Raw genomic sequence first — 56,796 nt, forward strand, 5'->3', positions numbered from 1 at the left:
TCCGCGATCACCCGCGCATCTTCGCCACCCTCACCGCCCCGTCCTTCGGCCCCGTCCACAACCGCCCCGACCGTGGCACCTGCCGCTGCGGCACCCCCCACGGCGCCGCCGATCCCACCCTCGGCACCGCCCTGGACCCGGCCACCTACGACTACGCGGGCGCCGTCCTGTTCAACAACCACGCCGGACAGCTCTGGCAGCGCTTCACCAACCGACTCCGCCGCGAGATCGCCGCCCGCGCCGGCCTCTCTCAGCGCGAGCTGAAGGAAGCCGCCCGGCTCTCCTACGGCAAGGTCGCCGAGTTCCAGAAACGCGGCGCCCTGCACTTCCACGCCGTGATCCGCATCGACGGCCCAGACGGACCCGAAACGCCACCACCCGCCTGGGCAACGGTCGGCCTCCTCACCGACGCGATCCGTGCCGCCGCCACGCACTCCTACACCTCGGTCTCCGTCCCGGCCGCCGCCGACCAACCGGCCTGGACCTTCCGCTGGGGCACCCAGCTCGACGTCCGGCCGGTCAAGGCCTTCGGGGACGGCTCCGACATCACCGAACAGGCCGTCGCCTCCTACGTCGCCAAGTACGCCACCAAAGCCGCCGAGAACACCGGCACCCTCGACCGCCGCATCGGCGAACTCGCCGAGCTCGACCGCCATCGGGTCCCCGACCACACCCGCCGACTCATCCAGGCGTGCAAGCTGCTCGACCCTCTGTACCCGGACCGTCGCCTATGGGCCTGGGCCCACATGCTCGGCTTCCGCGGCCACTTCTCCTCCAAGTCCCGCCAGTACTCGACCACCCTCGGCGCCCTGCGCCGGGAACGCGCCGACTACCGCGCCGCCCAGGAGCGCGAAGCCGTCGGCCTGGACGACGTCGAGCCGGACACCGTGCTCGTCCTCGCTGACTGGCAGTACGCCGGACACGGCCACACCCCCGGCGAATCCGCCCTCGCCGCCACCATCGCCCGCGAAAGTTCGCCTACGGCAAGACCTGGGCCGAGTGCGACGCCAAGCGCAGGGAGCTGCTCGCCAAGGTCGACCAGGGCGTGCCCGTGCCCACCAAGTCGGCAAAGCTCTCCGAGTGGCTGCCGTACTGGCTGGAGAACGTGATCAAGCCTCGACGGAAGCGGACGACGTACGCCAAGTACGAGTTTCATGTCCGGCTCTACCTGGTGCCCATGCTCGGTACGAAGAAGCTGGAGTCATTGAGCGTCGCTGATGTCCGGCGCTTCCTCTCCCGGCTGGAGCAGCAGACCACCGCGGCTACGGCGAAGGAGACCCACAAGGTCTTGCGTACAGCCCTGTCGGCAGCGTGCCGCGAGGAACTGATCGCCAGGAACGTCGTCACCCTGGTCGACGCGCCTCGGGTCGAGTCCCGCAGCCTCGACCCCTGGAGCCTGGACGAGACGCTCACCTTCCTCACCGCCGCTCGGACTGATCCGCTCTACCCCGCCTTCGTGCTCTCCATCGCGCTCGGTCTCCGTCGTGGAGAGGTCATCGGACTCCGGTGGCAGGACGTCGACCTCGACAAGCGCGAGATCAGGATCCGGAAGCAGCGGCAACGGGTCGGAGGGGAGGCCTACGAGGACGATCCCAAGGGGCGCCGCCGTAAGCAGGTGCTGCCGCTGCCGGCCATCTGCGTGGCGCCTCTGAGGTACCAGCGCATGTGGCAAGCGGCGATGCGTGAGCGGGCAGGTGATCACTGGGAGGACAACGGCCACGTCTTCACCACGCGTACGGGGCGGCCAATCGAGCCGCGGAACGTCTACCGCTCCTTCACCCGGGTCGCCAAGAACGCGGACCTACGGGTCATCCGGTTGCACGACGCTCGGCACGGCTGCGCGACCCTGCTCACGGCGGCCGGGGTTGCGCCCCGCGTGGTGATGGAGATCCTCGGGCATAGCCAGATCGCCGTCACGATGAACGTCTACGCCCACGTCGTCCAGGACACGCAGCGCGAGGCCGTCAGCCACATGGACCGGCTGCTCACGAAGCGCCTACAGCGCGAGTAGGCCCGTCGCTGATGTCAGATCTGGATGTCAAAGACCCCCAGCCATGATCGGCTGGGGGTCTTTGTCCGGGTGGGCGCGGACGGTTTCGAACCGCCGACATCCGCCTTGTAAGGGCGGCGCTCTACCGCTGAGCTACGCGCCCTGGACGAGTCGACAGCCTACCTTGCCTTGGGGGATACCCCGCAAACCCGAATGCGGAGGAGGACCGGGGGATAGCCCCCGCAACGATCCGGTGGTCCGCCGCATCCTCCCGGTGATCGCGGATGCGTACGGTCGTAGTGCATTCGGATTTCGGCTCTCAGGGGGGACAGTGCCATGGCCATGGCTCGTGCGGTGATGCACAGGGGACGTACGCGGCGTGCTCGGGCGCTCGCCTTCACCGGTCTCGTGGCGACGCTCGTCGCGACGGTGGGCGCGTGTGGGGACAACGCCGGGGACGACCCGTACCCGGACCACCGCTCCTTCGCGCTGCGCGGTCATACGCTCACGGTGGACTCCGACGACTCGGCGCTGGAGATCGTTCCGGCCGACGTGGACAAGGTCGAGGTCACGCGGTGGTTCCGGGGCACCGTCGTGGCCGGTGGGGATCCCCGGGTGACCTGGGCCATGCGGGACGACCGGCTCGTCCTGCGGCTGAAGTGCTCCGGCCTGATCGCGGACTGCTCCGCCAGACACCGGATACAGGTGCCGCGCGGGATCACCGTCCGTGTCGAGGACGGCGACGGCAGTGTGCGGGCGCAGGGTTTCAAGGAGGCACTGAGCATCCGGACGCGGGACGGTTCGGTGCGGGTGACCGACTCCTCCGGGCCGCTGACGCTGCAGAGCGGCGACGGGTCGGTCAGCGCGACGGGGGTGGGCTCGCGACGTGTGTACGCCACGACGCGGGACGGCTCGGTCCACCTGGAGCTGGGCGCCGTGCCCGACCTGGTGCGGTCGAGCAGCCAGGACGGCTCGGTCACCATCGGGCTGCCGCACGACAGATACCGCGTGACCACAGGCTCCCGGGACGGCTCGGTCCATGTCTCCGTACCGCGCGATCCGGCCAGCTCGCATGTGATCGAGGCGCGGACGTCGGACGGGTCCGTCACCGTACGGGAGGCGGGGTAACCGGGCGGCGACAGAGAGCATGCGTATTCGGGCACACCGCGAACCGACCGGCCCGTGTGTTCGTCCTCAACCGGTGGGAGAATGACTCCGGCAGGGCGGATGACAGCACGGGAGAGGGATGTGACGGCCACACCATCACGGGCCACACCACCGCAGCCGTGCACGCCTTTTGCGCCAGGCGAGCACCGCCGTGCCGCCTCCGGCGACCCCAGCGCGCCGCCGTCGGGCACCTCGCCGCAGCACACCTCACCGCAGCACACCTCGTCGTCCGCCGGCCGTACGGCCACGGTCCGCACCGGCCGGCCTGGCACCGCGCCCACCGCCGTCCGTGACGTCCTCGCCCTGCTCGCCCTCCCGCTCGTCGCCGCCCTGGTGGTTCCCGCGGCGTTCGCCGGGGGCGGGACGCGGCGATGGTTCGGGGGACGGGCCGAGGGACTGCGGGCCGAGGCGCAGGCCGCCAAGGACGCCGCGGCGGCCGCGTTCTACGAGCTCGACACCGCCCAGCGGGATCTGAGGATCTCGATCGAGACCATCACCGCCGTCGACGACTCCCCCGCCGCCCGTCGCGTCCTCGCCGACTTCGAGGCGCTCGGGCGACGCATCGACGAGGTCAGTCACCGCTACATCGAGGCCGTCGACGCGCACGATCTCGACCGGGTCGATCTCGAAGCCTCCGTGGCCTCCCGCGCCCGGGCCGATCTCGTCGCCGCCAAGGACGAACTCGGCCGGGTCAAGCAGGAGCTGGATCGTTTCGGCGAGAGCCTCGGGCCGCTGCTCGGCAAGGCCGAGACCCAGCTGGCCCGGATCGCGCCGGCCGTGGAGCGCGCCCGCCAGGCGCTGCTCGCCGCCAGCAACGCCCTGGACGGCACCCGTACTTCCGGGCTCCGGGCCGACGACCTCGCGGCGCGGCTGGCCGCCCTCGCCCCGGAGCTGACCAAGCTCAACCAGGGCGCGGGACAGCACGGCGTGGCGGGGACCCTGGAGCGCGCGGAGCGGGTCACGCGGGAGGCCGAGGCGGTACGGGTGGAGGCCGCCCGGCTGCCGGAGCGGGCCGCCGAGATCGATCACCGGCTGGTGTCCCTGCGCACCCGGGCGCAGGCGCTCACCACCCGCGCCGGGCAGGTGGACCCCGTGCTGAGCGAGCTGCGGCGGCGGTTCGCGGCCGCGTGCTGGCAGGACCTCCAGCAGGTCCCGGAGCAGGCCGCCCAAGCCGTGCGGCAGGCGGAGCAGAAGCTGAGGGACGCACAGACGGCGCGGGACGCCCAGCGCTGGGCGGACGCGGCATCGCTGCTGTCGACGGTTCGGGCGCTGCTGAACACGACGGACGAGGCCGTGTCCGCCGCCGGGGACCGGCTCACGAAGCTCAACGCCGTGCAGAAGGATTCGCAGCAGGAGATCGAGCGGACCCGGTTCGCGATCCGGGACGCTCAGCGGCTGGCCATGTCGGGCCGGTCGACGCCCGATCCGCGTCATGCCCGCCCGCTGGACGACGCCGTGGCCCGGCTGGATCGCGCGGTCGCCACGCTGGAGGGCCGCCACCCCGACTACTGGCACTTCCTGACGGAGACCGAGGCGGTGCGGCAGACGGTGGCCCGGGTGGTCACCCAGATCCGGGAGGAGCGGGGGGCCGGTCACTGAGCCCGTCCCGCCGGGGGGAGCGGGGGGCCGTCACCGCTCGGGCCCGGCCCCCGCTCCGAAGGGCACCGGTCAGGTCCGGTAGGCGTAGTACGCCGCGTTCGGGTACGACGCGATGATGCTCGCCACCGACCTGTTGTAGGTGTTGGTGGAGTGGTACGTCACGTACGGCACGCCCTGCGGGCTGCGGTAGGTGACGATCATGGAGTGGTCCTTCGACCCGTCCTTGTTGAAGTCCATCTGCAGCACGTCACCGATGTCCGCCTGGTAGACGTTGGCGAGGCTGGTGACCCGCTTCGAGGACAGGGCGAACCACGAGAACTCGTTGACGCCGACGAACGAGTCCGACTGGATCTCGGAGTTGCCGAACCACTTGTGGAAGTCCGTCCCGTCGCCGGGGACGTGCTTCCAGCCGCCCGCCTTCAGGGACTGGCTGACGAAGTTGGTGCAGTCACCGCCGTCGGCTTCCCCGTTGAAGTCGGGGTAGTCGGGGTTGTAGTGGTTCCAGTACTTCTGCGCGTACGCCGCCATGGCCTTGTAGTCGTAGCCGGTGCCGGAGAAGCTCTTCGGCTTGGCGGGCGCGGGCCACGTGGTGGCGGCGCGGGGCGCGTCCGGCGGACCGTCGTCGGTGCGGACCTGCGGCTTCGCGACGGCCGGCTTGGCGACCTGGTTCACCGCGAGGTAGCCGTCGTCGGTGTCACGGATGCCGGTAAGCTGCCAGTCGCCCTGACGGTCGGCCTTGAAGGTCAGCTCGTGGTGGGCCTGGAAGCCGGTGGTCTTCGGCTCGTTGCCCTTGGTCTTCGCGTAGGTCAGCGTCGTGGTCTCGGTGACGTCGACCGTGGCGCGCCGGCCCTTGACCTGCGTGGCGTCCAGCTTGACGCTGGTGCTGGCGGCGCTGTACTTCTCGCCCAGCTTCGCGAGGCGGGTCTGGCGGCCGCGCAGCTCCGACAGCGCGGAGTTCTCCTCGTGCGACTGCGTACCGGACAGACGCACCTTGCCGGAGAAGCCGGACGTCAGCTGGTGCCGGCTCTTCTCCTGGCTGCTCTTGGCGTCCACCAGAGCGTTGGTGCGGTCGGTGAAGACCGCGTCGGCCAGCCGCTGGAAGGTGGCCTTGGTCGCCGGGTCCACCGTCGGGTCGTCGGTCACGGCCGCGCCCGCGCTCCAGTTGGGGAGCAGGGCCACTCCTGCGACGACCGAGGCTGCTGCCGCGGTGACTATGGAGGCACGACGCCGACTACGGCTCAATCTTCTTGATTTCAATGGTGTTTCCCCTCTACGCCGGTACACCTACCGGACGACGGCATCTTCGCATGGCGTGTGCGACGGTTGTGAAGGGGGATGCACAAGTGGAACCAACCGTTTACAGGCGTCACTTGGCCACCGAAGACCAGTCCGGCGACTGCGCGGGGTCCAAGGCGCGCAGGCGCTGCAGGGTCTCCGGCTTCTGCACGTCGAGCCAGTCCGCCAGCTCCCTGAAGGAGACGCACCTGACGCCCTTCTTCGCGCACACGTTCTTCACAACCTGGTCGACGGCCTTCATATAGATGCCGCCGTTCCAGTTCTCGAAGTGGTTACCGATGAACAGCGGCGCGCGGCTGCCGTAGTAGACGCGATTGAAGCCGTTCATGTACGAGTTGACGGCCATCTGCTCCCACTGGGAGTACTTCGAGGCGTCCCCGTGGACCTCGCCGTTGGACTGGTTGTAGAGGAAGTTGAAGTCCATCGACAGCGCCTGGACGTTCTCCGAGTACGGGAGCAGCTGGAGCGGGAAGTCCCAGATGCCGTTCTTCTTCGTCGGCCATATCTGGAAGTCGCCCGGGGAACTGGCGTCGTAGCGCCAGCCGTAGCTCTTGATGGCCTTCAGCAGGTTCGGCTGGCCCTCCAGACAGGGCGCGCGCCCGCCGGTGACCTCCTTCTTGAAGTCGAAGGGCAGGGGCGGGATGTCCTTGTAGCCGGTGTTGGTCTTCCAGTTCTCGACGAAGGAGTAGAACTGGTCGATCTCGCTCTTCCACTCGTCGACGCTCCAGTCGCCGCCGCCCTTGGCGCCGCAGAAGTGGCCGTTGAAGTGGGTGCCGATCTCGTTGCCCTCGTCGTACGCCTTGCTGAGCTGCTCCAGCGTGGTGCGGATGTGCTCGTTGGTGGCGTAGTCGATCGCGGCGGCGCCCACCGGGTGCTGCGGCGGGTGGTAGAGGTCCTTCTTGTCCTTGGGCAGCAGATAGATGCCCGTGAGGAAGAACGTCATATGGGCGTTGTACTGCTTCGCCATCTCGCGGTAGTGGGAGAAGAGCTGGTCGTCCCCCTGGAGGGCGCCGTCCCAGGAGAACACCACGAACTGGGGCGGCTTCTCACCGGGCTTGAGCGGCACCGCCTTCAACTCGCCCTTCTGCGGGCCGGTGTACGAGGTCGAGCCGTCCCCGATGATCTGCGTCTTGCCGTCCCACTTGGGCTCGGCGGCCTTGGCTCCGGCGCCCTTGCTCTCGTCCTTCCCGGATCTGGTGGCGGCGGTCGCGGCGGTGCTGTCCGGCCGGGACACCGCGAGGAAGGTGATCGTGACGGACGCGACGGCGAGGAGGACCGCCAGGGTCACACGGCCGTTGATACGGCCGTTGATACGGGAGAAGCGGGACGGGCGTGCTCGGCGGCGACGAGCGTTTCTCGTGGTCATGGGCGGCTCGTTCTGCGAGGAGAGGGGTGGGCGCGTGCGATGTCTCGGTCGTCGGCGTCAGCCGAGCGGTCTCAGGGCGTTCGACCAGATGCCGTAGGGGACGGCGGCGGCGATGCCGTCGAGTCCCTTGAGCGGCAGTGGTTCAAGGCTCTTGGACAGGTCCATGCGGTAGAGGACGACCGCGGTGGACACGGATGCGGTCGTGCCGACGTACCAGGAGGCGGTGTCGTCCGAGGTGGTGCCGGCCTTCCCGGCCACCTCGACCGAGGCGGGAGCCCCGGCCGGGTGGGCCAGCCGGAAGGACTCGTCGAGCGCCTCGGTGACCTGGCGGGCGACCGTGGCGCCGACCGCCCGCTGGGACTGCGGGGTCTTCAGGGCGACGGTGCCACCGTTGCGGGTGATGCGGCGCACCGAGAAGGGCTCGGTGTGCAGTCCGTCCGCGGCGAAGGTGGCGTACCCGCTCGCCATACGGATGGCGCTGGGCGTGGAGTTGCCGAGGGACAGCGCGGGCACCTGTGAGCCGATGCTGGAGGAGAGCAGTCCGGACGCCTCCGCGGTCTGGCGCACCTGGGTCAGTCCGGTGTCCATCCCGAGCTGCATGAACGGTGTGTTCACGGACCGGGCCAGCGCCTGGCCGAGGGTGATCTGCCCATAGGACTTCTTGCCGTCGTTGTGAGCGGCGACCTTCTTGCCGTTGCGGTCCCAGTACGGTCCCTCGGGCGTGGTGACGGGGACGCCGTCGTTGCCGTCGTACACCGACTCCGGGGTCACCGGGGTCGCGGGCCCGCCACGGGTCTTGTGGACCCCGTGCTCCAGGCCAGCGGCGTAGACGAACGGCAGGAACGCCGAACCGGCCGATACCGTCGCCGCGTTGGACTCGTTGTAGCCCTGTGTGCGGTGGTCGGGGCCGCCGTAGACGGCGAGGATCCGTCCGTCGTCGGCCACCGAGGCGGCGCCGTAGTGGGCGGCCTTCGCCAGGGCGGCATGGCTCTGCCTGGCCTGCTTGCGGGCCTTGGTCACGGCGTCCGTGAGCGCGTCCTCCCGCTTGCGGTCGAAGGTCGTGTAGATCTGGTAGCCGCCCAGGTCGAACTGCTGGTCCGAGATGCCTGCGGCCTTCTTCGCGTACTGCGAGGCCAGTTCCACCAGATAGTCGCTCTGCTTACCGGTGTCGTAGAGCGGGTTCTGCTTGAGCGGCTCGGGGAACGTCTTGTACTTCGCCCGCTCGGCCGGCGTCAGCTTGCCGATCTTGACCATGCGGTCGAGGATCCAGGACCAGCGCTCCACGGCCCGGTGGTGGTTCGCCTTGTTCAGCGTGGGGTCGTAGAGGCCGGCACCCTTCAGCAGGGAGGCGAGGAAGGCGGCCTCGCTCGCGTTGAGCTGGCTGACGTCCTTGCCGTAGTAGGCCTGGGAGGCGCGCTGGATGCCGTAGGTGCCGCGGCCGAACCAGCTGGTGTTGAGATAGCCCTCGAGGATTTTGTCCTTGCTCATCCGGTTGTCGAGCTTGAGGGCGATCATCGCCTCGGTGAACTTGCGGCTGACCGTCTGGTTCTGGGTCAGATAGACGTTCTTGACGTACTGCTGGGTGATGGTGGAGCCGCCCTGGGTGTCACCCTTGCCGACCGTACGGTACAGAGCGCGACTGAGGCCTTTGACGGAAATGCCCGGGTCGGTGTAGAAACTCTCGTTCTCCGCCGCGAGCACCGCCCAACGGACCTGCACCGGTATGTCCTTGAGCGGCATCGCCTGCCGCTGCACCCAGCCGGTACGGGCCATGGGGGTGCCGTCGGACCAGAAGTAGACGTTGTCCTGCTGTGTGGCGTACGAGTTGAGGTTGTCCGGTATGTCCGTGGCGGCGTAGGCGATGACCAGGAACGCGCCGCTCAGCCCGAACGACGCCAGCACGGCCCCGAGCCACTGACGCCAGGAGGGCATCCAGCGCCGCCAGCCGGCCCGGCCCGGCCGCGGATACACCGGTTTGAGCTTGCGGGCGTAGGGCGCGGCCTTCTGGGCGTAGGGCGCAAGCTTCGCGGTGAGCGGCGCGAGGGCGGTGGTGACACGAGTGAGGACCGACGGCGGTGCGGCCTTCTTGCGGGCGGCGCGCCGGCCGGTCGACTCCGGCTTGAACACGCGCAGTTGCATGGTGGCGTCCGGCGGCGGCGTGGCCGCGTCCGCCTCACCGCGCGCCGCGGCACCGCGATCCGGCGGCGTCACGGCCTTCAGCTGCATGGTGGAGTCCGGAGGCAGAGCCGCCCCGGCCTTCAACTGCATGGTCGTGTCCGGGGGGAGGTCCACCCCGGCCTTGAGCTGCATCGTGGCGTCCGGGTCGAAGGACCCCTCGGCCCGGGACTTGCCCTCGGTGGGGCGCTGTCCGGGCTGACGCGGCGTCGCCCGGCGGTCGTGCGGACGGTCACCGCCCTCGTTAGCCACGACACCCCCCGGTGTACCCACGGGCCCGGTGACGCCGGCCCCCTATTCGCTGCCATGCCTCGGTCACGACTGCGTCTCCCTCCGCACTCGGTATTGCGCGCGCGGGTAGAAACGGCGGCCACGCTTGTGGCGGCGAGCCCCCCTCACGACCTTGCGGCTCATCGCGGCTCATATAAATTATCAGCGACCTATGTGATGTCTCGGGTCAGGAGTGGCACTGAAGTGGCCATGTCGCAAATATTGAGGAGATCTTAAGGAGATTCTCCGGGTCGCCACGCAGGCGGCCTCGCTCCTTCGCCGTCCTGTGACCTTTGGGAACCGCCGGTTAGTCTGTGCGCATGCCTCGCTACGAGTACCGCTGCCGTACCTGCGGCGACACGTTCGAACTCAGCCGTCCCATGGCGGAGTCCTCGGCCCCCGCGACCTGCCCCTCGGGCCACGACGACACGGTGAAGCTGCTGTCCACGGTGGCCGTCGGCGGCACGGCCGCCACCCCCGCACCCGCCCCCCGAGCAGGCGGCTCGGGTGGCGGATGCTGCGGCGGGGGCTGCTGCGGCTGAGCCGCAGAGCTTTGGCTGAAACCTGTAGCCGGCAGCCTTCTACGCCTGGCGCGCCGCCTTCAGGAACTCCCGCAGGATGCGCTCCCCGGCCGCCACACCCCGCTCGGGCAGGGCGCTGATCCCCGGTGCCGTCCAGTCGGCGTCGGCGAGTTCGCCGTGCCCCGGACGCCAGCCGAGGTCGGCGGCGAGCAGCAGGTCCGCGTCCAGCAGGGAGTCCCCGGCGGCCAGCGTCAGCGAGGCACCGGTGCGGCGGGCGACCTCGCGCATCGCCGCGCTCTTGGTGAGCGGCTTCGGCACGGCGTAGATCTTCCGGCCCTGCAGCGACACCGTCCAGCCGCGGTTCTCCGCCCAGACCGCCAACTCCTTGACCCATTCCTCGGGCAGCAGCTCGCGCTCCACCACGAGATAGACGAACAGGTCCTCGGCGACCCGGTGCTTGCGCACCCAGGCCGGGTCCGCGGTGGCCGCCAGATGGTCCCGCACCTCGGCCAGCGGCGCGCACTCCTCCGCGAGCCGGGCGAGCACCGCCGTGTGCCAGTCGAGGTCGGAGACGCCGTCGACCAGCAGATGCCCGCCGTTGGCGCAGATCGCGTACGGCGGGGTGGGGCCGGGCAGGTTGATGCGCTGGTACTGCTTGCGGGTGCGGGTCGTGGTCGGCACGAACACCGCCCGGTCACCGAGTTCGGTGAGCAATTGCGCGGCGGTCTCGGTCATGTACGACAGCGGCTTGCTCTCGTGCACCTCGACGCACAGCAGCCGGGGCGCCCTGGCGTCCGGCATGGTGAGCGCGAGCGCCGCCGACGAGTAGATCAGCGTACGGTCGAGGTCGCTGGCGACCAGCACGGGGCTCATGCGGTCACCGCCCGGCCGTCGGCGCCGGTGGCGCCCCGCGTGTACCGGGGGTGGATCAGGCCCACGCAGGTGTACGGGAGCCCGTCGACCTCCTCCACGGGTACGCCCCGCTGCTCGGCCAGCAGGCGCACATGGTCCAGATCGGCCTCCGCCCCGGACCGGGCCAGGATCTTCCAGGGCACCCGGCGGAGCAGCACCCGCGTGGTCTCGCCGACGCCCGGCTTCACGAGGTTCACGTCGTGGATGCCGTACTCCTCGCTGATGCGCTCCACCGCCGCCCAGCCCTCCCAGGTCGGGGTGCGGTCGGCGGCGAGCAGTTCCTTGGCCTGGGTGTCGACGGCCTCCTCGACCTCGGCGAAGCGGGCGGAGACGGCGTCCAGGAAGGCGACGGAGACGTCCGCCGCGGCGAGTTCGCGGTAGAACTTGGCGCCGTGGTAGTCGTGCGGGCCGACCAGGTCGGCGCGCAGCACGGTGCGCGAGATCAGCCCGGACACCGTCGAGTTGAGGCAGGCGGACGGGATGAGGAAGTCCTCCCGGGTGCCGTAGGTCCGCACGCACGAGCCGGGGTCGGCGAGCACCGCTATCTCCGGGTCGAAGCCGGTGACGCCTTCCGACTCCTCGAACCGGCGTATCGCTTCGGCGAGTTCCCGGGTGATGGCGCCCTTGCCGGTCCAGCCGTCGACGAACACGACGTCACGGGGGTCGTGGTGCCGGGCCAGATAGCGCAGCGCGTTGGCGTCGATGCCCCGGCCGCGGACGATCGAGACGGCGTAGTGCGGCAGGTCGAGACCGTGCCGGTGCCGCGCCCACCGGCGCATCAGCACGCCGACGGGGGTGCCGGCCCGGGCGAGCGAGACGAGGACCGGGCGCGGTGACCGCTCGGCGAGCACGGTCTCGGTGACCACTCCGACGGCCTGTGCGAGCCGGGCGGCCGAGGCGTCGAGGGCGGTGCGGAACAGCTCCTGGTACTGCTCGCTCGGCTGGTACTCCACCGGCAGCGACTCGGCGTAGTGCGCGCCGCCGCTCTGGACGGCCTCCTCGCGCTCCTCGGTGGGCGCCTCCAGGCGGACGTCCGAGAGGTCCTGCAGCAGCCAGCCGACCTCGTCGGGCGCATACGAGGAGAAGTCGGGGCCGCGGAGGGGCTCGGACAGCATGGCGGGCCTTTCGGGGTCGTACGGCGGCGCGGGGACGTAACTCGGGACGACCGCCAGCAGGACGTGCGGGGTGTGCGCGGCGAGCCGGTCGAGGAGGCCGCCGGGCGCGTGCAGCGCGGGGGTGTCGGCCGTCGAGTCCACGACGGCGACGACGGCGTCGAAGCCGGCGTCCGCGACGTTGTAGGCGTAGCGCTCGCCGGGGCCGTCGGCCGGGTCGTCGTGGGCGGGGAAGACGATCCGGGTGCGTATCGCGTAGCCGGGGTCGTCGACCGCGAGGACCGGCGAGCGGGTGGTCGTGGAGTAGCGCACCTCGGCGGCCCGGAGCTGCTCCAGTGCGTGGGCGAGCCGGAGCGGCGCGTACATCAGCTCCTCGGAGCCGAGCACGAGCACCCGCCCGGCCCCGGCGGGCAGTGCGGCGGCGAGCCGCGCGGCCATGGCGGGCAGGGCGGTCTCCAGACGCGCCCGATGCCCGGGGGTGAACCCGTGCCGTCCGCCGTCGGGCAGCCCGCGGGGCCAGTCGAGCGCGACCCGGGTGACCGTGCCGTGCGCGGGCCGGTGGGGCACGGCCGACTCGTGCCGGGACACCAGCTCCCGGCCCTTCTCCAGGACGTCCCCGGGCAGTCGTACGGTCCCGGCGGCGGCCGTGACCAGGTCCACCCGGGCGCCGATCTCCCGGGCGAAGTCGTCGAGCCGTCCAAGGTCGGCGGGCGAGCGCATGTCGACGAGGGTGACGACGACGTACCGCTTCCTCGGGTAGCGCTCGTGCAGGTCGCGGATCGTGTTCATGACGGTGTTGCCGGTGGAGAACTCGTCGTCGACCAGGACCAGCGGGCCGTCGCCCGCCAGCAGCGCCGGGTCCTCCGGGAGCAGCAGATGCGAGGTGGCATGGGAGTGGGACTCCTCGAAGCCGCCCGCGCGCGCGACGCCCTCGACGGGGCGGCGGGTGGAGTGCAGATAGGGCGCGAGGCCGAGGCCGTCCGCCACACAGTGGCCGAGGCCGGTGGCCGTCTCCGCGTACCCCAGCACGACGGCGCGTCCGGCCTCGTCGGCGCCCAGCAGATCCCGCACCCGGCGGCCGAGCGTCAGCCCGTGGCCGTGGACGACTGAGGGGGACTGCGGGACGTGCTTGCCCAGCACGTTGGAGACGAGCAGATGCGCCCGCTTGGGGTTGCGCCGGAGCGCCAGCCCCAGCAGCTCGGGCAGCTGCTCGTCACCGACGAGTTCCACCCCGAGCCGCTCGGCGACCCAGGTCCCGGACCAGACCACGTTCTTCCTCGGTTCCTTGTCAGTACGACGGTTGGACGGCGGCTTCGGCATTCAGCGCGGCACGCCGGCGGCCAGCAGCTCCACGAAGCCGATGTCCTCGTTCGCGACGCCGAACACCTCGGCGCGCTGGAGGGTGCGCTCGGCCCAGGCGCGGTGCGGCTTCACCTCGTTCATCTTGTTCGTGTACGCGGAGCGCAGTACGCCCCCGCCGAGGCGCTCGGGCCGCAGGATGTCCTGCGCGTCGCTGTACTCCTCGTGGCTGACCACGGACAGTGCGTGCACGGGCATCACATGCGAGGGGTGGATGCAGGTCTTGCCGAGCAGGCCGTTGGCGCGGTCGAGGGCGATCTCGCGCAGCAGCCCGTCCATGTCGTGCTCGATCAGCTCCTCGCGCAGTTCCTCGACCTGGCCCTCCAGGAACGGGCTGCGGCGCAGCTGCGGTTTGAACATCCGCTCCTGGGCCCGGAAGTACTCCCAGACCGGCCCGGTCACCGTGAACCCGGTGCCGTCGGCGCGCCCGAGCACATTGACCACGTCGGCGATCACGGAGGCCACGATCTGGACGTCGTACGCCGTCATGTCGGGCGCTCTGCGCAGACCGTAGGCGGAGCAGAAGTCGGTGACGCCGAGACGCAGCGCGAGAACCCGGTCGCGCCACTTGTCGACGGTGCGGAAGATGCCGTTCAGCGCCTCGCGGCGGGTCTCCAGGTAGAGCAGGTCGGGGGACTCCAGGACGGGCATGGCGAACAGCCGGTGCCCGCTCGCCGTCTCCGCCGCGGTCAGGGCCTCCATGAACAGCACGCCCCGCTCCTCGTTGAACTTCGGGAGGACGAAGCCGGAGAGCAGCCGCACGGCCGGGCCCAGCCGGGCCACCAGGTCCGGGATCTGCGCGGGGACGCGGACGCGGATGAACAGCAGCGGCAGTTCCGCGCCGGGGAGCGCGGCGAGGCGGGTGAACTGGCGGACCAGGTTCTCCTCGGCGTCCACGACGTCCGCGTCGTCGATGGAGTCCTCCAGGCACAGCACCATCGAGACCACCCCGCGGCCGGCCTGCTTGAGCACGTCGTCGGCCAGGTGCGGCCGGGTCGCCGGGCTGTACAGGGTGGCGCCGAGGGCCGCCGCGAGCACGGGGGCGGGCGAGTCGGCGGTGAAGACGGCCGGCTCCCGATGGAAGAGACGCTGCCGCTCCCCAGGGGCGATATGCCCGAAATGACGCATGAGACTCCCCCGTGGTGCTGGACGACCCGGACAATGGTGGCTGGACGACCCGAAAACAGGTGGCCGGTAATAGTACGTAGAACTCCGTGTCATGGGTTCCCGTCGGGCATGAAGTTCAGGTAACTCGGCTGTGTCGGTGACCGGTCGGTGGTATGCGGGGGAGTGTGCGGCACCGCGCCGGAAGGCACCACCCCCGCGTTGTCGTGACCAGGACCGAGAGGGCAGGATGACGCCATGACGCACGCGATGCTGAAGGGGTCGAACGTACCGCTCAAGACCGCCGCGGTACGGGCGGTACTGCGGTGGGCGCCGGGACAGGCCGCCCCGGACGTCGACGCCTCGGCGCTGCTCCTCGGTCCTGACGGACGGGTGCGGTCCGACGAGGACTTCGTCTTCTACAACCAGCCCCGGCACCCCTCGGGGGCGGTCCGGCTGCTGGGCAAGAAGCGGGAGACGGAGGGGCTGACCGACACGATCCAGACGGATCTGACAGGGGTCGAGCCCGGCGTGGGCCAGATCCTGCTGGTCGCCTCCGCGGACGACGTCCCCTTCGACCAGGTGCGCTCCCTGTGCGTCCTGCTGTACGACGCGTCCGCCGCCGACGCCGAACCGCTCGCGTACTTCGACATCAAGCCCGAGACGGGTGCGGAGACCGCGCTGATCTGCGGGGAGCTGTACCGGCGGGGCGACGGCTGGAAGTTCCGGGCGCTCGGCGAGGGCTACTCCAACGGGCTCAAGGGCCTCGCGAACGACTTCGGCATCTCGGTCGACGACACGGAGGCCCCGCCCGCCGGCACCGGTCAGCTGCCGGCGGCGACCACGTCCTCGGTCGTCGCGGCCACGGCGTCCGTCCCCGCGCCGCCCGAGGTGTCGGCGCCGCTGCCCCCGGAGCAGCCGGTGGTGCACCGGCCCTCGTACGGGTATCCCCTGGAGCCCGCGGCACCGCCGGCCTACGGCTACCCCCAGCCGACCGCCCAGCCGGCGTACGGCTACCCGCAGCCGGAGACCGCCGCAGCGCCCGCACCGGCCTACGGCTATCCCCCCACGGCCGCGCCCGTGCCCGACCCGGACTTCGAGCTGCCGCCGCAGGGGCCGCAGTTCATCGGGCGGTAGAGGCGGCAGCGGCGGGGCGGTGGCGCGGCGGGCGGCCGTCGGTCACGCCTTGGCCTTGTAGCCCCGCCCCCACTGCAGGCCCCATCCGTACAGCCGGTCCAGTTCCGCCTGGAAGCCGTACACGAACTTCACCTCGCGGCGGACGATCAGCTCGCCCTTGACGTTCTCTATCAGGACGACGGCGCAGGAGCGGGCCTGCGGGTGGCGCTCGTCGAGGCCGATCTCGATGCGCGGGCCGCTGCTGGGGTAGAGCGTGACGACGGCGTGCGTACGGTCGAACGCCGGCGTCTGGTCGTAGATGTAGACGAAGACCAGCAGCCGTTTGAAGTCATCCCGGTGGTCCAGATTGACGAAGATCGTCTCACCGGTGCCGGAGCCGAACCGGTCGTCGCCGCTGAGCTTGATGTAGGGCGGATCGTTCAGCTCCCCGAAGAAGTTGCCCAGCGGCTGCACCACGCCCTTGGAGCCGTCGCTCATCTCGTACATGCAGCCCAGGTCGAGGTCCACGTTGACCATGCTCTGGGTGTGGGCCTGCACCACCTCCGGGGTGAACAGCCGCAGGGGGTGGCGCAGCAGACCGCCCCGCTCGGGGCCGCCGATGTCGGAGGTCCGCATCCGCCACGACAGGTTGATGCGCAGATTGCCGGTCGCCGCCCCCTGCTTGGTGAGCGAGACCCGGTGGTGCCGTTTGGTCAGCTCGATCGCGTTGGTCGCCGCGCTGCCCGAGTCGAAGTCCGTCGCGCGCCCACGCCACGCGCCGTCCCAGAAACCCATGTACGCCCCCCAGTGCCTATGGTTCAACAGCCGCGGGGCGGCCGCCGAGGACGAGTCCTCACGGCCGCCCCGAACAGAGCGTTCCTCATCGGGGCCCGGTCCACACCACGCGGCAGCCGCAATCGGCGAGCGAGCCGACCGGGCGTGCGGCGGCGGACCGGGCCCCCAGGGGCCCTACACCCCGGACGAGACCTCAGTCAGCTCGTCCGAGGTCGTGCCTTTTCCCTCGGCCGCGGCGAGCGCCTGGTTGCGGCGCACCGAGGACCAGAAGGACCAGCCGATCAGGACGACGCCGACGAGACCGGTGATCACCTCGTTGATCTCGTACTGGATGGTGACCATGAGGATCACGGCCAGCGCGCCGATCGCGTAGTGCGCGCCGTGCTCCAGGTAGACGTAGTCGTCGAGGGTGCCCTGGCGGACGAGGTAGACGGTCAGCGACCGCACGTACATCGCGCCGATACCGAGGCCGAGCGCCATCAGGATGATGTCGTTGGTGATGGCGAAGGCGCCGATCACACCGTCGAAGGAGAAGGACGCGTCCAGGACCTCCAGGTAGAGGAACATGAAGAACGCGGCCTTGCCCGCGAGCAGCACCGCCGAGCGGTCCTTGCCGGTGCGCCGGGCCTCTTCCTCCTCCTCGTGCTCGCGCTCCTCGTCCTCCTCCAGCCGGTCCTCGAAGAAGCCGGACAGACCACCGACGATCAGGTAGGTGATCAGACCGGCGATACCGGAGATCAGGACCGTCTGCGCCTTGTCGACGTGCGCGCCGCCGTGCTGGTGGGCGTGGGTGGCGAAGGTGAAGGAGGTGATCAGCAGGACGACCAGGGCGATGCAGACCGACAGCATGTCGACCTTGCCGAGCTTGGCGAGCGGGCGCTCGATCCAGCGCAGCCACTGGATGTCCCGGTCCTCGAAGATGAAGTCCAGGAAGATCATCAGAAGGAACATCCCGCCGAACGCGGCGATGGCGGGATGCGCGTCGGTCACGAGCTGCTGGTACTGGTCCTTGTCGGTCAGCGCCAGATTCACCGCGTCTATCGGGCTCTTCTTCGCGGTGATGGCGACGATCACGACCGGGAAGACCAGTCGCATGCCGAAGACCGCGATCAGCACGCCCACCGTGAGGAAGATCTTCTGCCAGAAGGCATTCATCTTCTTCAGGATTCCGGCGTTGACCACAGCATTGTCGAAGGACAGCGAGATCTCGAGGATGGACAGGATCGCCACGATGCCAAGGGCGGTCCACCCCCCGTAGAGGACCGCTGCGGCGAGGCCGACCGCGGTGACCACGAACGACCAGCCGAAGGTTTTCAGAAGCACTGGCTACCCAATCCGTATGTGTAGGGGGCTCCCCCGTCGCCGTACCCGGCTTTACGAAACGTTGACTCCGAAGTCTAGAGCGATCCCGCGAAGACCGGATGCGTACCCCTGTCCCACGGCCCGGAACTTCCATTCGCCGCCGTAGCGATAGAGCTCGCCGAAGATCATCGCGGTCTCCGAGGAGGCATCCTCGCTCAGGTCGTAGCGGGCGAGTTCCTGCCCGTCGGCCTGGTTCACGACCCTGATGAAGGCATTGCTGACCTGGCCGAAGGTCTGACCGCGCTCATCAGCCAGATGAATGGAGACCGGGAAGACGATCTTGTCGCACTGGGCCGGCACCTTGGCGAGATCGACCAGGATGGTCTCGTCGTCGCCGTCGCCGTCGCCCGTGAGGTTGTCGCCGGTGTGCTCCACCGAGCCGTCGGGGCTCTTGAGCTGGTTGTAGAAGACGAACCATTCATCGCCGAGGACCCGGCCGCCGCTGCACAGGAGCGCACTGGCGTCGAGGTCGAAAGGGGCTCCGGTGGTGGAGCGCGCGTCCCAGCCGAGTCCGATCATCACATGTGTGAGGTTCGGTGCGGCCTTGGAGAGGGAGACATTGCCTCCCTTGGCGAGCGTGACGCCCATGTTGCTGGTCCTCCCCGAGATACTGCGTCATCCCCGGGGGCGGAGACCCCCGGCGGTCGGGGGCCGGTCCCCCCAGTGGTCATCCTGCGACATGAGGGCGGAACCCTCGGCGGTCGGGGGGTGGCTCCCCCGACGAACGGGGGCGGAAACCCCCCGACGAGCCAGGACGGCTCTCCTACGGCGCTCGGTGACGCAAACCGCCCGATGGGCGGAGCCGATGCCTCCCGCCGAGCGCGGGCGCCGGTCCACGGCGGCGGACGGGCCACCAGAAGCTACGGCAGCCTCCCGGCCGACGGGACAGGAACGGCTGCTTCCGCACCGACGGACGCGGACGGCCGACGGAGGCGCACACCTCCCCGCCCGGACGGCCGAGGCCCGTGGAGAGGCGGGAGACGCCCGTCTCCCGCCGACCGGGACGGACGGCACCGCCCGGCGGACGAGAAACGATCCCTGCGTCCGGCGCCGTGCCCCTCATGGGAGAGCGCCGCACATCGGCGAGTCCCGGCCCGGGTCGGTCCCGGGCCCGCCCGGTCCAGGAGCGAGTCCTGGGCCGGGCCGGGTCCGGGTCCGTCGTCGGCCTGGATCAGACGTTCACGCCGAAGTCCTGCGCGATGCCGCGCAGTCCCGAGGCGTAGCCCTGGCCGATGGCGCGGAACTTCCACTCCGCGCCGTGGCGGTACAGCTCACCGAAGACCATGGCGGTCTCGGTGGACGCGTCCTCGCTCAGGTCGTACCGTGCGATCTCCTGCTGGTTGGCCTGGTTGACGACGCGGATGAACGCGTTGCGCACCTGCCCGAACGACTGCTGGCGGTTCTCGGCGTCGTAGATCGAGACCGGGAAGACGATCTTCTCGACGTCCGCCGGGACGGTGGCGAGGTTGACCTTGATCACCTCGTCGTCGCCCTCGCCCTCACCGGTGAGGTTGTCGCCGGTGTGCTCCACCGAGCCGTCGGGGCTCTTGAGGTTGTTGAAGAAGACAAAGTGCTGGTCGCTGACGACCTTGCCGGACGGGTTCAGCAGCAGAGCGCTGGCGTCCAGGTCGAAATCGGTGCCGGTCGTGGTGCGGACATCCCAGCCCAGACCGACGAGGACCGCGGTCAGACCGGGGGCCTCCTTGGTCAGCGATACGTTGCCGCCCTTGCTGAGGCTGACTCCCACGAGTCCTCCCATTGGTGTCCGGGGGCGGGGAGCCCCGTCGTGCGTTGGTGTCGGATCAACGAGTCGATCCTAGTGACGGGTTCCCACGCCCTGCAGGCCTTGGAACCGAAGAATCACAGGGTGTCGAGCGCCTTCACGTACTCGTTCAGGTCACGGGCGTCCGGCAGATCGTTGACGACGGTCCACCGCACCACGCCCTCCTTGTCGATGATGAAGGTCCCTCGCACCGCGCAACCCTTCTCCTCGTCGAAGACGCCGTACGCGCGCGAAGTGTTGCCATGCGGCCAGAAGTCGGACAGCAGCGGGTACTCCAGACCCTCCTGCTCGCCGAAGACGCGCAGGGTGTGGATCGAGTCGTTGGAGACGGCGAGCAGCTGGGTGTCGTCGTTGACGAACTGCGGCAGGTTGTCGCGCAGCGCGCACAGCTCGCCGGTGCACACGCCGGTGAAGGCGAACGGGTAGAAGAGCAGCACCACGTTCTTGAGACCGCGGTAGTCGGAGAGCCGCACGGTCGCGCCGTGGTTGTCCCTGAGCTCGAAGTCGGGGGCCTTGTCGCCGACCTGGATCGCCATCGTCCTGCTTCCCTTCGGTGAGGCTGTTCGGGTGGGAACCACCCTACGCAGCGATCACCGCGGGCCCACGGACGGGCTGAGCGATGTCAGCCCGTCCGGCTCGCACGGACGGGGCCGTTCGGGCGGCCGGTACGGATCGGGGGCACGGCCCCCGGACGCGGCCGCCCGCGGTGTGGGTCACCGCCGGCGGAGCGTCAGCGCTTGGACTTGGCCGCCTTCGGCGTCACCAGACGCGACCCGCTCCAGTCCTTGCCCACGCTGACGCTCTTGGACGCCGACAGGCCCGCCGTCGTCGCGGCTTCAGAGATGTCACTCGGCTCCACGTACCCCGTACGCCCGGTCTTCGGCGTGAGGAGCAGGATCGAGCCACCCTCTTCGATGTACGTGGTGGCATCCACCAGCACATCGGTCAGGTCGCCGTCCTCATCGCGGAACCACAGCACCACGGCATCAGCGACGTCGTCGTACTCCTCGTCCACGAGCTCGCTGCCGATGACTTCCTCAATGGACTCGCGGAGCTCCTGGTCGACGTCGTCGTCGAAGCCGATCTCCTGGACCACCTGCTCGGGCTGGAACCCCAGCCTCGCGGCAGGGTTAGTCCGCTCCTCCGCGTGGTCCGCGGTCGCGCTCACGGGTTGCCTCCTGATCATGTCTTGGTGATTATCTCAGCCACGCGCGTACGCGAAGCATTGGCCGTAGTCCACACGGGCGGGACGGATCGCGCAAGTACCCGGCCGTTCAGACCGCCGAAACGGTGACGATCCTGGCCGTGTCGCCGCAACTCCTGGCACCGTATCGCGCCCGGCGGTGATCTACACCACACCGTTCTGCCCGGTTTGCGCATTCCGGAATCCTCCATGGGTACGAGACTCGAATGGCTTTGCGACATAGATCACCGACCGAGCCTAACGTCGCGATTTGGTCGGGACCGCCCGCGAAGCCCCGTTCTCCGTCATGGTTACCTCGCGGTAGAGATGACGTTTCGCTCGCGCCAGGTACACGATGGGGAGCGGCGCAGGCACATGCCAGAAGTGGCCCTCTGACAGGTAAGGAACAGCGTGGCTTCCGGATCCGATCGCAATCCGATCATCATTGGCGGCCTTCCGAGTCAGGTTCCTGACTTCGACCCCGAGGAAACCCAGGAGTGGCTCGACTCCCTCGACGCCGCCGTGGACGAGCGCGGCCGTGAGCGGGCCCGCTATCTGATGCTCCGTCTGATCGAGCGGGCGCGCGAGAAGCGCGTGGCCGTGCCCGAGATGCGCAGCACGGACTACGTCAACACCATCCCCACCAAGAGCGAGCCGTTCTTCCCCGGCAACGAGGAGATCGAGCGCAGGATCCTCAACGCGACGCGGTGGAACGCGGCCGTGATGGTCTCCCGCGCCCAGCGGCCCGGCATCGGGGTCGGCGGCCACATCGCGACCTTCGCCTCCTCCGCCTCGCTGTACGACGTGGGCTTCAACCACTTCTTCCGCGGCAAGGACGAGGGCGACGGCGGTGACCAGGTCTTCTTCCAGGGCCACGCCTCGCCGGGCATCTACGCCCGCGCGTATCTGCTGGACCGGCTGAGCGAGAAGCACCTGGACGGGTTCCGCCAGGAGAAGTCCAAGGCGCCGTACGGCCTGTCCAGCTACCCGCACCCGCGGTCGATGCCGGACTTCTGGGAGTTCCCGACGGTCTCCATGGGCCTCGGCCCGATCTCGGCGATCTACCAGGCCCGGATGAACCGCTACATGCAGGCACGCGGCATCGCGGACACCTCCAGGTCGCACGTGTGGGCGTTCCTCGGCGACGGCGAGATGGACGAGCCGGAATCGCTCGGCCAGCTGTCGATCGCCGCCCGCGAGGGCCTGGACAACCTGACCTTCGTCGTCAACTGCAATCTGCAGCGCCTGGACGGCCCGGTGCGCGGCAACGGAAAGATCATCCAGGAGCTGGAGTCGGTCTTCCGGGGCGCCGGCTGGAACGTGATCAAGCTGATCTGGGACCGCACCTGGGACCCGCTGCTGGCGCAGGACCGGGACGGGATCCTGGTCAACAAGATGAACACGACGCCGGACGGCCAGTTCCAGACGTACGCCACCGAGTCCGGCGCGTACATCCGCGACCACTTCTTCGGCGACGACCACCGGCTGCGCGCGATGGTCGAGAAGATGACCGACGACCAGATCCTGCACCTGGGCCGTGGCGGTCACGACCACCGCAAGATCTACGCGGCGTTCCAGGCGGCCAAGGAGCACAAGGGCCAGCCGACGGTGATCCTGGCCAAGACGATCAAGGGCTGGACGCTCGGTCCCAACTTCGAGGGCCGCAACGCGACGCACCAGATGAAGAAGCTGACGGTCGACGACCTGAAGCACTTCCGCGACCGGCTGCACCTGCCGATCTCCGACAAGGACCTGGAGTCCGGCCCGCCGCCGTACTACCACCCGGGGCGGGACACGGAGGAGATGCAGTACATGCACGACCGGCGCAAATCGCTCGGCGGGTATGTACCGACACGCGTCGTGCGCTCCAAGCCGCTGCAGCTGCCGGGCGACGCCGCGTACGCATCCGTGAAGAAGGGCTCGGGCCAGCAGTCGATCGCGACGACCATGGCCTTTGTCCGGCTCCTCAAGGACCTGATGCGGGACAAGGAGCTCGGCAGGCGGTTCGTGCTGATCGCGCCGGACGAGTACCGCACGTTCGGCATGGACTCGTTCTTCCCGACCGCGAAGATCTACAACCCGCTCGGCCAGCAGTACGAGTCGGTGGACCGTGATCTGCTGCTCGCCTACAAGGAGTCGCCGACCGGGCAGATGCTGCACGACGGCATCTCGGAGGCGGGCTGCACGGCCTCGCTGATCGCGGCGGGTTCGGCGTACGCGACACACGGCGAACCGCTGATCCCGGTGTACGTCTTCTACTCGATGTTCGGTTTCCAGCGGACCGGCGACCAGTTCTGGCAGATGGCCGACCAGTTGTCGCGCGGTTTCGCCCTGGGTGCGACCGCCGGACGCACGACCCTGACCGGCGAGGGCCTGCAGCACGCGGACGGACACTCCCAGCTGCTCTCCTCGACCAACCCGGCGTGCGTGGCCTACGACCCGGCCTACGGCTACGAGATCGCCCACATCGTGCAGGACGGTCTGCGCCGGATGTACGGCAGCTCGGCGGAGCACCCGCACGGCGAGGACGTCTTCTACTACCTCACCGTCTACAACGAGCCGATCCAGCAGCCGGCCGAGCCCGCGAACGTGGACGTCGAGGGCATCCTCAAGGGCATCCACCGGATCAGCGAGGGCACCTCGGGCACGGTGCCGGCGCAGATCATGGCGTCGGGCGTGGCGGTGCCGTGGGCCCTCGAGGCGCAGCGGATCCTCGCCGAGGACTGGAACGTCCGGGCGGACGTCTGGTCGGCGACCTCCTGGAACGAGCTGCGGCGCGAGGCCGTGGCGTGCGAGCAGCACAACCTGCTGCATCCGGAGGAGGAGCAGCAGGTCCCGTACGTGACGCGGAAGCTGGGCGGCGCGGAGGGCCCGTTCGTGGCGGTGTCCGACTGGATGCGGTCGGTTCCGGACCAGATCGCGCGCTGGGTGCCGGGCGCCTACCAGTCCCTGGGCGCGGACGGCTTCGGCTTCGCGGACACGCGCGGTGCGGCCCGCCGCTACTTCCACATCGACGCCGAGTCGATCGTGGTCGCGGTGCTCACCGAGCTGGCCGGGGCGGGCAAGCTGGACCGCTCGGTGCTGAAGCAGGCCATCGACCGCTATCGGCTGCTGGACGTGACGGCTGCCGGCCCCGGGGCGCCGGGCGGCGACGCGTAGGCGCCGCGGGAGGCATGCCTGCCCGAGCGGGTCGGGGGCGGCGGGGACGACCGTCCTGCCGCCCCTGCCCGTATTCCTGCTCGGGTCGCTGGCCGTGCCGTCGGTGGAGGGGGTCGCCGAACGGGAACATCAGGACGCCGGGGGACGCCGTGCGGTGGTCGTTCACGACGATGACGACGTGGGCTACGGGGATCACGCGCAGGCGCATGCGAAGACGGGCCCCCGGCCGAAGGGGGTGTCTGAACCCCCTTGGCCGAGAGCCCGCCCGGCTCCCCTCGGGTCAGAGCAGTCCGTTCCCGGGGCCGGCCAGCAGGACGATCGCCAGCAGCGTGTCGATCGCGCCCAGGACCAGGGCGACCACGGCCGGCAGCGGGCGGCTGCCCGCCCAGCTACGGCCCATGGCCAGCCAGCCGCAGGCCACCGCGACGGGTCCGAGGATGATGCCGAGGGCGAAGAAGCCCGCGATCGCGCAGATGAGTCCGACGATCCCGAGCGTTGCGCGATCCGGCCCTCCCCCAAGTTCTCGGCTTCGCTCGAACAGGGGGGACCCCCATCGTGACCCCGTCCGGCCCCGTGAGCGGGGGTACCTGCGCGTGCCGTGTCCATAGCTCGCCATCATCAACTCCCTGAACTCGTCGGTCCGTTCGGGCTTGATGTGCGGGTACCCCCGGCTCCCCCACCGATTCCTGCCTGCGCGCTGCCCCCCTCCGGCAGCGCGCCGCAGTCCGGCCGTCCTTGGTCCGTACGCCCCAGCCGTACGAAGGACGTGATCCACTGTGGCCTGCGGCGCGCACCCGGTGGGAGGGATCTTTAGCGCGTTCACCCTGATGGGTGAACGCGCCCGCGGAACGGCGTGTCAGATGTGCGCGGCCCCCGCGCCCGCTTCCGCGTTGTCGCCCCGCTTGGTGAGCAGCGCGACCAGCACCGCGACCGCCGCGACGCCCGCGGCGACCAGGCAGGCCAGGCTCATGCCGGAGATGAAGGTGTCGTGCGCGACGCCCGCGATCTTCGCGGCGATCGGGGCGGGCGTGCCCTTCTGCACCGGAGCGACACCCTGCTGGACCAGCTGCGAGACCTGGTCGAGCTGGGCGGGGGCGAGCGGCGGCAGCTTGGCCGCGGCCCAGTTGCCCGGGAGGTCGCTGTCCACGCGGGAGGCCATGACCGCGCCCAGGACCGCCGTGCCGAGGCTTCCGCCGATCTGCATCGCGGCCTGCTGGAGACCGCCGGCGACGCCGGACAGCTCCATCGGCGCGTTGCCGACGATCACCTCGGTGGCGCCGACCATCACGGGGGCGAGGCCGAGGCCCAGCAGCGCGAACCAGACGGACATGACGCCGCTGCCCGTGCCCGCCTCGAGCTTCGACATGCCGAACATCGCGATCGCGGTGAGGAGCATGCCGCCGGCCAGCGGGATGCGCGGGCCGGCCTTGGTGATCAGCAGGCCCGCGAGGGGGGAGCCGACGATCATCATGCCGGTCAGCGGCAGCAGATGCAGGCCCGCGTTGACCGGGCTCATCCCGTGCACGTTCTGGAGATAGAAGGTGACGAAGAACAGACCGCCCATGAAGGCGATCGCCATGAGGACCATCAGGACGACGCCCGCGGACAGCGGCACCGAACGGAACAGCCCGAGCGGGATCAGCGGCTCCCGCACCCTCGTCTCCCAGACGGAGAAGAGGACGAAGCCCAGCACGGACGCGCCGATGAACAGCCAGGTCTTGCCGTCGCCCCAGCCCCAGGTCGGCGCCTTGATGAGCGCCCAGACCAGACAGAACATCGCGCCCGACAGCAGCCCGATGCCGAGCAGGTCGAAGGAGCGCGGCGCGTTCTCGGCCCGGTGGTCCCTGAGGATGAACAGGCCGAGGACGAGCGCGAGGGCACCGACCGGCACGTTGATGAAGAAGACGGACTGCCAGCTGACGTGCTGGACGAGCAGACCGCCGAGGATCGGGCCGCCCGCGGTGGAGGCGCCGATGACCATGCCCCAGATGCCGATCGCCATGTTCAGCTTCTCGGCCGGGAAGGTGGCCCGCAGCAGGCCGAGCGCGGCCGGCATCAGCAGCGCGCCGAACAGGCCCTGGAAGACACGGAAGGTCACGACGAGCGCGATGCTGTCGGACAGGCCGATCGCGCCGGAGGCACTGGCGAAGCCGACCACACCGATCAGGAACGTCTGCCGGTGACCGAAGCGGTCGCCGAGCTTGCCCGCGGTGATCAGGGTGACCGCGAGGGCGAGGAAGTAGGCGTTGGTGATCCACTGGACGTCGGAGAAGCTGGCGCCGAGGTCCTTGGCGATGGCCGGGTTGGCGATGGCCACGATGGTGCCGTCCAGCGCGACCATCATCACGCCGATGGCGACGGAGACGAGGGTGAGCCACGGATGTCCACGCAGGCCGCGGTCCGGGGCCCGCTCCTGCGGTGCTGCCGACGGACCGGATGTCCTGTCCCCCGGTTCCGTCGCGTCGACGGTGGTCTGACTAGTCATGTTTTCGAGGCTAGTGACAGTCACTGACAGTTGACAAACCAATTCACAAGTCAGTAACTGTCACGTCATGTACTGATAGCCCGAACCGGGCGGATGAACGGAAAGAGGACCGATGGAGACGGCGTCGCGGCCGGGACTGCGGGAACGCAAGAAACAGCGCACCCGGGACGCACTGCTGCGGGCCGCCCTGGAACTGTTCACCACCAAGGGCTACGAGGCCACGACCGTCGACGAGATCGCCGAGGCCGCGGACGTGTCGCAGCGCACCTTCTTCCGCTACTTCGCCGGCAAGGAGGACGCCGTCTTCTTCGTCCAGTCCCTGGCGGAGTCGCACTTCGTCGAGGCGGTGCGCGCGCGACCGGCCCACGAGGCGCCGCTGGAGGCGCTGCGGCAGGCGATCCTGGAGGGCTGGGACAGCATCGGCGAGGCCGTCGAGGAGATCATCCCCACCGAACTCCATCTGCGCGCCTATCGGTTGATCGAGTCGACACCGGCCCTGTTCGCCACCCATCTGCGCCGCTCGGCGGAGTTGGAGGAGGACATCGCCCGCATCATCGCCGATCGCGAGGGTCTCGACGTGGACGCGGACCCGCGCCCGCGCGTCGCGGTGGCGGTGTTCGGCGGAGTGATGCGCGTCACGGAACGGCTGTGGTGCGCGGGCCGGGACATCACCGTGGAGGCGCTCCGCGAGCTGACCGCCTGGCATCTCGACGCCGTGGGTCCGGCATTGGCCGAGAAGTGGCGCACGAACTGAGCCGTTCACAGCCCGCCGATCCCGTACGCGTCAAGTGAATTCCCGTCAGGCCGGACGCCGGCACGGCCGATGGAGTGAAGAAATGGTGACACGGCGTACCAAGTGGCGTGCATCTCATCGACGCAGTGTGACGATCAATCCTAAAGCGCGCCCGTTTTGCCGGAATTGAAGGGTGCGAAACGTGAGACGCGTCACTCGGTTAACGCGAGACACTCCCGTTCTCCTAGTGTGTCCTTCCAGTGACTTCCTTCGATACCTCCCCGCAACTCAACGTCTGGCGCGCGCTGCTCGCGCTGGCCGTGGTCTTCGTGATGCTCGCGACGACCGGCTGGACCGCCGTGCGCAGCCATCCCGGTGCCACGCCCCTCGCGGCCTCACGCTCGGCGTGGCAGCACGGCAGGATCGCCGGACACGAGCTGCCGGACCCCGAGGGCTCCCCCGCGCAGCTGGCCCGCTTCTTCGCCTCGCTCAGCGCCCCCCAGCGTGCCCGGCTCGCCCACCGCTACCCGCTCGCGGTCGGCAACATGAACGGGGCGCCGGTACAGCTGCGCTACGAGGCCAACCGCATCGCCCTGGACAAGCAGCGCAAGGTCGAGCGCGCCCGGATGCACGACGACCGGCTGTCGTCGGTCGGGCAGCAGGAGGCGGGGCGCCTCATGCACCGCTTCGAGGCGCTGATGACCGAGGGGCGGCAGATCCTCGCCTTCGACCCGGAGGGCTCGGGCCGGATCGCCGAGGTCTTCGGCGACCTGGACAGCGCCCCGCGGGTCTCGGTCGTCGTCCCCGGCGTGGACACCGACCTGCTCACCTTCCAGCGCACCTACCGCATGTACTCGGCGCCCGTCGGCATGGCCCAGTCGCTCTACGCGGCGGAGCACGCGGCGAACCCGGGTACGCCCACGGCCGTGATCGCCTGGGCCGACTACACCTCGCCGGGGGGCATCGGCGTGGAGGCGGCCACCGCGATGCGCGCCGAGGAGGGGGCCGTACGGCTCGACGCCCTGGTGCGCGCCCTGCCCGGCCGGTCGTCCGTCCAGCTGTACTGCCACAGCTACGGCTCGGTGCTCTGCGGCGTGGCCGCGCACACCCTGCCGTCACGGGTGACCGACATCACCGTGGCAGGCAGCCCCGGCATGCGCACCGAGTCGGCCGCCGGGCTGCACACCACGGCCCGGGTGTGGGCGATGCGGGACGCCGACGACTGGATCCAGGACGTGCCGTATCTGGAGCTCGGGGGCCTCGGCCACGGTGCCGATCCGGTCTCCCGCGGCTTCGGGGCGCGGGTGCTGTCCGCGCAGGGGGCGAAGGGGCATCCCGGCTATTTCGCGCCGGGCACCGAGAGCCTGCGCAACTTCGCCGAGATCGGCGTTGGCGCATACGACTCGGTGCACTGCGCCGACGACACCGACAGCTGCCGGGCGGGTTTGTCCGACTCGGTGGCGGCCGGACGCGCGTAGAAATACAGGAATTGCGGTCTGCCGGGGGAGGCGACGAAGGAGCGCGTGCCGCATACGATGAGCCGCATGGGTGACGTACTGGCCGGATTTCATGCCGTCTGGGAGTTCGAGTCCGACTCCGTGCTCATCCGCTTCGAACGGGGGATCCGTTCACCGAAGCTGTTCCAGGCGCTCGGTGACCGCCGTGTCCCCCTGGAGGCGATCGCGGGGGTGACGCTGACTCAGGGCAGACGTGGAACCGTCGTTCTGCGCGCCGTGCCCCGGCCCGGTGCCGATCCGCTGATGGAGGCGGCGGCCGGACAGCTCAAGGAGGCCGTGGACCCCTACCGGCTGGTGCTGCCCGCCGACCGCCACTCCCTCGCCGAGCACTGCGCCGACGAGCTGCGGTCCCTGATCACCGAGGACGGCACCCCGGCCGAGCGGTTCCTGGTGGCGCCGCCCGAGACCCCGCTGTACTTCAAGGCCTACGACGGGAAGGCGTCCTTCGACGGCCGGGTGGTGTCCTTCCGGTGGTCCTGGACGGGCGCTTCCTCCGCCAAGTGGAAGGCCGGCGACCAGAGCTTCCCGGTCAGCGCCCTCAGCGGGGTCGAGTGGAGCTCCCCCGAGGCCCTGGACGGCCATCTGCGGCTGCTGCGGCGGGATGCCACCGCCGCCGACGCCGGGCGGCAGGTGCCGCCGGACCAGGACCCGGGCGCCGTCGTCTTCGGCCTCGGCTACGGCCCGGTGCACGAGTCGCTGCCCTTCGCCGCCGCGGTGCTGGCCGCGGTGCGGACCGCCGGGCCCTCGGCCGTCCCCGCCGCGATACCGGCGGCGCGCCGGGACCCGGCGGACATCGCCGAGCGGATCCGCCACCTCGGGGAGCTGCACAAGGCGGGGCTCGTCACGGACGAGGAGTTCTCCACGAAGAAGGCGGAGCTGCTGGCGGAGCTCTAGGGCTCCGCTCCGGACTCCTTACTCCCGCCCCGCCGACGCGAACGTCATGTCGGGGTAGCGGTCGCCCGCCACCTTGGCCGCGATCGGCTCCAGGAGCGCCAGTTCCTCGTCCGTCAGGACGATCCGGGTCGCCGCCGCGTTCTCCTCGACACGCGAGCGCCTGGTCGTGCCCGGGATCGGGACCACCGGGAAGCCGTGCACCGCGGTCTGCTGCTGCACCCAGGCCAGCGCGATCTGGGCCAGGGAGACCCCGTGCGCCTCGGCGACCGTGCGGACCGGCTCCAGCAGCCGGACGTTGGCGGCCGCGTTCTCGCCGGTGAAGCGCGGCATCGTACGGCGGAAGTCCTGGTCGGTGAGGTCCGTGCCGGCGTCGGAGAACGAGCCGGTGAGGAATCCCCGGCCCAGCGGCGAGTACGGAACCAGGGCCACACCCAGTTCCCTGGCGGCCGGCACCACGTTCGCCTCGATGTCCCGGCTGAACAGGGACCACTCCGACTGCACGGCGGCGATCGGATGGACGGCCTGGGCCGCGCGCAGCTCACCGGCGGTGACCTCGCTCAGCCCGAGGTGCTTCACCTTGCCCTCGCGCACCAGCTCCGCCATGGTGCCGACGGTCTCCTCGATCGGCACCCGCACATCGCGGCGGTGCATGTAATAGAGGTCGATCACGTCGACGTCCAGCCGCTTCAGGCTGGCCTCGACACAACTGCGGATATAGGGCGCGTCGTTGCGGATGATCCGCTTCATGGGGTCGTCCGGCGAGGTCGAGATCGCGAACTTGGTGGCGATGACGACCTCGTCCCGGTGCGCCTTGAAGAACGGCGACAGGAACTTCTCGTTCTCCCCGCCGCCGTAGGCGTCCGCGGTGTCGTAGAGGGTGACGCCCAGCTCGAACGCCCGCTCCAGGGCGGCGCGCGACTCCCCGGCGTCCGAGGGCCCGTACGCCCAGGTCATCCCCATGCAGCCGAGGCCCTGCACGCTCACCTCGGGGCCGTCGCCGCCGAGGTGCGCCTTCGCGATCCTGCTGTCCGTCATCGGGGCCTCTCCGACGCCAGGGCGGGCCCGGCGTCCGCGTAGAAATCGATCTTGCGGTTGAGCACCGCGAGCGTGTCCTGGAGTTCCGTGATCCGGGCGAGCACGTCCCGGCGGGTCGCCTCCAGGAGGTCGTAGCGTTCGCCGTAGGTGTGATCCCCGGCACGTACCAGCTCGGCGTAGCGCACCATGTCGGCGACGGGCATGCCGGTGAGCCTGAGCTTGCCGACCAGATCGAGCCAGTCGAGGTCGGCGTTGCAGTAACGGCGCTGTCCCGTGTGGGAGCGGTCGATGTGGGGCATCAGCCCGATCCGCTCGTACCAGCGCAGGGTGTGCGCGGTGAGGCCGGTGAAGGCCACGACCTCGCTGATGGTGTAGCTGTCCTGTCCGTCGGGACGGGGATGCCGCTCGGGCGGTACGGAGCAGACGTCGGTCACGTGGTCGGCCGCCTCGGCCATGGTCTCCATCACCGTCATGGGCTCCACGCTAAAACGTTGGAGTGCACTCCAAGCAAGCGGAACCCGTGAAAACACCGAGACCGGCGCGGGCTCACGTGATTAGCGTGCCCGTCATGAGTCTCGTACGCCGGGCCGTGCCCGAGGATGCCGAAGAACTGCTGCGCCTGCGCCAGGTGATGCTGGATTCCCTGTTCACCGCCGACCCGTCCACCCGGTGGCACTCGGAGTCCCTGCCGACCCTGCGCCGAAGGCTCGGCGCACCGGACGACGGCTTCGCGGCGTTCGTGATCGACCACCCCGAGCGGCCCGGGGCACTCGCCGCGATCGTGGTGGGCACCATCGAGTACCGGATCGGGCGGGCGGGCAATCCGCACGGCCGGGTGGGCCATGTCTTCAGCGTCGCCACCGATCCGGACGCACGCCGCCGGGGCTACGCCCGCGCCTGCATGGAGACGCTGCTGGACTGGTTCCGTGCGGGGGACGTCCGGCAGGTCGACCTGAACGCGTCCGCGCAGGCCGAGCCGCTGTACGCGGCGCTGGGCTTCGTCCGCAAGCCGGACCCCTCGATGCGGCTTCAGCTGTGAGCCGCATAGGCTCGTTCACATGTCCCTGCAGAGCCTGGCGCTGATCGAGAACTGGCCCGTCCCCACCGCCGCGGCGGCGGTCGTCCGTGCGGACGGCACCGTGCTCGGCACGCACGGGCCGGTCGGCCACCGCTTCCCGCTGGCCTCGGTCACCAAGCCGCTCGCCGCCTACGCGGTGCTCGTGGCCTACGAGGAGGGCGCCGTCGAACTGGACGAGCCCGCCGGGCCGCCCGGGTCGACGGTGCGCCATCTGCTCGCGCACACGTCCGGGCTCGCGTTCGACGAGCACCGCGTCACGTCGGCGCCCGGGGAGCGGCGGCTGTACTCGAACGCCGGCTTCGAGGTGCTGGGCGACCATGTGGCGAAGGCGACGGACATCAGTTTCTTCGAGTACGCGCGGCAGGCGGTCATGGAGCCGCTCGGCATGGACTCCACGAGCCTCGACGGCTCCCCGGCCAAGGACGGCGTCTCGACGGTCGCCGATCTCGTGCGCTTCGCCGCCGAGGTCCAGGCGCCCCGACTGCTCGACCCCCGTACGGTCGCCGAGGCGATGACCGTGCAGTACCCGGGCACCAAGGGCGTGCTGCCGGGCTACGGGCACCAGAACCCCAACGACTGGGGTCTCGGCTTCGAGATCCGCGGCGCCAAGTCGCCGCACTGGACGGGGCGTTCGTCCTCGCCCAGGACCTTCGGCCACTTCGGGCAGTCGGGCACGTTCCTGTGGGTCGACCCGGACGCGGGTGCGGCGTGCGTCGCTCTGACGGACCGGGCGTTCGGGCCGTGGGCGATCGAGGCGTGGACGCCGTTCACGGACGCGGTGCTGGCGGAGCTGCGGGGCTGAGCAGCCTCCGGGTCCCCTCCCCGGAGGGTGAGGACGGCCCGGCCACCGCAGCCGTCCGGCCGCCCCCCGTCCTTATCCGGCCATCTCCCACAGCAGCAGTTCCGCCCCCGTCCGTGCCCCCACCGCCTCCAGGTCCTTCGCGTCCGCGATCCGGGCCGAGTCCCCCGGGCCGAGCTCCTGCTCGCCCAGCCGTACACCGCCGCGCACCAGGTGCGCGTAGACGAACGCCCCGTCCGGCACCGCCGTGCGCTCCCCCGGTGCCAGCCGGCGGACATGGAGCATCGCGCCCGCCTCGGGGACGGCGTACGGCGTGGAGTCCGCGATGCCGTGGACCACCTCGTAGCAGGGGTCGCCGCCCGGCTGTCCGGGAGCCAGCCACATCTGGACGAAGACCAGGGGGACGTCGCCGTCGTTGCGCTCCACATGGCGGACCCCGCCCCCCGCGCTCAGCCGCTGGACGTCGCCGGGGCGGACCACCGACCGGTGGCCCGTGGAGTCGCGGTGGGTCAGCTCCCCCTCCACCACCCATGTGACGATCTCGGTGTGGCTGTGCGGGTGCTCGTCGAATCCCGCGCCCGGCGCCAGCCGCTCCTCGTTGCACGCGATCACCGCGCCGAACCGGAGGTTGTCCGGGTCGTAGTGCGGGCCGAAACCGAAGGCGTGCAGGGACTCGATCCCCGCGGCCGCATCCCCTCCGCGGTAGCGCTCACCGGCGCGCCGTACGTCCATCACAGCCACCACCGTAGTCCCGGCCGTCTCACCCTCCGGGACCCGGCGCCGCACTGCCCCGTCCCGATAAGGCACTCTTGTCCCCGTGCCCGAACCCGAAGCCACCCACCCCGAGCCCGCAGCGCACTCCGTCCATCCGCATGCCGCGACCCTGAAGCGGCTGGAGAAATCGTCCGGAAGCCTCGCCGCGCAGGCCATCGCGCGCATGGACGAGACGCTCCCGTGGTACCGGGCGATGCCCCCGGAGAACCGTTCGTGGATCGGCCTGGTGGCGCAGGCGGGCATCGCCGCGTTCACCGAGTGGTTCCGGCACCCGGACGCCCCGCAGGCCATCTCCACCGATGTCTTCGGCACCGCGCCGCGCGAGCTGACCCGGGCCATCACCCTGCGGCAGACCGTGGAGATGGTGCGGACGACCATCGAGGTCATGGAGTCCGCCATCGACGAGGTGGCCGCTCCCGGCGACGAGTCCGTGCTGCGCGAGGCGCTCCTCGTCTACGCCCGGGAGATCGCCTTCGCCACCGCCCAGGTCTACGCCCAGGCCGCCGAGGCACGCGGTGCCTGGGACGCCCGGCTGGAGTCGCTGGTGGTCAACGCCGTGCTCAGCGGGGAGGCCGACGAGGGGGCCGTCAGCCGGGCCGCGGCACTCGGCTGGAACTCGCCCGAGCATGTGTGCGTGGTCCTGGGTACTGCACCCGACGGTGACAGCGAGCTGACGGTCGAGGCCATCCGGCGGGCCGCCCGCCACGCCAAGCTCCAGGTGCTCACGGGCGTGCTCGGCGACCGGCTCGTCGTGGTCGCGGGCGGCAGCGACAATCCGCTCGCCGTCGCCAAGTCGCTGATCGGCCCGTTCGCCGCCGGACCCGTCGTCGCCGGGCCGATCGTGCCCGACCTGCAGGCCGCGACCCGGTCCGCGCAGGCCGCGGCGGCAGGCCTCAAGGCGTGTTCCGCCTGGCAGGACGCACCGCGCCCGGTACTGGCGGACGATCTGCTGCCGGAGCGCGCGATCGCCGGTGATCCCAGCGCCCGCGAGCAACTGGTGGAGGAGATCTACAGACCACTGGAGGAGGCGGGATCCGCACTCCTGGAGACCCTCAGCGTGTATCTGGAGCAGGCGTCCAGTCTGGAAGGTGCCGCCCGAATGCTCTTCGTTCACCCGAACACCGTGCGCTACCGGCTCCGACGTGTGACTGACGTCACCGGATGGTCGCCTTCTGATGTACGCTCCGCGTTCACGTTGCGGATCGCACTGATCCTGGGGCGTCTGGCCGAAGGGGATCCCCAGACCTAGCCTTTTGTCGGGGGCCCACAAAACCCCCTGCTGTTCTTCGTCCTTGTCCTCACGGGCGGCGCTGGCCGTCCCCAAGAGAGAGTGTGAGAGTGCTCGTACTCGTCGCTCCCGGCCAGGGCGCCCAGACGCCCGGCTTCCTGACTCCCTGGCTCGACCTCCCCGGTGCCGCCGCCCGCGTCGCGGCATGGTCGGACGCCATCGGGCTCGACCTCGCCCACTACGGCACGCAGGCCGATGCCGACGCCATCCGTGACACCGCCGTCGCCCAGCCGCTGCTGGTCGCCGCGGGTCTGCTGTCCGCCGCGGCACTGGGTGACATCACCCCCGGTGCCGTCGCCGGCCACAGCGTCGGCGAGATCACCGCGGCCTCCTTCGCGGGCGTCCTCGACGACACGGCCGCGCTGATGCTCGTCCGCAAGCGGGGTCTGGCCATGGCCGAGGCCGCCGCCATCACGCCCACGGGCATGTCGGCGCTGCTCGGCGGCGAGCCCGCGACGACGCTCCCGCACCTGGAGAAGCTGGGCCTGACGCCGGCGAACGTGAACGGTGCCGGGCAGATCGTCGCCGCCGGCACCCTGGAGCAGCTCGCCGCCCTCGCGGAGGACAAGCCCGAGGGCGTGCGCCGCGTGGTGCCGCTGAAGGTGGCCGGCGCGTTCCACACCCACCACATGGCACCCGCGGTGGACCGGCTCGCGGAGGCGGCCGAGGCGCTCGCGCCCGCCGTCCCGCGCGTCACCTACGTCTCGAACAAGGACGGTCAGGCCGTCGCCACCGGTGCCGAGGTCCTTCAGCGGCTGATCGGCCAGGTCGCCAACCCGGTCCGCTGGGACCTGTGCATGGAGACCTTCGAGAAGCTGGGCGTCACGGCGCTGATCGAGGTGTGCCCCGGCGGCACCCTCACGGGCATCGCCAAGCGCGCGCTGCCGGGTGTCCAGACCCTGGCCCTGAAGACCCCTGACGACCTCGACGCCGCTCGCGACCTCGTCGCCGAGCACAGTGCCTGATTAGGAGCCCGAGAGCATGTCCAAGATCAAGGCACGGAAGGGTGCTCCCTACGCGCGCATTCTCGGGGTCGGCGGCTACCGTCCGGTCCGGGTGGTGCCCAACGACGTGATCCTGGAGAAGATCGACTCCTCCGACGAGTGGATCCGCTCCCGCTCCGGCATCGAGACCCGGCACTGGGCGAACGACGACGAGACCGTCGCCGCGATGTCCATCGAGGCGGCGGGCAAGGCCATCGCCGACGCCGGGATCGCCGCCGAGCAGATCGGCGCGGTCGTCGTCTCCACCGTCTCGCACTTCAGCCAGACCCCGGCCGTCGCCACCGAGATCGCCGACAAGCTCGGCACCGACAAGGCCGCCGCCTTCGACATCTCGGCCGGCTGCGCGGGCTTCGGCTACGGCCTCACGCTCGCCAAGGGCATGATCGTCGAGGGGTCCGCCGAGTACGTCCTCGTCATCGGCGTGGAGCGGCTGTCGGACCTGACGGACCTCGAGGACCGGGCCACCGCCTTCCTGTTCGGTGACGGCGCGGGCGCGGTCGTGGTGGGACCGTCCGAGGAGCCGCACATCGGCCCGACCGTCTGGGGCTCGGAGGGCGACAAGTCCGAGACCATCAAGCAGACCGTGCCGTGGAACGACTTCCGGCTGGGCGACGTCTCCAAGCTCCCGGTGGACAGCGAGGGCAACGTCAAGTTCCCCGCCATCACGCAGGAGGGCCAGGCGGTGTTCCGCTGGGCCGTGTTCGAGATGGCGAAGGTCGCCCAGCAGGCGCTGGACGCGGCCGGGATCACAGCCGACGACCTGGACGTCTTCATCCCCCACCAGGCCAACGTGCGGATCATCGACTCGATGGTGAAGACTCTCAAGCTGCCGGAGCACGTGACGGTCGCGCGTGACGTGCGCACCACCGGAAACACCTCGGCCGCCTCGATCCCGCTCGCGATGGAGCGGCTCCTGGCGACCGGCGAGGCGAAGAGCGGCGACACCGCGCTCGTCATCGGCTTCGGGGCGGGTCTCGTGTACGCCGCGACGGTCGTTACCCTCCCCTAGGCACTCCGTGCCGGGTCACCCGGTCCGGCACGGGAGCAACACACACCCACCGCTGACGCGGTGGGCGCCACACCCTCTGGAAAACTACGAAGGAGCGCCTGACATGGCCGCCACTCAGGAAGAGATCGTCGCCGGTCTCGCCGAGATCGTGAACGAGATCGCCGGGATCCCCACCGAGGACGTCCAGCTGGACAAGTCCTTCACCGACGACCTGGACGTCGACTCGCTGTCCATGGTCGAGGTCGTCGTCGCCGCCGAGGAGCGCTTCGACGTCAAGATCCCCGACGACGACGTGAAGAACCTCAAGACCGTCGGCGACGCCGCCGAGTACATCCTCAAGCACCAGGCCTGATCGACCGATCACCTGGGCAGACAGCCCGGCACCGGGCCGGCGGCCCGGTGACCTGGGCCGTTGCCCCGCCACCCGGCGGTGGCGCCGCTGAATCCTCGTATCCGTTGGAGAAAGAATTCCCGTGAGCTCGACCAATCGCACCGTGGTCGTCACCGGTATCGGCGCAACCACACCGCTGGGTGGCGACGCGGCCTCTACCTGGGAGGGCCTGGTCGCCGGCAAGTCCGGAGTCCGTCCTCTCGAGCAGGACTGGGCCGCCGAGCAGGCGGTCCGCATCGCCGCACAGATCGCCGTGGAGCCGTCGGAGGTCATCCCGCGACCGCAGGCCCGCCGGCTGGACCGCTCGGCGCAGTTCGCCCTGATCGCAGCCAAGGAGGCCTGGGCGGACGCCGGTTTCACCGACCGGGCGGGCGAGGACGCCAGCGTCGACCCCGACCGTCTCGGCGCGGTCATCGCCTCCGGCATCGGCGGTGTGACGACCCTGCTCGACCAGTACGACGTGCTGAAGGAGAAGGGCGTCCGCCGCGTCTCCCCGCACACGGTCCCGATGCTGATGCCGAACGGCCCGTCCGCCAACGTGGGGCTGCTCGTCGGCGCCCGCGCCGGTGTGCACACCCCGGTCTCCGCCTGCGCGTCGGGCGCCGAGGCCATCGGCTACGGCATCGAGATGATCCGCACCGGCCGCGCCGACGTCGTCGTCGCCGGCGGTACGGAGGCGGCCATCCACCCGCTGCCGATCGCCGCGTTCGGCAACATGATGGCGATGTCCAAGAACAACGACGACCCGCAGGGCGCCTCGCGTCCCTACGACGTCGCCCGCGACGGCTTCGTCCTCGGCGAGGGCGCGGGCGTCGTGATCCTGGAGTCGGCCGAGCACGCCGCCAAACGCGGCGCCCGCGTCTACGCGGAGGCGGTCGGCCAGGGCATCTCCGCCGACGCCCACGACATCGTGCAGCCGGAGCCCGAGGGCCGCGGCATCTCGCACGCCCTGCAGAACCTGCTGGACCACAGCGACCTGAACCCCGCGGAGATCGTGCACGTGAACGCGCACGCCACCTCCACGCCGGCCGGTGACATCGCCGAGCTCAAGGCGCTGCGCAAGGTCTTCGGCGACGACGCCGACCACATGGCGGTCTCCGCGACCAAGTCGATGACCGGTCATCTGCTCGGCGGTGCGGGCGGCGTGGAGTCGGTGGCGACCGTCCTCGCGCTGTACCACCGGATCGCCCCGCCGACGATCAACATCGAGAACATCGACCCGGAGGCCGAGGCCAACGCGGACGTCGTCCGCGGCGAGGCCCGCAAGCTGCCGGTCGAGGGCCGTATCGCCGCGCTGAACGACTCGTTCGGCTTCGGCGGCCACAACGTGGTCCTGGCGTTCCGCACGATCTGATCCGGGCAGCCGCCCCGGCGAGTCATGCGAAAGGGCCCCCACCAGCCGGTGGGGGCCCTTTCGTACGAACGGGGGACGGCGAGTGGGCACAGGACCGGTCCACGGCCGGGTGACGGGCGGTCAGACGACCTGGTGCAGCCACCGCACCGGCGCGCCCTCGCCCGCGTAGCGGAAGGGTTCCAGTTCGTCGTCCCAGGGCTTGCCGAGCAGCTTGGCGAGTTCGGCCTCCAGCTCGCTCTCGCCGCGCTGGGAGCGCACCAGGGCGGCGCGCAGCCGGTCCTCGGGGATCAGGATGTCGCCGTGGATGCCGGTCACCGCGTGGAAGATCCCGAGATCGGGGGTGCAGCTGTAGCGCTCGCCCTCGGCGGTCGGGCACGGTTCCGCGGTGACCTCGAAGCGCAGCAGGTGCCAGCCGCGCAGCGCGGAGGCGAGCTTGGAGGCGGTACCGGCCTCTCCCTGCCAGGAGAACTCGGATCTCCAGGTGCCGGGCGCGGCGGGCTGCCGGATCCAGTCGAGGTTGACGCGCGTGCCCAGCACGCCCGCGACCGCCCACTCGACGTGCGGGCACAGTGCGCGTGGCGCGGAGTGCACGTACAGGACTCCACGTGTCGTCACCTGAACCTCCGGGCAGACCGCGACATCTTGTAACTTTACGGAACGGGCGTGGCAGGGCTGCCACGGGGCGAGGCTACCGTGCGGCGGCGCAAGGAGTGTGACGTACCGTCGGTCCAGGTGCTCCCAAACCCCGAGGTTTCACCCAAGGGGACGCGGGACTGACCCAGCGTGTTCGAAGCGCTGCCGAACGACCGCGGAGGAACCGTGCACGGGCCGACCGCCGGGTACGACGAACGAGGGGACCGAGGGATGCGGAAACGGGGCCGTGGCTCTCGGGCCGCCGTCGCGATGGCGGTTGCGGCCGTCGTGGGGCTCGCCGGCTGCGACGCCTCCGGGGGCGGCGGTGCCAGTCCGCAGGGCAGCACCGCGCAGGCGCATCCCTCGCCGCGGCCCACCCCGGTCTGGAACCGCTCCCCCGGCTCCATCGCCGCCGTGGGCGACTCCATCACGCGCGGCTTCGACGCCTGCACGGTGCTGTCCGACTGCCCCGAGGTGTCGTGGGCGACGGGCAGCGACACCACCGTGGACAGTCTCGCCGTACGGCTGCTCGGGGCGACCGGGGCCGCGGAGCACAGCTGGAACTACGCGGTGACCGGGGCCCGGATGGCGGACCTGCCCGCGCAGATCGCCCAGGCCGTGCCGCAGCGCCCGGATCTGGTGACGGTGATGGTGGGCGCCAATGACGCCTGCCGTTCCACCGTCTCCGCGATGACGCCGGTGGCCGGTTTCCGCAAGCAGTTCCAGACGGCGATGGACTCCCTGCGCGCGTCGCTGCCGAAGACGCAGGTGTACGTGTCCAGCGTGCCGAACCTGAAGCGGCTGTGGTCGCAGGGCCGCACCAGCCAGCTCGGCAAGCAGGTGTGGAAGCTGGGCATCTGCCCGTCGATGCTGGGCGACGCGGACGCGCTCGACGCGCGTGCGAGCAGGCGGCGCGATGCGGTGCAGGAGCGGGTGGAGGCGTACAACCAGGTTCTGCGGGAGGTGTGCGCCAAGGACCGGCGGTGCCGCTTCGACGGCAACGCGGTCTTCGACTACCGCTTCGGTACGGGGCAGTTGAGCCAGTGGGACTGGTTCCACCCGAGCCGGGACGGCCAGGCCCGCCTGGCCGAGATCGCCTACCGAACGATCACGGCGAAGAACCCGTGACCTAGGGTTTCCCACATGAGCGAACCATTCGGCACACTTTCCGACGGCACCCCGGTCAACCGCTGGACGCTGGAGCGGGGCGGGGTGCGGGTGCGGGTGCTGTCGTACGGCGGGATCGTGCAGTCGGCCGAGGTCCCGGACCGCGACGGGCGGCGGACGGACGTGGTGCTGGGCTTCGCGGACCTGGAGGGCTATCTGCGCCATCCCGAGCCGTTTCTGGGGGCGTTGGTCGGCCGGTACGCCAACCGCATCGCGGGGGCCCGTTTCACGCTGGACGGGCACACCCACACCCTGGAGGCGAACGACGGGCCGAACACGCTGCACGGCGGCCCCCACGCCTTCGACAAGCGGGTGTGGCACGTGGACCCGGTCGAGCACGGGGTACGGCTGTCCCGGACGAGCCCGGACGGCGAGGGGGGCTTCCCGGGCCGGCTGGAGGTCTCGGCGACCTACACCCTCGACGCACAGGGCGCGCTGCGGATCGCCTACGAGGCCCTCACGGACGCGCCGACGGTGGTGAACCTGACGAACCACTCGTACTGGAACCTGGCCGGTGCCGGGCACGCGGGCGGGCACGAGCTGCGGATCGCCGCCTCCCGGTACACCCCGGTGGACGGACAGCTGATCCCGGCCGGCCCGCCGATGGACGTGGACGGCACCCGTCTGGACTTCCGGGCGGCGCGCACGGTCGGCTCGGGCTACGACCACAACTTCGTCCTCGACAAGGGCGCGACCGAGGCCCCGGTCGAGGTCGCCGAGCTGAGCGACCCGGCGTCCGGGCGGGTGCTCACGGTGGCCACCACCGAGCCCGGGCTCCAGCTCTACACCGCGGACCACCTCGGTGCCCCGCTCTCCCCCGGCGCCGGGATCGCCCTGGAGACCCAGGCCTTCCCGGACTCGCCGAACCGCCCGGACTTCCCGAGCACGGAACTCAGGCCGGGCGGGGTGTACGCATCGGAGACGGTGTACCGCTTCTCCGCGCGGTAGCCGAGCGGGCCACGAGCCCCGGTCCAGGGTCAGGTCCCGGACCGGGGCTGCTCATGGGAGGCCCCTCCCAGGTCAGACGTTAATCGTCGGGATGACGCGACGGTCGTCGATCGGGCGTTCGGCCGCGACCTCGTACGAACCCTTCACAAATGCCACGCGGTGCCGCAGGGCGAGCCGGGGCGGGGCACGCTCCCCCAGGTCACGCACCATGGCCCGGGTCACTTCCGTCACGCGATACTGCGAGGCGTCCGGCACCACGCTCCCCACGGCGACGGAAGGGCGACAACTCCCGTGCATGCGATACGCGTTCGGATCGGCATCCTCGGACTGGCCCTGCTGGCGGGCCTCGCGGCCCCGAGCACCGCGACGGCGGACACGACCCCCACAGCGACGGTCGAGGAGCAGCGTCTCGACGGGGCCGTCCCCCAGGAGATCCTCAGACGCTCCGGCTTCGACTCGGCGGCACCAGGGCTGGCGCGGGCGCTCGCACAGGCCCACTCGTACGCGCAGGCCGAGCGTGCCGTGTTACGTCGGGGGTCCCTTCTGTGGCGGCGGGCGGTGGACCGGGCGCAGGGGCGGGGCCCCGCCGACGGTGACCTGAGCCGTGACGACGACCGGCCGCTGTACTGGGCCCGCCTCGGGATGACCCGGGAAGTGCGGACCTGGCAGCCCGGCTTCGGGCTCTCCGACGGCCAACGGACCCGACTGCTGTCCGAGTTGGAGATCACCTCACGCGGGCAGGACGCCGTCCGCTATCCGCACGACCGGGCCGTGAGGCGGATCCTGGTCACCGGTTTCGACCCGTTCACACTGGACCGGGACATCCGTATCTCCAACCCGTCCGGGGCCACCGCGCTGGCGCTCGACGGCACCACGATCCGCACGGCGGACGGCCCGGCCCGCATCGAGGCCGTCGTCTTCCCGGTGCGCTGGCAGGACTTCGCCGATCAGACCGTGGAGCGCGCCCTGCGGCGGTGGCTGCCGCGGGTGGACCTCTTCACGACGGTGAGCCAGGGACGGGCGAGCCGCTTCGACGTGGAGCGGACCAACGGGGCATGGCGGGGCGGCTTCCCGGACAACGACGGCATCGGCAGCACGGAGACGATCCCGGTGACCGACCCGGCCACCCAGCCGCAGTGGACGTCGACGACCCTCCCGTACCAGGCGATGACGTCGGCCGCCACCGGGCGTTTCCCGGTCTACGACCACACGGAGGTCACCGAGGTCCCGGCGGGCGGCGGCGATCCCGTCGTACGGCCGGACGGACCCACCCCGGGGTCGTCCGCGCGGGCCGGGGGCGGCGGCAACTACCTCTCCAACGAGATCGCGTACCGGGCGACGCTGCTGCGGGACCGGCTCGGGCTGCACGACCGGCTGCCTTGCGGCCATCTGCACACCCCGGTCCTGGAGTTCGGGGCGGGGAACACGGACCCGGCGACCGGGACCGTCACCGACCCCGCGTTCGTGCGGAACCGGCTCGACATCATCGCGCAGGCGCGGGCGATCGTGACGGTGGCGGCGGACGCGACGTTCGACGAGGTCAGGAACCGCTGATCCGCTCGCCCTCGGGGGCGTCGGCGTCCTCGGCGTCGTCGGCGTCCCCGGCCGTCTCCTCGCCCAGCAGGTCGCGGGCCAGCAGGGTGGCGCCCGCGACCGCGCCCGGCATCAGGAAGACGGCGACGAAGGGCACGAGGTAGGCGATTCCGAGGGGGGTGCCGAAGCCCCAGACGAGCAGTTTGCGGGAGCGCAGCAGCCGCAGCCGGGCGCGGAGTTCGACGCCCCGGCGCTGGAGGGCGACGGCGGTGAGTTCCTCGGTGAGGAAGAAGCCGGTGACGAAGAAGCCGATCACCGGGACGACGGTCTGGCCGACGAGCGGCAGCAGACCGAGGGCGAAGAGCAGCAGGCCCCAGAGCGAGGCGCGGACGAGGATGCGCAGGCTGTCGCGGGCCGATATCCACATCTCGCGGTGGAGGGGCAGATCCGACTGCGGGGCACCGCCGTCCGGGGAGACGTCACGGTCGACCCGCTCCGAGAGGCTCTCGTAGAAGGGCTGGCCGACCAGTAGGGTGACGGCGGTGAAGGTGAGGACGGCGAGGAGCAGGGCCAGGGCGAACAGCACCACGGTGAGCAGACCGCGGAAGAGGCCGGGCCAGGGGCTCGGCCAGCCGTCGGCGAAGGGGGTGGCCCAGGTGACGGCGTCCTCGCCCCAGACGGCCAGCGCGGCGAGCGCTGCCCCGTAGAGCACCAGGGTTATCAGCCCGGGAAGCAGGCCGAATCCGTACTGTCTGCCGTTCCGGGCCACCCATCGCTGGCCCGCGAGAAGATGACCGAACCCCACCCCGAGATCACGCATGGCGGAGACTTTACCGAGCCGCACCCCGCCGCCCGAGGCCGGGCCGGACAGGAGCGGAGGCCGCACCCCACGTCCAAGGGAGCGGCCTCCGTCGTACGCAACGACCCTGGTCGGCGCACGTCACGGCTTCGGTCAGAGCTTGACGATCATCTTTCCGATGTTGTCGCCGCGCAGGACGCCGAAGAACGCCTCCAGGTTGTTCTCGATGCCCTCGACGACGGTCTCGCGGTACTTCAGCTCGCCGGAGCGGACCCAGCCGCCGACCTCCTGGACGAACTGCGGCTGCAGGTCGTAGTGGTCGCCGACGAGGAAGCCCTCGATACGGCCGCGGGTCTGGATGAGGCGGGACAGGTTCTTCGGGCCGGGCGCGGGCTCGGTGTTGTTGTAGACCGAGATCATGCCGCAGACCGCGATGCGTCCGTCCCGGTTGAGGGAGCCGATGGCGGCCTCGAGGTGGTCGCCGCCGACGTTGTCGAAGTAAACGTCGACGCCGTCCGGGGCGGCCTGGCGCAGCTGCTCGCTCACCGGCCCGTTCTTGTAGTTGAAGGCCGCGTCGAAGCCGTACTCCTCGAGCAGGAGCTTGACCTTCTCGTCCGAGCCGGCGGAGCCGATGACCCGGGAGGCGCCCTTCAGCTTCGCGATCTGTCCGACCTGGCTGCCGACGGCGCCCGCGGCACCCGACACGAAGACGGAGTCGCCCTCCTTGAAGGCGGCGGTGCGCAGCAGGCCGGCGTAGGCGGTGAGGCCGGTCATGCCGAGCACGCCGAGGTACGTCGACAGCGGCGCGGCCTCCGCGTCCACCTTGACGGCGGTCTTGGCGTTCACGACCGCGTACTCGCGCCAGCCGAGGAAGTGCAGGACGTGGTCGCCGGGCTCGATGCCCTCGACGTTGGAGACGACGACCTCGCCGACCGCGCCGCCCTGCATGGGCTCGTTCAGCTCGTACGGGGCTGCGTAGGACTTGGCCGCGCTCATCCGGCCGCGCATGTAGGGGTCGACGGAGACGTACTTGTTCCGTACGAGCAGCTGCCCCTCGCCCGGCTGTGCCACCTCCGCCTCGACGAGGCCGAAGTCCTCGGGCTTGGGCCAGCCGACGGGGCGGCTGAGCAGGTGCCATTCACGGCTGACGGCGGGGAGGGCGGGGGTCTCGGGCATGGGGGGCCTTTCCTCACGTGCAGATTCGGCACGAATACTTCAGTACCTGAAACAACCATGCTCCTAAATATTTCAGCGTGTCAAGTAAGGAGGTAATCTGGAAGGCATGGCCGCGCAGAAGACACCCCGGATGGACCCCCTCACGATGGAGGTCCTCGACCTCATCGGATCGGTGGTGGCCCGCTTCCACGAGGAGTACGAGGAGGCGGCGGCCGAGCACGCCCTCACCGGGGCGCAGGCGCGGCTGCTGGGGCTGCTGTCGCTGGAGCCGCTGCCGATGCGGAGGGTGGCGCAGAAGCTGAAGTGCGAGCCGTCCAATGTCACCGGCATTGTGGACCGGCTGGAGGCGCGGGGGCTGGTGGAGCGCCGCCCGGACCCGGCGGACCGCCGGGTGAAGGTCGCGGCGGCGACGGCGGAGGGCCGCCGGGTGGCCCGCGGCCTGCGGGAGTCCCTCGACTTCGCCCGTGAACCCCTCGCCGGGCTGTCTCACGAGGAACAGCTGTCCCTGCGGAACCTCCTGCGCCGGATGCTGGGGGACGCCCCCCAGAACGAGGAATGACGACCGCCTCTACGACCGCCCCCGCGGCCGTTCGCACGGATCGCGCCGCCGAGCGCCGGGAGCCAGGACCTACGTGCACCACCAGAGGAACCGATTGCACGTTTTCGTCGGCGACGGGGTGGGGTGCGGGTTCGTCGGTGTCGGATGCGCCGTCGGCGGGGCGCTCGGGGCCGTGGTCGCCGTCGCGGTGGGCGTCGGATCCGGGCGGCCCGGCAGCCCGGCCGGGGTCACCGACGGGGTGACGCCGCCCTTCCCCTTGTCCTTGTCGGACTTCTTGTCCTTCGCGGAGGCGGACGCCGACGGGGAGGCGGAGGAGGAGGCCGACGCGGAGGCCGCACCGCCGGTCCCCGCGCCCGCGGCGCCCTTGGACGGCCCGGTCGTCTCCCCCGGGGCGGCACCGCCGTCCGCGGTCTCGTCCCCGGCGGTCGCGGCCTTCGGGGCGGCTCCCGGGGCCTCGACGCCGAGTTCGGCCAGGCTCAGCCCGCCCGCCGCCAGCAGCAGCCCGGCACCCACGAACAGCACCCGCCGCCGGCGCCGCCGGTGCGCGGCGGCCTTGCGGTCGCGACGGCCGGAGCGCGTGTCACGGCCGTCGTCGCGGTCACCGGCCGCACCGCGCCCCTGGGCGCGCCTGCGGTTCTGCGCCCGCCCGGGTCGCGCGGCGCGGTCCTCGGCGGACGCCTCGTCGTCGGACCCGCTGTCGTCGCGTCCGTCGTCACCGTGGGGGGCGTGCTCGATGGGGCGTGCGTCGCCGTTGTCGGCGTACGCACGCAGTTCCTCGACCGGAGTGCCGCACCCCGGGCAGGCGAGGGCGCCGTTGAGGTGCCTTCGGCACGGGAGGCAGTAGTCCATGACGCCGGAAGACTAAGTTCCGCAGACGTCACGTTCCTAGGCCGGACGGTGAATGTTCTGTGGGGAACCGAAAAAACTCTCGAAAGTCTTGCCGAAACCGTTACCAGTGCGCCCCATTGACACCCCCCACACCCCCTCCTTACTGTCACGCCAACATTTCGAACGCGTGACGAAATCTCGAACAGCGGAGGGGCAACTGCCGTGCGCATCACCGGAATCAGCACACACGTGGTCGGGACGCCGTGGCGCAACCTGACATACGTTCAGGTGCACACCGACGAGGGCCTCACCGGAGTCGGCGAGACCCGGATGCTGGGCCGCACCGACGCGCTGATCGGCTATCTGCGGGAGGCGGAGGCCAATCACCTCCTCGGTTCGGACCCGTTCGCCGTGGAGGACCTCGTCCGCCGCATGAAGTACGGCGACTACGGCCGCGCGGGCGAGATCGTGATGTCCGGCATCGCGGTCGTCGAGATGGCCTGCTGGGACATCAAGGGCAAGGCCCTCGGCGTCCCCGTCTGGCAGCTGCTCGGCGGCAAGGTCACCGACCGGGTCAAGGCCTACGCCAACGGCTGGTACACCACCGAGCGGACCCCGGAGGCGTATCACAAGGCCGCCACGGAGGTCGTCGCCCGTGGCTACCGGGCCCTGAAGATCGACCCCTTCGGCACCGGGCACTTCGAACTGGACCACGAGCAGACCCGCTACTCGGTGTCCCTCATCGAGGCGGTCCGGGACGCGATCGGGCCCGACGCCGAGCTGATGCTGGAGATGCACGGGCGCTTCTCCCCCGCCACCGCCGTCCGGCTGGCCAAGGAGATGGCGCCCTTCCGGCCGGCCTGGCTGGAGGAGCCGGTGCCGCCGGAGAACCTCAAGGCGCTGAAGAAGGTCGCCGAGAAGGTGGACCTGCCGGTCGCCACCGGTGAGCGCATCCACGACCGGATCGAGTTCCGGGAGCTGTTCGAGAACCAGGCCGCCGACATCCTCCAGCCCGATGTCGGCCATATCGGCGGCATCTGGGAGACCCGGAAGCTGGCCGCCACCGCCGAGACCCACTACATGCTGGTCGCCCCGCACAACGTGGGCGGCTCCGTGCTCACCGCCGCCTCCCTCCAGGTCGGCTTCACCTCGCCGAACTTCAAGATCCTGGAGCACTTCAACGACTTCGCCGACGCGGAGATCAAGAAGGTGGTCAAGGGCGCGCCGGAGGTCGTCGACGGCTACTTCCACCTCTCCGACGCCCCCGGTCTCGGGGTCGAACTGGACACCGACGCGGCGGCGGAGTTCCCGCAGCAGCAGGCCCGGTTCGATCTGTGGGCCGACGGCTGGGAGCAGCGCCGGCCGAAGGGCGCCAAGTGAGCACCGCGGTCGTCGTCGAGGCGCCGGGCGAGCACCGGCTCGTGGCGCACGCGCCGCGCGATCCCGGTCCCGGTGAGGCGCTGGTCGACGTGCACGCGGTCGGCATCTGCGGCAGCGACCGCGAGGTGTACCAGGGCAACCGGCCCGAGGGATATGTCCGTTATCCGCTCACCCCCGGTCATGAGTGGTCCGGCACCGTCCGGTCCGTCGGCGCCGGGGTGCCGGGGTCGCTGACCGGCCGCAAGGTCGTCGGGGAGGGCTTTCGCAACTGCCAGGTCTGCGACCGCTGCCACGCGGGCGAGACGACGCTGTGCACCTCGGGGTACGAGGAGACCGGCTTCACCCAGCCCGGCGCGATGGCCGCCACGCTGACCCTGCCGGCCCGGCTGCTGCACGTACTGCCGGACGACGCCGATCTCACCGCCGCCGCTCTCCTGGAGCCCGCCGCCTGCATCGCGGCCGCCGCACTCAAGGCGAACGCGCGGCCCGGTGAGCGGGTCGCGGTGGTCGGCACCGGCACGCTCGGCATGTTCGCCGTGCAGTTCCTGACGGCCGTCTCCCCGGCCGCCCTGCTGGTGGTCGGCAGCGGACGGGACCGCGAGGCCCTGTCCCGGCAGTTCGGCGCCACCGACTTCCGCACCCGGGACCAGGCGCTCCCCGACGACATCGACGTCGTCGTCGAGACCGCCGGGTCCGCGTCCGCGGCGCGCACCGCCGCCGGTCTGCTCAGGCGCGGCGGACGCCTCGTCCTGACGGGCATCCCGGCGCCGGGCGCCGAGGGACTCGACCCCACCGACCTCGTCGTACGGCAGCTGGAGGTGCACACCGTGTTCGGGGCGCCGCCGGACGCCTGGGCGCACACGGTGCGGGTCTTCGGCGCCGGGCTGCTCGATCCGCTGCCGCTGGTCACGCACGAGCTGCCGCTCACCGAGTTCCCAGCGGCCATCGAGCTGGTGGGGGCCGGGGATCCGAAGGTCGGCAAGGTCCTGCTGCGGCCTTGACGCTTCCGGAGGCGTACGCCGGTACGGAGTCACCTGACAGCTCCGTACCGGCGTGGGCCCGGCCCTCCCACACCCCAAGCCACGAACGATGTTCGAAATACCGAACACGCCGAACACGAAGGACACCTCGTGACCGACTCCGCTACCGCCGCCCGCAGGCCCGGTGAGCAGGCCCTCGCCACGCTCGGCCTGGCCGGGCCCGCGCTCTCTTCCGCCGACGCCTCGCCGCACACCTTCCCGGGAGGCGGCCGCTGGCGCACCGAGATCCCCTCGTGCGAGGGGCCCGAGGCGCTGGCGGTGGTCCTCAAGGAGTCCTCGCGGCTCGACGTGCCGATCCACCGGATCAGCCAGGGCAGCGGCATATGGATGCTGACCGACGCCGAGATCACCGAGATGGTCGAGGCCACCCGCGCACGCGACATCGAACTGTGCCTGTTCACCGGCCCGCGCGGCACCTGGGACATCGGCGGCTCGGTCCGTTCCGACTCGCGCGGCGCCGGTCTGCGGGCGCGCGGCCACGACGCGGTGGCCGGCTGCGTCGAGGACGCCGTACGAGCCACCGAGCTGGGCGTCCAGTGCCTGCTCGTCGCCGACGAGGGCGTGCTGTGGACCCTGCACCGCGCCCGGCAGGAGGGGATCATCCCGGCCGACACCACCCTGAAGGTCTCGGCACTGGTCGGCCCGGTCAATCCGGCCTCGTACGCCGTGTACGAGCGGCTCGGCGCCGACTCGGTCAACGTCCCCAGCGATCTGACACTGCACCACCTGACGGAGATCCGGCGGGTCTCCGCCGCCCCCATGGACATGTACATCGAGGCCCCCGACGACCTCGGCGGCTATGTGCGGATGTACGAGGTCGCCGAGCTGATCCGGCGCGGCGCACCGCTGTATCTGAAGTTCGGTCTGTCCAAGGCGCCCGGGATCTACCCCTACGGGACGCATCTGCGGGACGTGACCCTGGACACCGCCCGGGAGCGGGTGCGGCGCGGCCGGCTCGCTCTCGACCTGCTCGCCCGGCACGGCGCGGACGGCGACATGGCGCCGCTCGGCTCCCGGCTGCCCGGTTCGCTCAACCGCTTCCCCACCGGCGCCTGAACCGCCGGCCACCCCCTCTCCACGACGAGTAGAACAAGGACTGATCAGCATGCGTACTCGCAGAGCCGCTCTCACCGCGATAGCCGGCGCCGCCTCCCTCGCCCTCACCCTGACCGCCTGCGGCCAGAACGGCTCGGGCGGCAGCAAGGAGGACACGGGCAGCGCCAAGGGCGGAACCATCGGCATCGCGATGCCGACCAAGTCCTCCGAGCGCTGGATCAACGACGGCAACAACGTCGTCAAGGACCTCCAGTCCAAGGGGTACAAGACCAAGCTGGTCTACGGCGAGGACGACCCGGACACCCAGGTCTCGCAGATCGAGAACCTGATCACGCAGGGCGTCAAGGGCCTGATCATCGCGGCCATCGACAACAAGTCGCTGAACAACGTGCTGCAGCAGGCCGCCCAGGCGAAGATCCCGGTCATCGCCTACGACCGGCTGATCCTCGGCACCAAGGACGTCGACTACTACGCCTCGTTCGACAACGAGAAGGTCGGCGTGCTCCAGGGCACGTACATCGTGCACAAGCTCGGCCTGGACAGCGGCAAGAAGGGCCCGTTCAACATCGAGCTGTTCGCCGGGTCGAACGACGACAACAACACCAAGTACTTCTTCGGCGGCGCGATGAGCGTGCTCCAGCCGTACATCGACAAGAAGGAGCTGGTGGTCAAGTCCGGCCAGACCAAGCTCAACCAGGTCACCACGCTGCGCTGGGACGGCACCACCGCGCAGAAGCGCATGGAGGACGTCCTCACCTCCGCCTACAAGAGCGGCAAGGTCGACGCGGTGCTCTCGCCCTACGACGGCATCTCGATCGGCATCCTGTCCGCGCTGAAGTCGGACGGCTACGGCTCGGGGAGCAAGCCGCTGCCGGTCATCACCGGCCAGGACGCCGAGCTCGCGTCGGTGAAGTCGATCATCGCCGGTGAGCAGACGCAGACCGTCTACAAGGACACCCGCCAGCTCGCCAAGGTCGCCGCGACCATGGTCGACGACGCCCTCAACGGCAAGACGCCGCAGACCAACGACACCAAGACCTACGACAACGGCACCAAGGTCGTCCCCGCCTATCTGCTCCAGCCGGTGAGCGTCGACAAGACCAACTACGAGGACGTCCTGGTCAAGGGCGGCTACTACACCGACGCCCAGCTGAAGTAGCCGACGCACCCCCACCGACCGCAACGACTGGAAGGCACGACCATGGCGGGACCCGTCCTGGAAATGCGCTCGATCGTCAAGACCTTTCCCGGCGTCAAGGCGCTGTCGGACGTCAATCTGACCGTCCGGCGGGGCGAGGTCCACGCCATCTGCGGGGAGAACGGCGCCGGCAAGTCGACCCTGATGAAGGTCCTCTCCGGCGTCCACCCGCACGGCAGTTACGAGGGGGACATCCTCTTCGAGGGAGAGGTCTGCCGCTTCCGGGACATCCGGGCGAGCGAGCAGCACGGCATCGTCATCATCCACCAGGAACTGGCGCTGGTGCCGTATCTCTCCATCGCCGAGAACATCTTCCTCGGCAACGAACACTCCACCCGCGGATTCATCAACTGGAACGACACGCTCAGGCACGCCACCGAACTGCTGCGCCGGGTCGGCCTCGACGAGCACCCGGAGACCCGGATCACCGACATCGGCGTGGGCAAGCAGCAGCTCGTGGAGATCGCCAAGGCCCTGTCGAAATCGGTGAAGCTGCTCATCCTCGACGAGCCGACGGCGGCCCTGAACGACGAGGACAGCGGCAAACTCCTCGATCTCATCCTGGAGTTGAAGAACCAGGGCATCACCTCGATCATCATCTCCCACAAGCTGAACGAGATCCGCCGGGTCGCCGACTCGGTGACGATCATCCGCGACGGGCAGTCCATCGAGACGCTCGACGTGAAGGCGCCGGAGACCACCGAGGACCGGATCATCAGCGGCATGGTCGGCCGCGACCTCGACCACCGCTTCCCCGAGCGCACGCCGTACGAGGGAGCGGCGGACGCGGCGCCGGCCCTGGAGATCCGCGACTGGACCGTGCTCCACCCGATCGACCAGCAGCGCAAGGTCGTCGACGACGTGTCGATCGAGGTACGGCGCGGGGAGATCGTCGGCATCGCGGGGCTGATGGGCGCCGGCCGCACCGAGCTCGCGATGAACGTCTTCGGGCGCACCTACGGCCGGTACGCGGGCGGCACGGTCCTCAAGGACGGCGAGGAGATCCGTACGAAGACCGTCGCCGAGGCGGTCGGGCACGGCATCGCGTACGTCACCGAGGACCGCAAGCACTACGGCCTCAACCTCATCGACACCATCAACCGCAACATCTCGCTGACCGCGCTCGGCAAGGTCGCCAAGCGGGGGATCGTCGACGAGCACGAGGAGCGCCAGGTCTCCGAGGGCTTCCGCACGTCCATGAACATCAAGGCGCCGACCGTCTTCGAGCCGGTCGGCAAGCTGTCCGGAGGCAACCAGCAGAAGGTCGTCCTCAGCAAGTGGATCTTCGCCGGCCCGGACGTGCTGATCCTGGACGAGCCCACGCGCGGTATCGACGTGGGCGCCAAGTACGAGATCTACACGGTCATCGACCAGCTGGCCGCGCAGGGCAAGGCGGTCGTCTTCATCTCCTCCGAGCTGCCGGAGCTGCTCGGCATGTGCGACCGCATCTACACGATGGCCGCGGGACGGCTGACGGGTGAGGTGCCGCGGGCCGAGGCCACGCAGGAAGTGCTGATGCGCCACATGACGAAGGACAAAGAGGTAACCCGATGAGCACGGATGTGACCGCCAAGACCCCGGCCCCCGCGCCGCCGGGCAGGAGCGGATCGGCCACGGGCGACGGCCTGCTCCGGCTGATGCTGAACGGCCTGCGCCGCAACATGCGGCAGTACGGCATGCTGATCGCGCTCGGCCTGATCGTCGTCCTCTTCCAGATCTGGACCGGCGGCGACCTGCTGCTGCCGCGCAACGTCTCCAACCTGGTCCTGCAGAACAGCTACATCCTGATCCTCGCGATCGGCATGATGCTGGTGATCATCGCCGGGCACATCGACCTGTCGGTCGGCTCGCTGACGGCGTTCGTGGGCGCGTTCGCGGCCGTGCTGACGGTGCAGCACAGTGTGGCGTGGCCGATCGCCCTGGTGCTGTGCCTGCTGGTGGGCGCGGTCGCGGGGTCGGTGCAGGGCTATCTGATCGCCTATCTCGGCATACCGTCGTTCATCGTCACCCTCGCCGGGATGCTGCTCTTCCGCGGGCTCACCGAGATCCTGCTCAAGGGGCAGACCCTCGGCCCGTTCCCGGACGGGCTGCAGAAGCTCGGCAACGGCTTCCTGCCCGAGGTCGGCCCGAACACCAACTACCACAACCTGACGCTGCTGCTCGGTCTCGTCCTGATCGCCGCCGTGGTGTGGCAGGAGGTGCGCGACCGGCGCCGGCAGCAGGAGTTCGCCCTGGACGTGCTGCCCGCGCGGCTGTTCGCGCTGAAGCTCGTCGCCCTGGTCGCCGCGATCCTCGCCCTCACGATGCTGCTCGCCAGCTACAACGGCGCGCCGATCATCCTCATCGTCCTCGGCGTCCTGGTGGTCGGTTACGGCTACGTGATGCGCAACGCCGTCTTCGGCCGCCACATCTACGCCATCGGCGGCAACCTGCCGGCGGCGAAGCTGTCCGGCGTCAAGGACAAGAGGGTCACCTTCCAGGTCTTCCTGAACATGGGCGTGCTCGCGGCCCTGGCCGGTCTGGTGGTCGCCGCCCGGCTGAACGCGGCCTCGCCGAAGGCGGGCGTGAACTTCGAGCTCGAGGCGATCGCCTCGTCGTTCATCGGCGGCGCGTCCATGAGCGGCGGTGTGGGCACCGTCCTCGGCGCGATCATCGGTGGTCTCGTCCTCGGCGTGCTGAACAACGGCATGAACCTCCTCAGCGTCGGCACCGACTGGCAGCAGGTCATCAAGGGCCTGGCCCTGCTGGTGGCGGTCGGCTTCGACGTGTGGAACAAGCGCAAGTCCGGTTCGTAAGTCAGCTCCGGCCCCGCCGGTCGGCGGCGGGGCCCGTCCTTCACGGGAGCCGCACATGGAACTGAACAGACGCACGGTCATCGCGGGCGCCGCGGCAGCGGGTATCGCCGCGACCACCCTGGGCACGGGCACGGCGCAGGCCGCCTCGGGAAGCAGGAAGCCGGTGAGGGAACCCTTCGGCAAACTGGCCGACGGCACCAAGGTCTACCGCTGGTCGCTGGAGAACGGCGGCACCCGCCTGAAGGTCCTGAACTGGGGCGGTGTGGTCCAGGGCCTGGAGATCCCCGACCGGCACGGCCGCTACGCCAACGTCTCCCTGGGCTTCGCCGACATCGGCGACTACGTGGCGAAAACCCCGTACTTCGGTGCCCTCATCGGCCGCTACGGCAACCGCATCGCCCAGGGCCGGTTCACGCTGGACGGCAGGAGCTACCAGCTGTCCGTCAACGACGGCGTGAACAGCCTGCACGGTGGCACGCAGGGCTTCGACAAGCACATCTGGGACGTCGAGCCGTTCACCCGGGGCTCCGACGTCGGCCTGCACCTCCACTACACCAGCGTCGACGGCGAGATGGGCTACCCGGGCGCGCTCAGGGCGACGGTGACGTACACCCTCACCAGGCACGGCGACTGGCGCATCGACTACGAGGCCACCACCGACAGGCCGACCGTCGTCAACCTCACCAACCACACCTACTGGAATCTCGCGGGCGAGGGCACCGGCGGCATCGAGGGCCACGAGCTGACGATCGCCGCGAGCCGCTACACCCCCACCGACTCGGGCCTGATCCCCACGGGCGAGCTGGCCCCGGTCGCCGGCACCCCCTTCGACTTCCGGCACGCCAAGACCATCGGCCGGGACATCCGGGCGGGCCATGTGCAGCAGGTGCAGGCCAAGGGCTACGACCACAACTGGGTCCTCGACAAGGGCATCACGGCGCGGCCCGAGCACATCGCGACCCTCCGCGACCCGCGCTCCGGCCGCACCCTGAAGATCGCCACCGACCAGCCGGGCCTGCAGTTCTACTCGGGCAACTTCCTCGACGGCACGCTCGTCGGCACCGGCGGCCACACCTACCGCCAGGGCGACGCGCTCTGCCTGGAGACCCAGCACTTCCCGGACTCGCCCAACCACGCGAACTTCCCGTCGACCGTGCTGCGGCCCGGGCAGACGTACCGGTCGACGACGATCCACACGTTCGGCGCCTGACGCACCGGCGATGGCACCGGTTCCCGAAGTCACACTCGTTTCACACCGGTTGAACAATACCCCCTCCGTATCCGTATGAACGGGTGGCCCGCGCTCCCCCGCGCGGGCCACCCCAGGACAACGGACCCGCCGTCCCCACCGGGCCCGCTCATACGGAGGTTCCATGGCCGACAACGTCGCCTCGTTGTTCCGCAGCGCGACGGCGCACAGCCCCTCGATGGCGGCGCTGACGCGGGAGGGCGGCGACGGAACGGGGCCCGTGGACTTCTGCATCCCGTGCAACCCCTACTTCCCGACGCCCGCCATGTACGACGAGATGGCCGGCCGGCTGCGCGAGATCATCACGTACTACCCGAGCAGCGCGGACACGATCACGGCCGAGCTGTGCGATCTGCTCCAGCTGCCGCCGCAGTGCGTGGCCATGGGCAACGGCTCGACCGAGCTGATCACCTGGATCGACCATCTGCTGGTCCGCGAGTCCCTCGCCGTCCCCGTCCCCACCTTCGGCCGCTGGACCGACCAGCCCATGGAGACCGGCAAGCGGGTCGACATGTTCCCGCTCCAGGAGTCGAGCGGTTTCGCCCTGGACCTGGCCCAGTACTCCGAGTTCATCCGCAAGCGCGGCACCCGCGTCGCCGTCATCTGCAACCCCAACAACCCCGACGGCGGGTTCGTGCCGCGGCAGGCTCTGGTGCAGTTCATGGACGCGATGGCGGACCTGGACCTGATCGTGATCGACGAGTCGTTCCTGGAGTTCGCGGACGCCGAGAACGAGCCCAGCGTCGTCCAGGACGCCGTGCTGCGGCCCAACGTCATCGTGCTGCGCAGCCTCGGCAAGAACTTCGGCCTGCACGGCATCCGCTTCGGCTATCTGGTCGCCAACCCCGCGCTCGCGCAGAAGATCCGCTCGATGCTGCCGAAGTGGAACCTCAACTCCTTGGCCGAGCACGTGGTGTTCATGCTGAAGGAGCACGGCGCCGAGTACCTGGAGAGCCTGCACCAGGTCCGCCGGGACCGCCTGGAGATGTCCCGCCAGCTCTCCCAGCTGCCCGGTCTGACGGTCTACCCGTCCCAGGGCAACTTCCTCTTCGTGCGCCTCCCGGTGGGTGCCGAGGGCACCGTGGTCCGCGACCGGCTGCTGGCCGAGCACCGGATCCTGGTGCGCGAGTGCGGCAACAAGATCGGTTCATCCAGCCGCTTCCTGCGCCTCGTGGTGCGCCCCGAGGTGGACGTGCGTCGCCTGGTGTCCGCCCTGGAACAGGTGCTCTACGGGGCCAGGAGGGGAACCGCCGTGCCCGAGCTGAGCACAGGGACCAGCTACAGCTCGGGCACGGCGGCCGTGGACCGGCTGGTCAGCGAGACCAACGGGACGGGGCTGCCGCTGGCCGCCCAGGCCGCGGCGATGCCGCAGCTGGCCCCGGGCTCGGCCCCCGCGCCGGCGCCCGCGCCCGCGCCTGTGCCTGTGCCGGCCGCCGCCGCCCCGGCGCCCGCGCCTACTCCGCTGCCGGTCCCCGCCCCCATGGCCGTCCCGGCCCCTCCCCCGGTCCCCGCGCCGATGCCCGTCCCCGCGGCGGCCGCTCCGGTCTCCGCTCCCGCTCCGCTGCCGATGGCCCCGCCGCCGGGGATGGTCCCGGCCGCCGCCATGCCCCCGGGGTTCGTCCCGGCGCCCGCGGCCGGTCTGCAGGCCGTTCCGCAGACGGGTCTGCCCGGACTCGCGGCGGCCGCCCAGAACCGGCGCGGCATGCCCGGCATGCCCGCCGCGGGCGGTCTCACGGCCGCGCAGGTACGCGGCCGCACCCAGCCGGAGCCGGTCCCGGAGCCCACGGGCTGGCCCGCGGCGGGCG

The 56,796-nt window shown here is 70.4% G+C and carries 49 protein-coding genes, 1 tRNA gene and 2 pseudogenes (1 of these 52 only partly in view); 29 read left to right on the forward strand and 23 right to left on the reverse strand.

All coding sequences use genetic code 11. The annotated features are described in order from the left end of the window. Positions 1-968: pseudogene (gene repSA / locus ACFYX0_RS34515) on the forward strand (replication initiator protein RepSA); the annotation flags it as partial. Next, positions 962-2,011: pseudogene (locus ACFYX0_RS34520) on the forward strand (tyrosine-type recombinase/integrase); the annotation flags it as partial. The pseudogenes repSA and ACFYX0_RS34520, both read left to right, overlap by 7 nt. A gap of 70 nt (positions 2,012-2,081) precedes the next feature. On the opposite strand, the gene ACFYX0_RS34525 reads toward ACFYX0_RS34520, so the two are convergent. After that, a tRNA-Val gene (locus tag ACFYX0_RS34525) sits at positions 2,082-2,153 on the reverse strand. A gap of 179 nt (positions 2,154-2,332) precedes the next feature. Here ACFYX0_RS34525 and ACFYX0_RS34530 point away from each other — a divergent pair. Continuing rightward, positions 2,333-3,118: a DUF4097 family beta strand repeat-containing protein gene (locus tag ACFYX0_RS34530; RefSeq protein WP_388976507.1), complete on the forward strand. Its 786-nt coding sequence runs from the start codon at positions 2,333-2,335 to the stop codon at positions 3,116-3,118. A gap of 99 nt (positions 3,119-3,217) precedes the next feature. After that, on the forward strand, positions 3,218-4,756 hold the full coding sequence (locus ACFYX0_RS34535) for a hypothetical protein (RefSeq protein WP_388976435.1): 1,539 nt from the start codon (positions 3,218-3,220) through the stop codon (positions 4,754-4,756). A gap of 69 nt (positions 4,757-4,825) precedes the next feature. On the opposite strand, the gene ACFYX0_RS34540 is transcribed toward ACFYX0_RS34535, so the two are convergent. The 3 genes from ACFYX0_RS34540 to ACFYX0_RS34550 all read right to left on the reverse strand — a co-directional run bounded on the left by ACFYX0_RS34540 (position 4,826) and on the right by ACFYX0_RS34550 (position 9,845). Next, the gene (locus ACFYX0_RS34540) at positions 4,826-5,935 is read right to left on the reverse strand and encodes an amidase domain-containing protein (RefSeq protein WP_388976510.1); all 1,110 of its coding nucleotides are present in this window, start codon (positions 5,933-5,935) and stop codon (positions 4,826-4,828) included. Positions 5,936-6,122: 187 nt separating this feature from the next. Next, entirely contained in the window at positions 6,123-7,418 is a 1,296-nt protein-coding gene (locus ACFYX0_RS34545; RefSeq protein WP_388976436.1) for a hypothetical protein, read from the reverse strand. Positions 7,419-7,475: 57 nt separating this feature from the next. Beyond that, positions 7,476-9,845 (reverse strand): transglycosylase domain-containing protein, encoded by a 2,370-nt coding sequence (locus ACFYX0_RS34550; RefSeq protein ID WP_388976438.1) that lies wholly within the window; start codon positions 9,843-9,845, stop codon positions 7,476-7,478. A 338-nt stretch (positions 9,846-10,183) separates the two neighbouring features. Here ACFYX0_RS34550 and ACFYX0_RS34555 point away from each other — a divergent pair, with 338 nt between their 5' ends. Beyond that, the gene (locus ACFYX0_RS34555) at positions 10,184-10,405 is read left to right on the forward strand and encodes a zinc ribbon domain-containing protein (protein ID WP_311698302.1); all 222 of its coding nucleotides are present in this window, start codon (positions 10,184-10,186) and stop codon (positions 10,403-10,405) included. A 39-nt stretch (positions 10,406-10,444) separates the two neighbouring features. On the opposite strand, the gene ACFYX0_RS34560 is transcribed toward ACFYX0_RS34555, so the two are convergent. Genes ACFYX0_RS34560 through ACFYX0_RS34570 form a run of 3 tightly spaced genes read right to left on the reverse strand, consistent with a single transcriptional unit; the run spans position 10,445 to position 14,895 of the window. Next, a complete protein-coding gene (locus ACFYX0_RS34560; protein ID WP_388976441.1) occupies positions 10,445-11,257 on the reverse strand; it encodes an HAD family hydrolase in 813 nt (270 codons plus the stop codon). After that, positions 11,254-13,728, reverse strand: a complete 2,475-nt coding sequence (locus ACFYX0_RS34565) for a phosphoribosyltransferase (RefSeq protein ID WP_388976443.1) — start codon at positions 13,726-13,728, stop codon at positions 11,254-11,256. The genes ACFYX0_RS34560 and ACFYX0_RS34565 overlap by 4 nt, the downstream gene beginning before the upstream one ends. Next, positions 13,729-14,895 carry an HpcH/HpaI aldolase/citrate lyase family protein gene (locus tag ACFYX0_RS34570; protein ID WP_388976446.1) on the reverse strand — a complete coding sequence of 389 codons (1,167 nt, stop codon included), beginning with the start codon at positions 14,893-14,895 and terminating at the stop codon, positions 13,729-13,731. A gap of 234 nt (positions 14,896-15,129) precedes the next feature. Between ACFYX0_RS34570 and ACFYX0_RS34575 the strand changes: the two genes are divergently transcribed. Further along, complete coding sequence (locus ACFYX0_RS34575) at positions 15,130-16,008, forward strand: TerD family protein (RefSeq protein ID WP_388976449.1); 879 nt, start codon at positions 15,130-15,132, stop codon at positions 16,006-16,008. A gap of 42 nt (positions 16,009-16,050) precedes the next feature. Here ACFYX0_RS34575 and ACFYX0_RS34580 read toward each other — a convergent pair whose 3' ends face one another. The 6 genes from ACFYX0_RS34580 to ACFYX0_RS34605 all read right to left on the reverse strand — a co-directional run bounded on the left by ACFYX0_RS34580 (position 16,051) and on the right by ACFYX0_RS34605 (position 21,095). Then, positions 16,051-16,782, reverse strand: a complete 732-nt coding sequence (locus ACFYX0_RS34580) for a Tellurium resistance (RefSeq protein ID WP_311698297.1) — start codon at positions 16,780-16,782, stop codon at positions 16,051-16,053. 174 nt (positions 16,783-16,956) lie between these two features. Next, a complete protein-coding gene (locus tag ACFYX0_RS34585; RefSeq protein ID WP_355907461.1) occupies positions 16,957-18,105 on the reverse strand; it encodes a DUF475 domain-containing protein in 1,149 nt (382 codons plus the stop codon). Positions 18,106-18,156: 51 nt separating this feature from the next. After that, positions 18,157-18,732, reverse strand: coding sequence for a TerD family protein (locus ACFYX0_RS34590; protein WP_311698295.1), 576 nt, complete (start codon positions 18,730-18,732; stop codon positions 18,157-18,159). Positions 18,733-19,315: 583 nt separating this feature from the next. Then, the gene (locus ACFYX0_RS34595) at positions 19,316-19,891 is read right to left on the reverse strand and encodes a TerD family protein (RefSeq protein WP_311698294.1); all 576 of its coding nucleotides are present in this window, start codon (positions 19,889-19,891) and stop codon (positions 19,316-19,318) included. A gap of 113 nt (positions 19,892-20,004) precedes the next feature. Beyond that, the gene (locus tag ACFYX0_RS34600; protein ID WP_388976452.1) at positions 20,005-20,463 is read right to left on the reverse strand and encodes a peroxiredoxin; all 459 of its coding nucleotides are present in this window, start codon (positions 20,461-20,463) and stop codon (positions 20,005-20,007) included. A gap of 194 nt (positions 20,464-20,657) precedes the next feature. Next, positions 20,658-21,095 (reverse strand): DUF3052 domain-containing protein, encoded by a 438-nt coding sequence (locus tag ACFYX0_RS34605; RefSeq protein ID WP_355907456.1) that lies wholly within the window; start codon positions 21,093-21,095, stop codon positions 20,658-20,660. A 426-nt stretch (positions 21,096-21,521) separates the two neighbouring features. Between ACFYX0_RS34605 and aceE the strand changes: the two genes are divergently transcribed. Next, on the forward strand, positions 21,522-24,269 hold the full coding sequence (gene aceE, locus ACFYX0_RS34610; RefSeq protein WP_388976455.1) for a pyruvate dehydrogenase (acetyl-transferring), homodimeric type: 2,748 nt from the start codon (positions 21,522-21,524) through the stop codon (positions 24,267-24,269). Between the two features lie 280 nt (positions 24,270-24,549). On the opposite strand, the gene ACFYX0_RS34615 is transcribed toward aceE, so the two are convergent. Both ACFYX0_RS34615 and ACFYX0_RS34620 read right to left on the reverse strand, forming a co-directional pair. Further along, entirely contained in the window at positions 24,550-24,888 is a 339-nt protein-coding gene (locus ACFYX0_RS34615; RefSeq protein WP_388976458.1) for a small hydrophobic protein, read from the reverse strand. Positions 24,889-25,125: 237 nt separating this feature from the next. Beyond that, the gene (locus ACFYX0_RS34620; protein WP_388976461.1) at positions 25,126-26,754 is read right to left on the reverse strand and encodes an MFS transporter; all 1,629 of its coding nucleotides are present in this window, start codon (positions 26,752-26,754) and stop codon (positions 25,126-25,128) included. 112 nt (positions 26,755-26,866) lie between these two features. On the opposite strand from ACFYX0_RS34620, the gene ACFYX0_RS34625 reads away from it, so the two are divergent. The 3 genes from ACFYX0_RS34625 to ACFYX0_RS34635 all read left to right on the forward strand — a co-directional run bounded on the left by ACFYX0_RS34625 (position 26,867) and on the right by ACFYX0_RS34635 (position 29,898). After that, entirely contained in the window at positions 26,867-27,508 is a 642-nt protein-coding gene (locus ACFYX0_RS34625; RefSeq protein ID WP_388976464.1) for a TetR family transcriptional regulator, read from the forward strand. A gap of 239 nt (positions 27,509-27,747) precedes the next feature. Beyond that, positions 27,748-28,965, forward strand: a complete 1,218-nt coding sequence (locus ACFYX0_RS34630; protein ID WP_388976467.1) for an alpha/beta hydrolase — start codon at positions 27,748-27,750, stop codon at positions 28,963-28,965. A 66-nt stretch (positions 28,966-29,031) separates the two neighbouring features. Beyond that, positions 29,032-29,898, forward strand: a complete 867-nt coding sequence (locus ACFYX0_RS34635; protein ID WP_388976470.1) for a DUF4429 domain-containing protein — start codon at positions 29,032-29,034, stop codon at positions 29,896-29,898. An 18-nt stretch (positions 29,899-29,916) separates the two neighbouring features. On the opposite strand, the gene ACFYX0_RS34640 is transcribed toward ACFYX0_RS34635, so the two are convergent. Together ACFYX0_RS34640 and ACFYX0_RS34645 are read right to left on the reverse strand one after the other, a co-directional pair. Next, a complete protein-coding gene (locus ACFYX0_RS34640) occupies positions 29,917-30,933 on the reverse strand; it encodes an aldo/keto reductase (RefSeq protein ID WP_388976472.1) in 1,017 nt (338 codons plus the stop codon). After that, the gene (locus ACFYX0_RS34645; RefSeq protein ID WP_355907435.1) at positions 30,930-31,406 is read right to left on the reverse strand and encodes a MerR family transcriptional regulator; all 477 of its coding nucleotides are present in this window, start codon (positions 31,404-31,406) and stop codon (positions 30,930-30,932) included. The genes ACFYX0_RS34640 and ACFYX0_RS34645 overlap by 4 nt, the downstream gene beginning before the upstream one ends. A 95-nt stretch (positions 31,407-31,501) precedes the next feature. On the opposite strand from ACFYX0_RS34645, the gene ACFYX0_RS34650 reads away from it, so the two are divergent. Beyond that, on the forward strand, positions 31,502-31,972 hold the full coding sequence (locus ACFYX0_RS34650) for a GNAT family N-acetyltransferase (RefSeq protein ID WP_355907433.1): 471 nt from the start codon (positions 31,502-31,504) through the stop codon (positions 31,970-31,972). 19 nt (positions 31,973-31,991) lie between these two features. Then, the gene (locus tag ACFYX0_RS34655) at positions 31,992-32,813 is read left to right on the forward strand and encodes a serine hydrolase domain-containing protein (protein WP_388976474.1); all 822 of its coding nucleotides are present in this window, start codon (positions 31,992-31,994) and stop codon (positions 32,811-32,813) included. A gap of 72 nt (positions 32,814-32,885) precedes the next feature. Here the strand turns inward: ACFYX0_RS34655 and ACFYX0_RS34660 are convergent, their stop codons facing one another. Then, complete coding sequence (locus ACFYX0_RS34660) at positions 32,886-33,542, reverse strand: pirin family protein (protein WP_388976514.1); 657 nt, start codon at positions 33,540-33,542, stop codon at positions 32,886-32,888. 85 nt (positions 33,543-33,627) lie between these two features. Here ACFYX0_RS34660 and fasR point away from each other — a divergent pair, with 85 nt between their 5' ends. The 5 genes from fasR to fabF all read left to right on the forward strand — a co-directional run bounded on the left by fasR (position 33,628) and on the right by fabF (position 38,630). Then, positions 33,628-34,833, forward strand: coding sequence for a fatty acid biosynthesis transcriptional regulator FasR (gene fasR, locus ACFYX0_RS34665; RefSeq protein ID WP_311698280.1), 1,206 nt, complete (start codon positions 33,628-33,630; stop codon positions 34,831-34,833). 89 nt (positions 34,834-34,922) lie between these two features. Continuing rightward, positions 34,923-35,837, forward strand: a complete 915-nt coding sequence (locus tag ACFYX0_RS34670) for an ACP S-malonyltransferase (protein WP_388976476.1) — start codon at positions 34,923-34,925, stop codon at positions 35,835-35,837. A gap of 16 nt (positions 35,838-35,853) precedes the next feature. Then, complete coding sequence (locus ACFYX0_RS34675) at positions 35,854-36,885, forward strand: ketoacyl-ACP synthase III (RefSeq protein ID WP_311698278.1); 1,032 nt, start codon at positions 35,854-35,856, stop codon at positions 36,883-36,885. A gap of 103 nt (positions 36,886-36,988) precedes the next feature. Continuing rightward, entirely contained in the window at positions 36,989-37,237 is a 249-nt protein-coding gene (locus tag ACFYX0_RS34680; RefSeq protein WP_043440034.1) for an acyl carrier protein, read from the forward strand. Positions 37,238-37,358: 121 nt separating this feature from the next. Next, the gene (fabF, locus tag ACFYX0_RS34685; RefSeq protein ID WP_388976479.1) at positions 37,359-38,630 is read left to right on the forward strand and encodes a beta-ketoacyl-ACP synthase II; all 1,272 of its coding nucleotides are present in this window, start codon (positions 37,359-37,361) and stop codon (positions 38,628-38,630) included. A gap of 120 nt (positions 38,631-38,750) precedes the next feature. Here fabF and ACFYX0_RS34690 read toward each other — a convergent pair whose 3' ends face one another. Then, a complete protein-coding gene (locus ACFYX0_RS34690; RefSeq protein ID WP_311698275.1) occupies positions 38,751-39,245 on the reverse strand; it encodes a DUF3145 domain-containing protein in 495 nt (164 codons plus the stop codon). Between the two features lie 249 nt (positions 39,246-39,494). Here ACFYX0_RS34690 and ACFYX0_RS34695 point away from each other — a divergent pair, with 249 nt between their 5' ends. After that, on the forward strand, positions 39,495-40,391 hold the full coding sequence (locus ACFYX0_RS34695; RefSeq protein WP_355907772.1) for an SGNH/GDSL hydrolase family protein: 897 nt from the start codon (positions 39,495-39,497) through the stop codon (positions 40,389-40,391). 15 nt (positions 40,392-40,406) lie between these two features. Then, the gene (locus ACFYX0_RS34700; protein WP_388976481.1) at positions 40,407-41,378 is read left to right on the forward strand and encodes an aldose epimerase family protein; all 972 of its coding nucleotides are present in this window, start codon (positions 40,407-40,409) and stop codon (positions 41,376-41,378) included. 72 nt (positions 41,379-41,450) lie between these two features. Here ACFYX0_RS34700 and ACFYX0_RS34705 read toward each other — a convergent pair whose 3' ends face one another. Continuing rightward, on the reverse strand, positions 41,451-41,636 hold the full coding sequence (locus ACFYX0_RS34705) for a hypothetical protein (protein WP_355907418.1): 186 nt from the start codon (positions 41,634-41,636) through the stop codon (positions 41,451-41,453). Positions 41,637-41,669: 33 nt separating this feature from the next. Here ACFYX0_RS34705 and ACFYX0_RS34710 point away from each other — a divergent pair, with 33 nt between their 5' ends. Next, a complete protein-coding gene (locus ACFYX0_RS34710) occupies positions 41,670-42,932 on the forward strand; it encodes a pyroglutamyl peptidase (protein ID WP_388976483.1) in 1,263 nt (420 codons plus the stop codon). Here ACFYX0_RS34710 and ACFYX0_RS34715 read toward each other — a convergent pair. Both ACFYX0_RS34715 and ACFYX0_RS34720 read right to left on the reverse strand, forming a co-directional pair. Next, complete coding sequence (locus tag ACFYX0_RS34715; RefSeq protein ID WP_355907412.1) at positions 42,919-43,731, reverse strand: EI24 domain-containing protein; 813 nt, start codon at positions 43,729-43,731, stop codon at positions 42,919-42,921. The two genes, ACFYX0_RS34710 and ACFYX0_RS34715, sit on opposite strands and share 14 nt — an antisense overlap. 132 nt (positions 43,732-43,863) lie before the next feature. Then, complete coding sequence (locus ACFYX0_RS34720; RefSeq protein ID WP_355907409.1) at positions 43,864-44,886, reverse strand: NADP-dependent oxidoreductase; 1,023 nt, start codon at positions 44,884-44,886, stop codon at positions 43,864-43,866. A 106-nt stretch (positions 44,887-44,992) separates the two neighbouring features. Between ACFYX0_RS34720 and ACFYX0_RS34725 the strand changes: the two genes are divergently transcribed. Further along, complete coding sequence (locus tag ACFYX0_RS34725) at positions 44,993-45,445, forward strand: MarR family transcriptional regulator (protein ID WP_311698270.1); 453 nt, start codon at positions 44,993-44,995, stop codon at positions 45,443-45,445. A 69-nt stretch (positions 45,446-45,514) separates the two neighbouring features. Here the strand turns inward: ACFYX0_RS34725 and ACFYX0_RS34730 are convergent, their stop codons facing one another. Next, on the reverse strand, positions 45,515-46,294 hold the full coding sequence (locus tag ACFYX0_RS34730) for a hypothetical protein (protein WP_388976486.1): 780 nt from the start codon (positions 46,292-46,294) through the stop codon (positions 45,515-45,517). Positions 46,295-46,495: 201 nt separating this feature from the next. Here ACFYX0_RS34730 and ACFYX0_RS34735 point away from each other — a divergent pair, with 201 nt between their 5' ends. The 8 genes from ACFYX0_RS34735 to ACFYX0_RS34770 form a co-directional block, all read left to right on the forward strand. After that, positions 46,496-47,653 (forward strand): mandelate racemase/muconate lactonizing enzyme family protein, encoded by a 1,158-nt coding sequence (locus ACFYX0_RS34735; RefSeq protein WP_388976488.1) that lies wholly within the window; start codon positions 46,496-46,498, stop codon positions 47,651-47,653. Further along, positions 47,650-48,654, forward strand: coding sequence for a zinc-binding dehydrogenase (locus tag ACFYX0_RS34740; RefSeq protein ID WP_388976491.1), 1,005 nt, complete (start codon positions 47,650-47,652; stop codon positions 48,652-48,654). Before ACFYX0_RS34735 ends, ACFYX0_RS34740 begins: the two co-directional genes overlap by 4 nt. A gap of 129 nt (positions 48,655-48,783) precedes the next feature. Then, positions 48,784-49,749 (forward strand): hypothetical protein, encoded by a 966-nt coding sequence (locus ACFYX0_RS34745; RefSeq protein ID WP_355907397.1) that lies wholly within the window; start codon positions 48,784-48,786, stop codon positions 49,747-49,749. 49 nt (positions 49,750-49,798) lie between these two features. After that, positions 49,799-50,908 carry a multiple monosaccharide ABC transporter substrate-binding protein gene (gene chvE / locus ACFYX0_RS34750; RefSeq protein ID WP_388976494.1) on the forward strand — a complete coding sequence of 370 codons (1,110 nt, stop codon included), beginning with the start codon at positions 49,799-49,801 and terminating at the stop codon, positions 50,906-50,908. A gap of 42 nt (positions 50,909-50,950) precedes the next feature. After that, positions 50,951-52,501: a multiple monosaccharide ABC transporter ATP-binding protein gene (gene mmsA / locus ACFYX0_RS34755; protein WP_388976497.1), complete on the forward strand. Its 1,551-nt coding sequence runs from the start codon at positions 50,951-50,953 to the stop codon at positions 52,499-52,501. Beyond that, positions 52,498-53,742: a multiple monosaccharide ABC transporter permease gene (gene mmsB, locus ACFYX0_RS34760; RefSeq protein ID WP_355907389.1), complete on the forward strand. Its 1,245-nt coding sequence runs from the start codon at positions 52,498-52,500 to the stop codon at positions 53,740-53,742. Before mmsA ends, mmsB begins: the two co-directional genes overlap by 4 nt. 55 nt (positions 53,743-53,797) lie before the next feature. Further along, a complete protein-coding gene (locus ACFYX0_RS34765; RefSeq protein WP_388976500.1) occupies positions 53,798-54,952 on the forward strand; it encodes an aldose epimerase family protein in 1,155 nt (384 codons plus the stop codon). A 163-nt stretch (positions 54,953-55,115) separates the two neighbouring features. Next, on the forward strand, positions 55,116-56,796 hold the 5' portion of the coding sequence (locus ACFYX0_RS34770) for a pyridoxal phosphate-dependent aminotransferase (protein WP_388976502.1). 23 nt of this gene lie beyond the right edge of the window; the window shows 1,681 of its 1,704 coding nt (coding positions 1-1,681); the start codon lies at positions 55,116-55,118; its stop codon lies beyond the right edge, outside the window.

The sequence above is a fragment of the Streptomyces sp. NPDC002573 genome (assembly GCF_042889625.1).
GTDB classification, from domain to species: domain Bacteria; phylum Actinomycetota; class Actinomycetes; order Streptomycetales; family Streptomycetaceae; genus Streptomyces; species Streptomyces gibsoniae.

Coding starts and splice junctions, on each gene's coding strand:
- ACFYX0_RS34635 (WP_388976470.1), top strand. CDS start 29,032: ATGGGTGACGTACTGGCCGGATTTCATGCCGTCTGGGAGTTCGAGTCC.
- mmsA (WP_388976497.1), top strand. CDS start 50,951: ATGGCGGGACCCGTCCTGGAAATGCGCTCGATCGTCAAGACCTTTCCC.
- ACFYX0_RS34700 (WP_388976481.1), top strand. CDS start 40,407: ATGAGCGAACCATTCGGCACACTTTCCGACGGCACCCCGGTCAACCGC.
- ACFYX0_RS34560 (WP_388976441.1), bottom strand. CDS start 11,257: ATGAGCCCCGTGCTGGTCGCCAGCGACCTCGACCGTACGCTGATCTAC.
- ACFYX0_RS34565 (WP_388976443.1), bottom strand. CDS start 13,728: ATGCCGAAGCCGCCGTCCAACCGTCGTACTGACAAGGAACCGAGGAAG.
- ACFYX0_RS34680 (WP_043440034.1), top strand. CDS start 36,989: ATGGCCGCCACTCAGGAAGAGATCGTCGCCGGTCTCGCCGAGATCGTG.
- ACFYX0_RS34730 (WP_388976486.1), bottom strand. CDS start 46,294: ATGGACTACTGCCTCCCGTGCCGAAGGCACCTCAACGGCGCCCTCGCC.
- ACFYX0_RS34715 (WP_355907412.1), bottom strand. CDS start 43,731: ATGCGTGATCTCGGGGTGGGGTTCGGTCATCTTCTCGCGGGCCAGCGA.
- ACFYX0_RS34625 (WP_388976464.1), top strand. CDS start 26,867: ATGGAGACGGCGTCGCGGCCGGGACTGCGGGAACGCAAGAAACAGCGC.
- ACFYX0_RS34765 (WP_388976500.1), top strand. CDS start 53,798: ATGGAACTGAACAGACGCACGGTCATCGCGGGCGCCGCGGCAGCGGGT.
- ACFYX0_RS34655 (WP_388976474.1), top strand. CDS start 31,992: ATGTCCCTGCAGAGCCTGGCGCTGATCGAGAACTGGCCCGTCCCCACC.
- ACFYX0_RS34590 (WP_311698295.1), bottom strand. CDS start 18,732: ATGGGCGTCACGCTCGCCAAGGGAGGCAATGTCTCCCTCTCCAAGGCC.
- ACFYX0_RS34640 (WP_388976472.1), bottom strand. CDS start 30,933: ATGACGGACAGCAGGATCGCGAAGGCGCACCTCGGCGGCGACGGCCCC.
- ACFYX0_RS34695 (WP_355907772.1), top strand. CDS start 39,495: ATGCGGAAACGGGGCCGTGGCTCTCGGGCCGCCGTCGCGATGGCGGTT.
- ACFYX0_RS34660 (WP_388976514.1), bottom strand. CDS start 33,542: ATGGACGTACGGCGCGCCGGTGAGCGCTACCGCGGAGGGGATGCGGCC.
- ACFYX0_RS34645 (WP_355907435.1), bottom strand. CDS start 31,406: ATGACGGTGATGGAGACCATGGCCGAGGCGGCCGACCACGTGACCGAC.
- ACFYX0_RS34615 (WP_388976458.1), bottom strand. CDS start 24,888: ATGATGGCGAGCTATGGACACGGCACGCGCAGGTACCCCCGCTCACGG.
- ACFYX0_RS34535 (WP_388976435.1), top strand. CDS start 3,218: ATGACAGCACGGGAGAGGGATGTGACGGCCACACCATCACGGGCCACA.
- ACFYX0_RS34575 (WP_388976449.1), top strand. CDS start 15,130: ATGACGCACGCGATGCTGAAGGGGTCGAACGTACCGCTCAAGACCGCC.
- mmsB (WP_355907389.1), top strand. CDS start 52,498: ATGAGCACGGATGTGACCGCCAAGACCCCGGCCCCCGCGCCGCCGGGC.
- ACFYX0_RS34555 (WP_311698302.1), top strand. CDS start 10,184: ATGCCTCGCTACGAGTACCGCTGCCGTACCTGCGGCGACACGTTCGAA.
- ACFYX0_RS34530 (WP_388976507.1), top strand. CDS start 2,333: ATGGCTCGTGCGGTGATGCACAGGGGACGTACGCGGCGTGCTCGGGCG.
- ACFYX0_RS34570 (WP_388976446.1), bottom strand. CDS start 14,895: ATGCGTCATTTCGGGCATATCGCCCCTGGGGAGCGGCAGCGTCTCTTC.
- ACFYX0_RS34675 (WP_311698278.1), top strand. CDS start 35,854: ATGTCCAAGATCAAGGCACGGAAGGGTGCTCCCTACGCGCGCATTCTC.
- chvE (WP_388976494.1), top strand. CDS start 49,799: ATGCGTACTCGCAGAGCCGCTCTCACCGCGATAGCCGGCGCCGCCTCC.
- ACFYX0_RS34545 (WP_388976436.1), bottom strand. CDS start 7,418: ATGACCACGAGAAACGCTCGTCGCCGCCGAGCACGCCCGTCCCGCTTC.
- ACFYX0_RS34650 (WP_355907433.1), top strand. CDS start 31,502: ATGAGTCTCGTACGCCGGGCCGTGCCCGAGGATGCCGAAGAACTGCTG.
- ACFYX0_RS34600 (WP_388976452.1), bottom strand. CDS start 20,463: ATGGCGATCCAGGTCGGCGACAAGGCCCCCGACTTCGAGCTCAGGGAC.
- ACFYX0_RS34620 (WP_388976461.1), bottom strand. CDS start 26,754: ATGACTAGTCAGACCACCGTCGACGCGACGGAACCGGGGGACAGGACA.
- ACFYX0_RS34720 (WP_355907409.1), bottom strand. CDS start 44,886: ATGCCCGAGACCCCCGCCCTCCCCGCCGTCAGCCGTGAATGGCACCTG.
- ACFYX0_RS34580 (WP_311698297.1), bottom strand. CDS start 16,782: ATGGGTTTCTGGGACGGCGCGTGGCGTGGGCGCGCGACGGACTTCGAC.
- ACFYX0_RS34725 (WP_311698270.1), top strand. CDS start 44,993: ATGGCCGCGCAGAAGACACCCCGGATGGACCCCCTCACGATGGAGGTC.